The organism is Enterococcus canis NBRC 100695 (assembly GCF_001544375.1).
Classification (GTDB): domain Bacteria; phylum Bacillota; class Bacilli; order Lactobacillales; family Enterococcaceae; genus Enterococcus_H; species Enterococcus_H canis.
The window spans coordinates 286,821-343,684 of the sequence record NZ_BCQJ01000001.1 but is presented as its reverse complement, the minus strand read 5'-3'; the positions used below and the strand labels follow the sequence as shown (position 1 = coordinate 343,684).

60 protein-coding genes (2 of these 60 cut by a window edge) are annotated in these 56,864 nt (G+C 41.8%); 48 read left to right on the top strand and 12 right to left on the bottom strand.

All coding sequences use genetic code 11. From position 1 onward, the window contains the following. Both ECA01S_RS01705 and lepB (ECA01S_RS01700) read left to right on the top strand, forming a co-directional pair. Positions 1–111 carry the end of a DUF975 family protein gene (locus ECA01S_RS01705; protein WP_082703217.1) on the top strand. The gene continues 648 nt to the left of window position 1, outside the view, so only the last 111 of its 759 coding nucleotides appear in the window; its start codon lies beyond the left edge, outside the window; it ends in the stop codon at positions 109–111. Further along, entirely contained in the window at positions 104–679 is a 576-nt protein-coding gene (lepB, locus tag ECA01S_RS01700; protein ID WP_071858924.1) for a signal peptidase I, read from the top strand. The genes ECA01S_RS01705 and lepB (ECA01S_RS01700) overlap by 8 nt, the downstream gene beginning before the upstream one ends. 47 nt (positions 680–726) lie before the next feature. On the opposite strand, the gene ECA01S_RS01695 is transcribed toward lepB (ECA01S_RS01700), so the two are convergent. After that, on the bottom strand, positions 727–1,638 hold the full coding sequence (locus tag ECA01S_RS01695; RefSeq protein ID WP_067390125.1) for an ArsR/SmtB family transcription factor: 912 nt from the start codon (positions 1,636–1,638) through the stop codon (positions 727–729). A 246-nt stretch (positions 1,639–1,884) separates the two neighbouring features. Here ECA01S_RS01695 and ECA01S_RS01690 point away from each other — a divergent pair, with 246 nt between their 5' ends. From ECA01S_RS01690 to ECA01S_RS01650, 9 genes are all read left to right on the top strand, one after another. Next, positions 1,885–3,153: an extracellular solute-binding protein gene (locus tag ECA01S_RS01690; RefSeq protein ID WP_071858923.1), complete on the top strand. Its 1,269-nt coding sequence runs from the start codon at positions 1,885–1,887 to the stop codon at positions 3,151–3,153. Positions 3,154–3,229: 76 nt separating this feature from the next. Beyond that, complete coding sequence (locus ECA01S_RS01685; RefSeq protein ID WP_082703237.1) at positions 3,230–4,138, top strand: carbohydrate ABC transporter permease; 909 nt, start codon at positions 3,230–3,232, stop codon at positions 4,136–4,138. An 11-nt stretch (positions 4,139–4,149) separates the two neighbouring features. Then, positions 4,150–4,986: a carbohydrate ABC transporter permease gene (locus ECA01S_RS01680; protein WP_067390119.1), complete on the top strand. Its 837-nt coding sequence runs from the start codon at positions 4,150–4,152 to the stop codon at positions 4,984–4,986. Positions 4,987–4,993: 7 nt separating this feature from the next. Continuing rightward, on the top strand, positions 4,994–5,416 hold the full coding sequence (locus tag ECA01S_RS01675) for a hypothetical protein (RefSeq protein ID WP_067390116.1): 423 nt from the start codon (positions 4,994–4,996) through the stop codon (positions 5,414–5,416). Beyond that, positions 5,413–7,233 carry a glycoside hydrolase family 2 protein gene (locus tag ECA01S_RS01670; RefSeq protein ID WP_067390113.1) on the top strand — a complete coding sequence of 607 codons (1,821 nt, stop codon included), beginning with the start codon at positions 5,413–5,415 and terminating at the stop codon, positions 7,231–7,233. The genes ECA01S_RS01675 and ECA01S_RS01670 overlap by 4 nt, the downstream gene beginning before the upstream one ends. Continuing rightward, positions 7,233–8,984 carry a glycoside hydrolase family 2 protein gene (locus ECA01S_RS01665; protein WP_067390109.1) on the top strand — a complete coding sequence of 584 codons (1,752 nt, stop codon included), beginning with the start codon at positions 7,233–7,235 and terminating at the stop codon, positions 8,982–8,984. Before ECA01S_RS01670 ends, ECA01S_RS01665 begins: the two co-directional genes overlap by 1 nt. 154 nt (positions 8,985–9,138) lie before the next feature. Beyond that, on the top strand, positions 9,139–9,468 hold the full coding sequence (locus ECA01S_RS01660; RefSeq protein ID WP_067390106.1) for a PadR family transcriptional regulator: 330 nt from the start codon (positions 9,139–9,141) through the stop codon (positions 9,466–9,468). 1 nt (position 9,469) lies between these two features. Beyond that, positions 9,470–9,985: a hypothetical protein gene (locus ECA01S_RS01655; protein ID WP_067390103.1), complete on the top strand. Its 516-nt coding sequence runs from the start codon at positions 9,470–9,472 to the stop codon at positions 9,983–9,985. Positions 9,986–9,996: 11 nt separating this feature from the next. Beyond that, entirely contained in the window at positions 9,997–10,470 is a 474-nt protein-coding gene (locus ECA01S_RS01650; protein WP_067390100.1) for a GNAT family N-acetyltransferase, read from the top strand. 52 nt (positions 10,471–10,522) lie between these two features. Here ECA01S_RS01650 and ECA01S_RS01645 read toward each other — a convergent pair whose 3' ends face one another. From ECA01S_RS01645 to ECA01S_RS01635, 3 genes are all read right to left on the bottom strand, one after another. Beyond that, complete coding sequence (locus tag ECA01S_RS01645; RefSeq protein ID WP_067390097.1) at positions 10,523–10,921, bottom strand: pyridoxamine 5'-phosphate oxidase family protein; 399 nt, start codon at positions 10,919–10,921, stop codon at positions 10,523–10,525. A 74-nt stretch (positions 10,922–10,995) separates the two neighbouring features. Next, the gene (locus ECA01S_RS01640; RefSeq protein WP_067390095.1) at positions 10,996–11,445 is read right to left on the bottom strand and encodes a DUF2188 domain-containing protein; all 450 of its coding nucleotides are present in this window, start codon (positions 11,443–11,445) and stop codon (positions 10,996–10,998) included. 37 nt (positions 11,446–11,482) lie between these two features. Continuing rightward, complete coding sequence (locus ECA01S_RS01635; protein WP_067390092.1) at positions 11,483–12,079, bottom strand: TVP38/TMEM64 family protein; 597 nt, start codon at positions 12,077–12,079, stop codon at positions 11,483–11,485. A 179-nt stretch (positions 12,080–12,258) separates the two neighbouring features. On the opposite strand from ECA01S_RS01635, the gene ECA01S_RS01630 reads away from it, so the two are divergent. The 8 genes from ECA01S_RS01630 to ECA01S_RS14100 all read left to right on the top strand — a co-directional run bounded on the left by ECA01S_RS01630 (position 12,259) and on the right by ECA01S_RS14100 (position 18,969). Beyond that, on the top strand, positions 12,259–12,924 hold the full coding sequence (locus tag ECA01S_RS01630) for a YoaK family protein (RefSeq protein WP_067390091.1): 666 nt from the start codon (positions 12,259–12,261) through the stop codon (positions 12,922–12,924). A gap of 159 nt (positions 12,925–13,083) precedes the next feature. Continuing rightward, positions 13,084–14,238, top strand: coding sequence for a galactokinase (locus tag ECA01S_RS01625; RefSeq protein WP_067390089.1), 1,155 nt, complete (start codon positions 13,084–13,086; stop codon positions 14,236–14,238). Positions 14,239–14,254: 16 nt separating this feature from the next. After that, positions 14,255–15,244 (top strand): UDP-glucose 4-epimerase GalE, encoded by a 990-nt coding sequence (galE, locus tag ECA01S_RS01620; protein ID WP_067390086.1) that lies wholly within the window; start codon positions 14,255–14,257, stop codon positions 15,242–15,244. A gap of 13 nt (positions 15,245–15,257) precedes the next feature. Next, the gene (gene galT, locus ECA01S_RS01615; RefSeq protein WP_067391079.1) at positions 15,258–16,739 is read left to right on the top strand and encodes a UDP-glucose--hexose-1-phosphate uridylyltransferase; all 1,482 of its coding nucleotides are present in this window, start codon (positions 15,258–15,260) and stop codon (positions 16,737–16,739) included. A gap of 12 nt (positions 16,740–16,751) precedes the next feature. Next, a complete protein-coding gene (locus tag ECA01S_RS01610) occupies positions 16,752–17,717 on the top strand; it encodes a LacI family DNA-binding transcriptional regulator (protein ID WP_067390083.1) in 966 nt (321 codons plus the stop codon). Between the two features lie 164 nt (positions 17,718–17,881). Beyond that, a complete protein-coding gene (locus tag ECA01S_RS01605; protein WP_067390080.1) occupies positions 17,882–18,472 on the top strand; it encodes a YcxB family protein in 591 nt (196 codons plus the stop codon). A 71-nt stretch (positions 18,473–18,543) separates the two neighbouring features. Next, on the top strand, positions 18,544–18,786 hold the full coding sequence (locus tag ECA01S_RS01600) for a hypothetical protein (protein ID WP_067390077.1): 243 nt from the start codon (positions 18,544–18,546) through the stop codon (positions 18,784–18,786). A 21-nt stretch (positions 18,787–18,807) separates the two neighbouring features. After that, positions 18,808–18,969, top strand: a complete 162-nt coding sequence (locus ECA01S_RS14100; RefSeq protein ID WP_157490280.1) for a hypothetical protein — start codon at positions 18,808–18,810, stop codon at positions 18,967–18,969. Between the two features lie 72 nt (positions 18,970–19,041). Here the strand turns inward: ECA01S_RS14100 and ECA01S_RS01595 are convergent, their stop codons facing one another. Further along, positions 19,042–19,902 (bottom strand): AraC family transcriptional regulator, encoded by an 861-nt coding sequence (locus tag ECA01S_RS01595; RefSeq protein WP_067390074.1) that lies wholly within the window; start codon positions 19,900–19,902, stop codon positions 19,042–19,044. Positions 19,903–20,048: 146 nt separating this feature from the next. Between ECA01S_RS01595 and ECA01S_RS01590 the strand changes: the two genes are divergently transcribed. Genes ECA01S_RS01590 through ECA01S_RS01580 form a run of 3 tightly spaced genes read left to right on the top strand, consistent with a single transcriptional unit; the run spans position 20,049 to position 23,175 of the window. After that, positions 20,049–21,122, top strand: a complete 1,074-nt coding sequence (locus tag ECA01S_RS01590) for a Gfo/Idh/MocA family protein (RefSeq protein ID WP_067390071.1) — start codon at positions 20,049–20,051, stop codon at positions 21,120–21,122. A gap of 16 nt (positions 21,123–21,138) precedes the next feature. Continuing rightward, positions 21,139–22,107, top strand: a complete 969-nt coding sequence (locus ECA01S_RS01585) for a sugar phosphate isomerase/epimerase family protein (protein WP_067390068.1) — start codon at positions 21,139–21,141, stop codon at positions 22,105–22,107. A gap of 12 nt (positions 22,108–22,119) precedes the next feature. Continuing rightward, positions 22,120–23,175, top strand: coding sequence for a Gfo/Idh/MocA family oxidoreductase (locus tag ECA01S_RS01580; RefSeq protein ID WP_067390065.1), 1,056 nt, complete (start codon positions 22,120–22,122; stop codon positions 23,173–23,175). Between the two features lie 55 nt (positions 23,176–23,230). On the opposite strand, the gene ECA01S_RS01575 is transcribed toward ECA01S_RS01580, so the two are convergent. After that, the gene (locus tag ECA01S_RS01575; protein ID WP_067390063.1) at positions 23,231–23,722 is read right to left on the bottom strand and encodes a YajQ family cyclic di-GMP-binding protein; all 492 of its coding nucleotides are present in this window, start codon (positions 23,720–23,722) and stop codon (positions 23,231–23,233) included. A gap of 154 nt (positions 23,723–23,876) precedes the next feature. Between ECA01S_RS01575 and ECA01S_RS01570 the strand changes: the two genes are divergently transcribed. After that, complete coding sequence (locus tag ECA01S_RS01570) at positions 23,877–24,803, top strand: YitT family protein (RefSeq protein WP_067390060.1); 927 nt, start codon at positions 23,877–23,879, stop codon at positions 24,801–24,803. 166 nt (positions 24,804–24,969) lie between these two features. Here the strand turns inward: ECA01S_RS01570 and helD are convergent, their stop codons facing one another. Further along, positions 24,970–27,216: an RNA polymerase recycling motor HelD gene (gene helD, locus ECA01S_RS01565; protein ID WP_067390057.1), complete on the bottom strand. Its 2,247-nt coding sequence runs from the start codon at positions 27,214–27,216 to the stop codon at positions 24,970–24,972. 270 nt (positions 27,217–27,486) lie between these two features. Here helD and ECA01S_RS01560 point away from each other — a divergent pair, with 270 nt between their 5' ends. The 9 genes from ECA01S_RS01560 to ECA01S_RS01520 all read left to right on the top strand — a co-directional run bounded on the left by ECA01S_RS01560 (position 27,487) and on the right by ECA01S_RS01520 (position 32,495). After that, positions 27,487–27,822 carry a metal-sulfur cluster assembly factor gene (locus ECA01S_RS01560; protein WP_067390054.1) on the top strand — a complete coding sequence of 112 codons (336 nt, stop codon included), beginning with the start codon at positions 27,487–27,489 and terminating at the stop codon, positions 27,820–27,822. 245 nt (positions 27,823–28,067) lie between these two features. Then, complete coding sequence (locus ECA01S_RS01555) at positions 28,068–28,403, top strand: PadR family transcriptional regulator (RefSeq protein ID WP_067390051.1); 336 nt, start codon at positions 28,068–28,070, stop codon at positions 28,401–28,403. A 35-nt stretch (positions 28,404–28,438) separates the two neighbouring features. Beyond that, positions 28,439–29,461, top strand: a complete 1,023-nt coding sequence (locus ECA01S_RS01550; protein ID WP_067390048.1) for a hypothetical protein — start codon at positions 28,439–28,441, stop codon at positions 29,459–29,461. A 113-nt stretch (positions 29,462–29,574) separates the two neighbouring features. Further along, positions 29,575–30,309, top strand: coding sequence for an epoxyqueuosine reductase QueH (locus ECA01S_RS01545; RefSeq protein WP_067390046.1), 735 nt, complete (start codon positions 29,575–29,577; stop codon positions 30,307–30,309). Positions 30,310–30,463: 154 nt separating this feature from the next. Further along, positions 30,464–31,096 carry a PepSY domain-containing protein gene (locus ECA01S_RS01540; protein ID WP_067390043.1) on the top strand — a complete coding sequence of 211 codons (633 nt, stop codon included), beginning with the start codon at positions 30,464–30,466 and terminating at the stop codon, positions 31,094–31,096. Then, a complete protein-coding gene (locus ECA01S_RS01535) occupies positions 31,096–31,506 on the top strand; it encodes a GNAT family N-acetyltransferase (protein ID WP_067390041.1) in 411 nt (136 codons plus the stop codon). The genes ECA01S_RS01540 and ECA01S_RS01535 overlap by 1 nt, the downstream gene beginning before the upstream one ends. A gap of 24 nt (positions 31,507–31,530) precedes the next feature. Continuing rightward, positions 31,531–31,818 (top strand): hypothetical protein, encoded by a 288-nt coding sequence (locus tag ECA01S_RS01530; RefSeq protein ID WP_067390037.1) that lies wholly within the window; start codon positions 31,531–31,533, stop codon positions 31,816–31,818. A gap of 12 nt (positions 31,819–31,830) precedes the next feature. Beyond that, positions 31,831–32,178, top strand: a complete 348-nt coding sequence (locus ECA01S_RS01525; protein WP_067390034.1) for a hypothetical protein — start codon at positions 31,831–31,833, stop codon at positions 32,176–32,178. Continuing rightward, entirely contained in the window at positions 32,178–32,495 is a 318-nt protein-coding gene (locus ECA01S_RS01520; RefSeq protein WP_067390032.1) for a DsrE family protein, read from the top strand. Before ECA01S_RS01525 ends, ECA01S_RS01520 begins: the two co-directional genes overlap by 1 nt. A 127-nt stretch (positions 32,496–32,622) precedes the next feature. On the opposite strand, the gene ECA01S_RS01515 is transcribed toward ECA01S_RS01520, so the two are convergent. Further along, positions 32,623–32,916 carry a hypothetical protein gene (locus ECA01S_RS01515; RefSeq protein ID WP_067390029.1) on the bottom strand — a complete coding sequence of 98 codons (294 nt, stop codon included), beginning with the start codon at positions 32,914–32,916 and terminating at the stop codon, positions 32,623–32,625. Between the two features lie 110 nt (positions 32,917–33,026). Here ECA01S_RS01515 and ECA01S_RS01510 point away from each other — a divergent pair, with 110 nt between their 5' ends. Together ECA01S_RS01510 and ECA01S_RS01505 are read left to right on the top strand one after the other, a co-directional pair. After that, positions 33,027–33,704: a hypothetical protein gene (locus ECA01S_RS01510; RefSeq protein WP_067390025.1), complete on the top strand. Its 678-nt coding sequence runs from the start codon at positions 33,027–33,029 to the stop codon at positions 33,702–33,704. Continuing rightward, positions 33,701–34,555 carry a sce7725 family protein gene (locus tag ECA01S_RS01505; protein ID WP_067390022.1) on the top strand — a complete coding sequence of 285 codons (855 nt, stop codon included), beginning with the start codon at positions 33,701–33,703 and terminating at the stop codon, positions 34,553–34,555. Before ECA01S_RS01510 ends, ECA01S_RS01505 begins: the two co-directional genes overlap by 4 nt. A 28-nt stretch (positions 34,556–34,583) precedes the next feature. Here the strand turns inward: ECA01S_RS01505 and ECA01S_RS01500 are convergent, their stop codons facing one another. Beyond that, positions 34,584–35,219, bottom strand: a complete 636-nt coding sequence (locus ECA01S_RS01500; protein ID WP_067390019.1) for an NAD(P)H-hydrate epimerase — start codon at positions 35,217–35,219, stop codon at positions 34,584–34,586. A gap of 105 nt (positions 35,220–35,324) precedes the next feature. Beyond that, complete coding sequence (locus ECA01S_RS01495) at positions 35,325–36,131, bottom strand: Cof-type HAD-IIB family hydrolase (protein ID WP_067390016.1); 807 nt, start codon at positions 36,129–36,131, stop codon at positions 35,325–35,327. 342 nt (positions 36,132–36,473) lie between these two features. On the opposite strand from ECA01S_RS01495, the gene ECA01S_RS01490 reads away from it, so the two are divergent. Together ECA01S_RS01490 and ECA01S_RS01485 are read left to right on the top strand one after the other, a co-directional pair. Beyond that, the gene (locus tag ECA01S_RS01490; RefSeq protein WP_067390013.1) at positions 36,474–37,910 is read left to right on the top strand and encodes an NCS2 family permease; all 1,437 of its coding nucleotides are present in this window, start codon (positions 36,474–36,476) and stop codon (positions 37,908–37,910) included. Positions 37,911–38,106: 196 nt separating this feature from the next. Next, a complete protein-coding gene (locus ECA01S_RS01485; RefSeq protein WP_067391076.1) occupies positions 38,107–39,306 on the top strand; it encodes a multidrug efflux MFS transporter in 1,200 nt (399 codons plus the stop codon). Between the two features lie 60 nt (positions 39,307–39,366). Here the strand turns inward: ECA01S_RS01485 and ECA01S_RS01480 are convergent, their stop codons facing one another. Further along, positions 39,367–39,549: a YjzD family protein gene (locus tag ECA01S_RS01480; protein ID WP_067390011.1), complete on the bottom strand. Its 183-nt coding sequence runs from the start codon at positions 39,547–39,549 to the stop codon at positions 39,367–39,369. Between the two features lie 144 nt (positions 39,550–39,693). On the opposite strand from ECA01S_RS01480, the gene ECA01S_RS01475 reads away from it, so the two are divergent. The 7 genes from ECA01S_RS01475 (at position 39,694) to ECA01S_RS01445 (ending at position 48,616) form a co-directional block, all read left to right on the top strand. Next, positions 39,694–42,951, top strand: coding sequence for a DNA polymerase III subunit alpha (locus tag ECA01S_RS01475; protein ID WP_067390007.1), 3,258 nt, complete (start codon positions 39,694–39,696; stop codon positions 42,949–42,951). Between the two features lie 174 nt (positions 42,952–43,125). Further along, positions 43,126–44,088, top strand: a complete 963-nt coding sequence (gene pfkA / locus ECA01S_RS01470; protein WP_067390004.1) for a 6-phosphofructokinase — start codon at positions 43,126–43,128, stop codon at positions 44,086–44,088. Between the two features lie 77 nt (positions 44,089–44,165). Beyond that, positions 44,166–45,923 carry a pyruvate kinase gene (pyk, locus tag ECA01S_RS01465; protein WP_067390001.1) on the top strand — a complete coding sequence of 586 codons (1,758 nt, stop codon included), beginning with the start codon at positions 44,166–44,168 and terminating at the stop codon, positions 45,921–45,923. Positions 45,924–46,121: 198 nt separating this feature from the next. Then, entirely contained in the window at positions 46,122–47,105 is a 984-nt protein-coding gene (gene dhaK / locus ECA01S_RS01460) for a dihydroxyacetone kinase subunit DhaK (RefSeq protein ID WP_067389998.1), read from the top strand. A gap of 12 nt (positions 47,106–47,117) precedes the next feature. Continuing rightward, positions 47,118–47,696, top strand: coding sequence for a dihydroxyacetone kinase subunit DhaL (gene dhaL / locus ECA01S_RS01455; protein WP_067389995.1), 579 nt, complete (start codon positions 47,118–47,120; stop codon positions 47,694–47,696). Further along, positions 47,689–48,057 (top strand): dihydroxyacetone kinase phosphoryl donor subunit DhaM, encoded by a 369-nt coding sequence (dhaM, locus tag ECA01S_RS01450; RefSeq protein ID WP_067389992.1) that lies wholly within the window; start codon positions 47,689–47,691, stop codon positions 48,055–48,057. The genes dhaL and dhaM overlap by 8 nt, the downstream gene beginning before the upstream one ends. 97 nt (positions 48,058–48,154) lie before the next feature. Next, the gene (locus ECA01S_RS01445) at positions 48,155–48,616 is read left to right on the top strand and encodes a hypothetical protein (RefSeq protein ID WP_067389989.1); all 462 of its coding nucleotides are present in this window, start codon (positions 48,155–48,157) and stop codon (positions 48,614–48,616) included. Between the two features lie 121 nt (positions 48,617–48,737). Here the strand turns inward: ECA01S_RS01445 and ECA01S_RS01440 are convergent, their stop codons facing one another. Further along, on the bottom strand, positions 48,738–49,334 hold the full coding sequence (locus ECA01S_RS01440) for a nitroreductase family protein (RefSeq protein WP_067389986.1): 597 nt from the start codon (positions 49,332–49,334) through the stop codon (positions 48,738–48,740). A gap of 136 nt (positions 49,335–49,470) precedes the next feature. Here ECA01S_RS01440 and ECA01S_RS01435 point away from each other — a divergent pair, with 136 nt between their 5' ends. The 5 genes from ECA01S_RS01435 to ECA01S_RS01415 all read left to right on the top strand — a co-directional run. Further along, positions 49,471–50,094, top strand: coding sequence for a GntR family transcriptional regulator (locus ECA01S_RS01435; RefSeq protein WP_067389983.1), 624 nt, complete (start codon positions 49,471–49,473; stop codon positions 50,092–50,094). Positions 50,095–50,265: 171 nt separating this feature from the next. Then, positions 50,266–51,459 (top strand): quaternary amine ABC transporter ATP-binding protein, encoded by a 1,194-nt coding sequence (locus ECA01S_RS01430; RefSeq protein WP_067389980.1) that lies wholly within the window; start codon positions 50,266–50,268, stop codon positions 51,457–51,459. Continuing rightward, positions 51,452–53,173, top strand: a complete 1,722-nt coding sequence (locus ECA01S_RS01425; protein WP_067389977.1) for an ABC transporter permease/substrate binding protein — start codon at positions 51,452–51,454, stop codon at positions 53,171–53,173. Before ECA01S_RS01430 ends, ECA01S_RS01425 begins: the two co-directional genes overlap by 8 nt. 127 nt (positions 53,174–53,300) lie before the next feature. Continuing rightward, positions 53,301–53,855 carry a signal peptidase I gene (gene lepB / locus ECA01S_RS01420; RefSeq protein ID WP_067389974.1) on the top strand — a complete coding sequence of 185 codons (555 nt, stop codon included), beginning with the start codon at positions 53,301–53,303 and terminating at the stop codon, positions 53,853–53,855. Positions 53,856–53,958: 103 nt separating this feature from the next. Continuing rightward, positions 53,959–56,864: the 5' portion of a PD-(D/E)XK nuclease family protein gene (locus tag ECA01S_RS01415; protein WP_067389971.1), read on the top strand. 607 nt of this gene lie beyond the right edge of the window; only the first 2,906 of its 3,513 coding nucleotides appear in the window; the start codon lies at positions 53,959–53,961; its stop codon lies beyond the right edge, outside the window.

Here is a 56,864-nt window from a genome sequence, read left to right as displayed (position 1 = left end):
GGTATTCTTTTTATTATCGGCTTTAGTATTTTAGCTTTATATCAAGCTTTTGTTTTTGCCAGATTTTATCAGTATTTGACGGAACAGATGGAAGTTAAGAGAGATGAATAAGCTAAGGAAGGGTATCAGAATACTCTTTTGCAAAGGAGATTTTCTGTTTTATCTTTTAGTGATTGTGGGGCTCGTTTTTCTAACGCAAAGAGTGCTCAATTTGAGTGCGATTGAGGGTAGTTCAATGGCCCCGACGTTGGTGACGCAAGAACGAGTGGTCGGGCTGCGGCAACAAAAGGTTAAACGTTTTGACATTGTTATTTTTGATGCACCTGACGAAAAAGGCAAGCAGTATGTCAAACGTGTGATTGGCTTACCAGGAGAAACCGTTCATTATCAAGAGGGTCAGCTGATGATAGATGGCCAAAAAGTTGTAGAACCCTATCTTGCCTCAACTTCTATGGAAGAAGCGGGTGCGTCCATCGATCATTACCAAGTGCCAGAGGACGCCTACTTTGTAATGGGAGACAACCGCGAAGTCTCTAAAGATAGTCGTATGTTCGGCGCGATTTCAAGGGAAAGTATTATTGGTCAGGTGTCGTACATCTATTGGCCTCCTAATAAAATTAGCGCAGTAAAATCCTATGAAATGAAGGCAAGTCATGACGAATCACTTGTAATTCAATAGACAAGTAAAAAGATCATCCACCAGTTTAACTTGGCGGATGATCTTTTTCATTTGTCGAGATAATAAGTATTAATCAAAATATTTTGATTGTGGTTGCCAAAGCCCTTGCCAAAGAGGGTGAGTCCGCCTTTATGTTTCGCATGCTCCTCGACTTCAAAACGTAGTTTGATAAATGGTTGCTCAGAAAGATTTAAGTCGTCTATCGTGACCTCAGAGTAGGCTTCCCCGTCAATGCCGGTGTCGATTTTATTGATACGAACATGCTTCAAAAGACCATATTGGCTAAAATGTGAATCCCACCACTCTGGCGTGTAACGTCCACGGATATCAGAAAAGTTTCCCGGTACTGTATAAACAGCTACGCGCACATCATTGACAAAAATCGAAATATCACTTGGCCAGATATTATTTGAGAGGGGAAATTCTGAAGCAATCTCAAAGCTGATTTCTAATAATTCAGGTGACTCATTTTCGGTTAAGAGATTTGGCACCTTATATTCGACAAAACCAGTTGAGAACCATAATAAAGCTGCATCGACTCGTTGTGCATCCATGAAATACTTCGGATCATCGGATTTGCCAACGACTTCTTTGACTGTTGCAAGTCCGCAAGTAGGAGCAACTTTAAAATCTGTGAAATGTCCTAGTTTTAAATCGGTCGAATGTAACTGAAATTCTTGATAAATTCTTTCAGGAAAAGAAATATGGATATCATCGACCTTTAGATACACCATTTTTTTGTTGCGATTTTTCCCTATTCCGCGTTCAGATGCTAGTAAGCCGGCATCTTCCATCTGTTGAACGTGACGAGTTGTAATGGCACTGCTCATATGTAAGTGGTTCGCAATTTCACCAATGCTCTTTTTTTCACTACCGATAAAGTGAATGATCTTTAATCTTGTTTCACTTGCCAATGCTTCAAAGACAGGCAATGACAGTTTCCCTAAGTCTAATTCCATCTAAAAACACCTCCATATAATTAACTAATAAGTTAAACGATTTCTTCACAAGTAATTATACTACATTTCATCATTAACTTACTAGTTGTTTTTGATAAAAAGCCACAATATAGCGTTGACAGCGTTTGCAACAATTGGTATTTTAAATGTGCACCAAGAATAAAACATTAAATTTACTAAATAGTTAATTGAGAAGAGAGAGTTATTAAAAGTAAAATTAACTATTATGTAAAACGGAGGATGACTATGAAACTAAGAAAAATTGCTGGAATTGCTTTGGCGGTAGGAATGTGTGCAACGATGTTGGCTGGTTGTGGCGGAGGTTCAGGTTCTTCGAACGCTGATAGCAAAGAGATCACTTTTTGGAATCCATTTGTTGGTGCTGATGGCTCCAATATGAAAAAAATGATTGATGAGTACAACAAAACAAATCCTGAATTCAAAATTAAAAATGTTTCTTTAAAAGAAGGGGATATGTACACGAAAATTCCAACTGTTGTTAACTCAGGAAAGAATATTCCAGATTTGAATATTGTTCACGCTGAACGAATCAAACAATACAAAGACAATGACATGTTGGAAACTTATGATGATCTTCTTGCTGACTATCCAGATATTAAAGCTGAAAACTATGTAGGCGAAGCTTGGAATCTTGGGGAGCTTGATGGTTCACGATACAGCTTGCCATTAGATATTCATAACTGGGGAACCTATTACAATAAAGAATTGCTAGAGAAATATGCGCCAACTGCATTGGATGACAATATTTTAACATTTGATGAAGTTAAAGAAGCAGCTGCCAAAGCGAAGAATGATGATGTTCGCGGCATTGCGGTAACTTGGGTAAAACCAAACTTCTTGTCACTTATGAAACAAGAGGGCGGTGCTTTGACGGAAGATGGTACAGCGCCAACGTTGGATACAGAAGCGTCCAAAAATGCTATTAGCTTGTGGGCTGATCTGTATAAAGATGGTTTGACGACGAAAGATGGTGAGGATCCTACGCAGCTATTCTTGGCAGGTAAGCTACTGTTCTTCCCAGAAGGTATCTGGCTGCAAAATAATATCAAAGAAGCAAAATTTGACTGGGGCTTGACCAATTCTCCGCAATTGTCGGACGACTTGTCTAAAACGGTTAACTGGGCTTCTTCACACCAATTCGTCATGTTTAAAAATGAAGCTCGTTCTGAAGAAAAAACAAAAGGCATTATGGAATTTATCAATTGGTTGCGGACAAACTCACTAGAATGGGCAAAAGCAGGACAAAATCCAGCTACACTCGATATTTTGAACAATGAAGAATATAAAGAAATGCCACAATCTATCTTCCTATCTACACCAGAGCAACAAGAAACATTGAGCATTTTTGACTACAAATATAATGGGTATGTTTCTGAGTATTTGGATGCTCATGGCTTTGATACAATTTTCGGCAAACAAAAAGTAGATGACTTCTTAACGAATATGCAAAAAGAAGTAACCGATAAAATTTCAAAAGATAGCTCTAACAAATAATCAAGTGATTAGAAAGAGTCAATAGTAGGTTATTGACTCTTTCTATACATAAAGGACGAAAGGACTGTATCATATGATGGCTTCAATTGAAAAAGGGCAGGAACAAGCTAAAACAACGAAAAATAGAAAAATGCTACCTTGGCTGTTTCTTGCACCGCACTTGATTATTTTCACCATTTTTTTCCTTGTTCCAGTTGTTTTTGGTATTTATATTTCTTTTACAGATTGGGACCTTTTCGGTTCACCGACTTTTATTGGTTTAGACAATTACAAAGAGCTTTTCTTTAATGCTGATTCTACGTTTTATGAACAATTACGAATTGGTTTGAAAAACACTTTCTTGTTTGTTCTTTTCTCTGTCCCAGCTTGTATCGTTGTTCCTTTGCTACTGGCAGCTGCATTAAATACTAAGCCAAAATTAGGCAAACTTTTTCAATCAATTTTCTACATGCCTTCACTTTTCGCCATTTCAGCAGTAGTCATTATTTGGACACTGATTTTTAATGTCAATTATGGTCCAATTAATGTTCTTTTGAACTCGGACACGCCTTGGACCTCTGTTCAGCCTTATGCTTGGATTACCTTAATCGTCGTCACTGTTTGGTGGACGATTGGCGGGAATATGATTATTTATCAAGCCGCACTAAACGGAATCTCAAAAGACTTTTATGAAGCGGCGGATATTGACGGAGCGACTTCGATTCAGAAATTTTTCAAAATTACCCTACCTGCAATCAAAGGGCAAATTCTATACACCGTGGTTATGACGACAATTGCACAGTTCAATATCTACGGACAGCCATTGATGTTAACTGGCGGCGGACCAAACAACTCAACCAGAGTCCTTTTGATGTATATCCAGCAAAACGCCTTTGGATCCGGACAGTCAATTGCCGGCATGGCCTCCGCAATGGCAGTCATACTGGGCTTATGTATCATGGTCGTATCCGCTATACAATTCAAATTGTTAAGAAATAAAGACTAAGGAGTGTCAAGATGAAAACAAAATTTATCTCAAGAATAAGCGCATATGTTTTCCTGATTGCGATGGCGGTCATCTGGATTATTCCATTAGCCTATGGCGTGTTGACATCGTTTAAATCAGAAATGGAATTAATGACTGCGGGCTTTAAGATTTTACCGATCGAATGGGTGATGACCAACTATACGGAATTGCTGGTGAACAATACCAGTACCCCTTTAGTAAAGTGGTTCTTCAATTCATTATTCATTGCCGTTAGTCATACGCTTTTAGTATTAGTCGTTGTATCGCTATCTTCCTTTGCGTACAGCCGCCTTAACTTTAAAGGGAAAAACCTGCTCTTCTCATTTTTACTTGCAACCATGATGTTTCCAAGCGTTGTAAACCTTATCCCGCTTTATAAAATTGTGGATTTATTTGGTTGGGTCAATACTCCTTTGGCGATGATTGTGCCAGGGGCAGCTGGAGTCTTTAATATCTTTTTAGTGAAGCAGTTTATGGACAACATTCCTAAAGATTTCGATGAAGCGGCGCAAATTGATGGTGCTAGTGAATTTACGATCTTTTTCAAGATTATTTTGCCATTGATTAAACCAGTCTTGTTAGTTGTAGCCTTGTTTGCCTTTACAGGTTCATGGAATGATTTCTTATGGCCTTCAATTGTATTCAATGACATTGAGAAAATGCCAATTACGTCAGGATTACAATTACTGCAAGGGATGTATCAAGCGCAACCAACCTTATTGATGGCCGGGGCTTTGGTCGCAATTATTCCGACTTTTATTCTGTACCTATTTGCGCAAAAATATTTCTTGCAATCAATGTCACTATCAGCTGGAGTGAAAGGATAGGGTATAGATGAATCGTAAAACAGAACGACGACTTATTCGTATCATGGGAATTTGGCAAATTCTAGATGGTCTACTAACGATCATCTTTTATGGACTTATGCCACAAGTTGGTATTACAAACAGTGAAAGTACCTTTGCACAGCTTACTGCAATCAGTGAACAGTTTGGCAGTGTTGCCATATTTATCTGTACGTTTGGCACATTTTTAATCGGACTAGGTATCAGTAATCTGGTGGTCAGCAAACGCTATGTAAAAAATGATCAAATCAATATAAAAGTGGGTGTATTTCTGATTATTCAAGGGATTTTCTCCTATGCAATCCTGGATATTATCAGTTTAGCTCTCGCGATGACCGCAGGAGTCATCCTATTGGCGAAAAATAAAGGAATAAGAAACTACAAAAAAGTGAATGAGAGGCTACATGTATGAGAAGAGAGGAATATCCAAGACCTCAATTAGTGCGAAAAGATTGGCAACTGCTTAACGGCACCTGGGAATTTGTGTTTGATGATCAAAACAATGGCTTGAAAGAGCATTGGTATGCGGATTCTCAAAACTTTGATCGTTCAATTGAAGTACCATTTGTTTACCAATCTGAGCTCAGCGGAATCGGCATGCGCGAGGTTCACGATATCGTTTGGTATCGTCGTGAATTTACCTATGAAAAGGAAACGGCACATCGGTGTCTCCTGCACTTTGGTGCAGTCGACTATCAAGCGGATGTTTATGTGGATGGTCGCTATGTCGGTCGCCATATTGGAGGCCATACATCGTTTCACTTTGATATTACAGACCAGTTGTTAGATGGGGCTGAGCATTGGGTAGCGGTTCGTGCTTGGGACCCACATGAGGATGAGATGATTCCCCGTGGAAAACAATTTTGGGAGCCGGAATCAAGAGGAATTTGGTATACAAATAGCACAGGTATCTGGCAAAGTGTATGGCTAGAAACCGTTCATGAGCATCGCTTGGAAAGTATCAAATTTACGCCAGACGTGGATGAAGGGACGATTGGGATTGAAAGTATCTTTACAGATCAATCCATAGGCGATCAGTATGAGCTTCAGATTTTATTTGATAATAAGCCTATCAGTAAGGAAACGATTACGATTTTTGATACACATTCGTATCGAAAAATTGATTTGTTTGCAAATAAGATTTTTAGAAGTAATTTCCATGACAATGGTTGGACATGGACGCCGGAAACGCCTAATTTATTTGATGTAATTGTCACTTTAATAGCTGAAGGAACTGAGGTAGACCGAGTAGAAAGCTATTTTGGTATGCGTAAAATCCATACTGAAAAGGGAATGGTCTTTCTAAACAATCGTCCTTACTATCAAAAACTAGTTCTAGATCAGGGCTACTGGCCAGAAGGTTTGTTGACTGCCCCTGATGATGAAGCGTTTATTAAAGATATCGAGCTGGCGAAGGAAATGGGCTTTAATGGGTGTCGAAAACATCAAAAAGTAGAAGATCCAAGATTTCTTTATTGGGCAGACAAATTGGGCTATTTAGTTTGGGGAGAGTGTGCTTCCGCGCCAGTTTACTCAAATGAGGCAGTCTCCAACTTAACGAAAGAATGGCTGGAAATCGTAGAACGAGATTACAATCATCCAGCTATCGTAACATGGGTCCCATTAAATGAGAGCTGGGGAGTACCCGATATTCATTTAGATAAACAGCAGCAAAGCTTTTCAGTGGGCATCTACCGCCTGCTCCACGCCTTGGATGCAACACGGCTAGTTATTTCAAATGATGGCTGGGAAATGACGGAAACAGACATTTGCGCTATTCACAATTATAGTCACGGAGCAGCAGATGAAAAGCAGAAATATGAACACTTTAAGAAGATGCTACATGATGTCGAAGGATTGATCGATTTTCCGCCAGGTAAATGGGATACTTTTGCAAAAGGTTTTCATTATGAAGGACAGCCTATTTTGCTAACGGAGTTTGGCGGGGTTGGCTATAAAATAGGTGAACAAGCGGGTTGGGGTTATACCTCCGTTGAAACGGAAACTGATTTTGTTGAAGAATATCAGCGAATTATGACGGCGGTCTATCAATCAGAAGCACTTTGGGGTTTTTGCTATACGCAGCTGACAGATGTTGAACAGGAAATCAATGGTTTGCTGACGTATGACCGTCAACCTAAAACAGAACTAGCGAATATTCGAAAGGCAAATGATGCTTTTCATCCAGAACGAATTTTTATTGGAGAGATTGGAGCGAGCAGAGCATAATGGAAAGAAAAACACACCCACGACCACAGTTTATCCGTGATCACTGGCGATCTTTAGATGGTGAATGGCAGTTCAAATTTGATGATGAAAATAAAGGCATGACCGAGAAGTGGTACACAGGTCTGTCAGACACAAGGTCAATTTTAGTTCCATTTACTTATGAAACAGAAAAAAGTGGGATTCATGAATCTGAGCACCATAGTACTGTCTGGTATGAAACAAATATTGAAATCGAGGAAGTAGCTGACTATACGCTGACCTTTGAAGGTGTTGATTATAAGACGGAAGTTTGGGTCAATGGCCAAATGGTAGGAACACACCAAGGAGCGTACGAACGATTTTCCTTTGATATCAAATCTTATGTCACGGCCGGTAATAATAAAATCGTTGTGCGGGTAACGGATTCAATGGCTTGCGAGCAACCCCGCGGCAAACAACGTTGGTTAAAGGATAACTTCGGTTGCTGGTACGTTCAGACGACTGGAATTTGGAAAACTGTTTGGTTAGAAAAGAGGTTACATGACACACACTTGTCTCAAGTGAAAATGACGCCTAATTTGGACCAGGACCAATTAATCCTTGAACCACAAATTTCCTCTTTACCGTCACAACCAATTACTTTTGAAGCTGAGATTTCTTTCAATGGGCAACTAGTAAATAAATTAACTAGTACACTAAGCCATGAGATGATTTCTTTGCAGATGGATACACGGCTGAAGGAAGACGCTTGTTGGGGTACGAAAGTTTGGTCGCCTGAAGAACCAAACCTTTATGATATTTCTTTCAAACTCTATGAAGGAGATAAGTTGATTGATGCTGTTTCAAGTTATTTCGGTATGCGAAAAATCTCTATTGAAAAGGGTCAGATTTTACTGAACAATCATCAATTGTACCAAAGGTTGATTTTAGATCAAGGCTATTGGCAAGAGTCCGGCATCACGCCGCCATCTGTGGAGGCCTTGGAGCTTGATCTTCAACGCATCAAGGAAATGGGCTACAACGGCTTACGGAAGCATCAAAAGATTGAAGATGAGCGCTTCTTGTATCTTTGTGATAAGGAGGGAATGCTGGTTTGGTCGGAGATGGCGTCAACTTATACCTTTAATGACTTAGCAGTTGAAAACTTTACCGACGAATGGAAACAAATCGTCAAACAACAATATAACCATCCAGCAATCATTACGTGGGTTCCATTTAATGAATCTTGGGGAATCAAAGGAATCGGTCAAGATGCCAAACAGCAGAAATTTACTGAAAGCATCTATTATTTAACGAAGGCGTTAGATGATACCCGCCCGGTCATCACCAATGATGGCTGGGTCCACACTATTTCTGACATTATTACCCTGCATGATTATGAAGAGGTCGGGGAAGTCTTTGCGGCACGTTATGCAGATAAGGATGCAATCCTGGGTAATGAGATTCAATTCAATAAGGATTTCTACGCTTTTGCGGAGGGCTATCAATACAACGGACAGCCTGTTATTATTTCCGAATTTGGCGGTATTGCCTTTACTTCCAATCATGCCGAAGACTGGGGTTATGGCCGTCAAGTAAAAAGTGAAGATGAGTTTATGGAGCGCTTTGATCACATTCATCAGGCAATTCAAGAGTTACCTTATGTGGTTGGCTATTGCTACACACAATTGACGGATGTAGAGCAAGAAGTCAATGGCCTGTTAGACGTACACCGGGAACCAAAAGTTGACTTAGCAAATGTAAAAAAAATAAATGAACGCCGCTTGAAATAACGGCAGAGAAAAGTCTGTTTTGTGAAATTGCAGCGACCTCGAAAAATCTAAATTTTTGAGGCGCTACACACAGAACAGATTTTTTTATTGACATTTTCAGTACCTCGCTTTATTATACTCGTGTAACGAGGTACATCGCGTCAGGAGGTTTGTAATGGAAATCGATAAAGAGGTCTTGCGAGGCTACATTGATCCCATCATTCTCAGTATTCTTTATTCAGAGGATAGTTATGGCTATGATATCGCTAAAAAGGCAAAGGCCAGTAGTCAGGGGACATTTGAATTGAAAGAAGGAACGCTATATGTGGCTTTTAAGCGACTAGAAAAAAATGGCTATATTGTCAGTTATTGGCAGGAAGGCCAGGGAGCCCGGCGCAAGTATTATCACTTGACCGAAAAGGGTCGCGGTTTTGTTCAGCACAAAAAACAAGAATGGCAATTTATCAAGCAATTAATGGATACGTATTATCAAGGAGTGAAGTAAGATGACCGTTTCAGTTGAAACAGAAAAAAATATTAAGAAGTTAGCACAGACAGCCGTGAAAGCCGGGATGGAGCCGACAGATTTGTCCTATCTCGAGCGTGCAGAATTAAAAATGCGCGAACTGCAAAATAAGATTCGCAAGAACATCGCACCAGACCGCTCAGAGGCAATTGAAGAATTAGCACAATATATAGAAGGTTACGTGGAGGAGCAGGTGACGCTTGGTCTTAGTGAAACCGATGCCTTAGCGAAGGCGGAAGCAGTGTTTATCGAGGTTTCGGAGCCAAAACCGGTTTATTCAGAACTTGATGAAGCATCTGCCGAAATAGTCGGCTTATTGTATGGTAGTCGCATGCTGATTGGTTTAGCTTTAGGAGCTTTTTTAGGCATGGTGTTACAGATTTTCTACAATGGCGCCATCCTGGGATTGGCATTTGGACTTATGGTATTGATTGGCACAGTTTTGGGAGTTGGTTTTGGTTTATCAGACCACAGTAAAGTGATGGCGAAACAATAGGGAGGGGTCTAATGACGATTCGTTTAATTGAAACCAAGGATAATGCGACTTTGAAAAAGATTATCCAATCAAGCCTAGCTTCTTTTGGCTTGGATATTCCGGGTACTGCCTATTTTGATCCGGAGCTGGGTAGGTTATCTGACTATTACGCTGCCTCAGAAGGACGGCGTTATTTTGTGTTAGTGAATGAAAAGGACCAGGCAATTGGTGGTGTGGGCGTAGCGGAGTATCAGCTGCCAGGAGCCTCTGAACTACAAAAGTTATATCTCAGTCATGAGGCACGCGGACAAGGCGCCAGCTATCAATTAATGGACCAAGCATTGCTATTTGCTCAAGAAGCCGGTTATGAAACAATCTATTTAGAAACACATCATTTGTTGGTAGGCGCTGTCCAGTTATATGAGAAGCTGGGATTTGACGATATTCCCCAGCCTTCAGTTGTTCAGCATACAACTATGGATCGTTTTTATCGTAAAATGTTATAAACAAAAAAGTCAAAGTAGTTCAGTTTATGGACTACTTTGACTTTTTAGCTAATTATTCAATTAAATCGCCAGCATGAGGACCTGCATCTAATAGATAGATTCGTTCAATCTTCAAAACATTGGCTGCAACTGGAACCGGTAAATTTTTAGAAGCGGTGAAGGTTTTAGCATCTTCGTAAAGAGCATCATCTTGGTGAATTTCGATAGTACCTTCAAAACGGAAGCCTTTAAATGCTTCATGGTCAACCACTGCAACGGCGGCGCGGTAATTATCTTGGACGTTATGCCAAGCTTGTTTGCCGGTATGTTCGTTGTAAATCAAATGCTCATCATCAAGTACCCGCATCGTGCCTTTAGGTCCGACTTGCGGGTTACCTGCTTCATCAGTAGTGGCGAGAAAACTTAATTGTGCTGCTAGCATATCTTTCATAGCGGTTGTCAATGTTGCCATTTTGTCCATCTCCTTAACAAGTTCGGCATCATCTTACCACCATTTAGCTATTTTGCAAAAGAATTGTACTCGACTTAGTCTGGTTGGATGGTTCTCTCTAACGAACCGTCCATTTTATAAATTTTGATTGGCGTGCCTTTATTTTCAGCAATTTCCTGGGCGCGGGTAATTGCCTCTTCTTTGGTATCGTAAAGATTGCTTGCTTTTTCCGCTCCTTCAGAACGCACTGCCCATTGTTTCTCGTGATACTGAACCAACACTGCAGCTGTCAGCAATTTTTCAGCATCTTCCTTAACGTCATGGGTATCATGCTTTGTGGGATTTGCTTTTTTGCTGAAGGCATCTTTTTCCTGCTCAGATGCCTCTGTAAACCACTTTTCAGCTTGTTTTGTCGCAATTGGAATTGCATGGTCCTCTGGATAACCATCTGCTAAGAGGGCGTTACCGATGTCAATCGCCTTCTTGCGGGTTAATTCAGGTAAATTTTTCCACGATGTTGGATAATCTTTCATGTCCCAAGCCATATTTTTGGCCTCCTTATTTTCATTTAGGGGCTGCCCCTTATGTATGGAAAATCAATTTTAGTAATGCCGTCAGTCCGTAGCCATAAACGTAAATCGAGAAGGGCTTGCATAATACAATCGTCAAGATGAACGTCCTAGCACGCATCTTACTAAGCCCTGCAATCATACAAAGCAAATCATCAGGTGCTATCGGAAATAGGATTGCTGCAATAAAGAATCGAGTAAACTTTTTGTTATCGGCGAGATAGCTCATATATTTGTTATAACTCTTTTCAGAAATCAATAGTCGCAATAGCTGGCGTCCAAAGCGGCGAATTAAGAAAAAGGAACTAATCGAACCAAGTACGATACCAATATAGTTGTAAACAAAGCCTAAGGTCGAACCAAAAGCCAAAACGCCAACACTGAGGCTAAAGCCTCCCGGTAAGATAGGAATAATAACCTGGATGATTTGAAAGAAAATAAACAGCAGCGGTCCCCAAACGCCCGCTTCTGAGACAAGATGGTAAAGGGAATTACTGAAGTTTGCCAACCCAAAGTGTAAGATGTAACTAAGCATCAATAGTATCAACAAAGCGCCTAAAACTTTTAGTAGTAGGCGTCCACGCTTGGCTAATTCTTCTTTATCGGTCACAGGCAACACCCACTTTCAGCTTGAAATGAAGCGCAAAATGCAAGCAATTATTTTTCGTTACTTCTATTATAACGATAAAGGCTTTTCTTGAAAAACAAAGTCCTCTCAAATGGCAGATGAGCGTCACGAAAACCTTTCACCTTAAAAAGGAGTATAATTTTTGTGAGGAGGCGGTTTGGATGAAGGATTATCCAATTCATGAACGATTACATATTGGGATGCTGTTGGCGATGGCGGCTGGCGGTTTTGATGCGTATACTTATTTGCAGCACGGAGAAGTCTTTGCAGGTTTACAAACAGGGAACTTAATCTTGCTAGGCATTCACATAGCCAAGGGAGATTTGAGTATTATTGTACGGTATTTAGTGCCGATTTTATCCTTCTTATTAGGGACGATCATTGTACGTTTTGTCCAACAGCGCTTTGAAAAAAGTGACACGCGGCGCAATCGCCAAGTAAGTATTTTGCTTTGGGAAATGCTATTGGTTTTGATTGTGACGGTTGCGGCAGCGCACATTCCTAATATGGCTAGCAGCGCATTAGTCTCACTAGTTGCTGCGGCGCAACTACAAGAATTTCGTAAACTAAAGGGCGGCCCGTTTACCTCTCTAATGATGACCGGTAACCTACGCACGTTGGGAGAAAGCTATTTAGATGCGGTTACCGAGCATAGTGCGAAAGCCCGCGAAAAGGGAAATGATACCTTAGCCATTATTGTAAGTTTTGTGGTAGGGGCTGCGTTGATGGGGTTGATGGTTGCTTGGCTGACAAATGCAGCGATTGTCTTAACTTTAGTGCCATTAGGAATTACAACCTACCTCATTAGTACAAATAAAGCGAAATAGCTAGAGAAGGCAGTTGCTCGTCAACTGTCTTTTTTTTCTGGAGAAAAATGACCTAGAGAACAAGGTGGAATCTTGTTAAGTAAAAGTTTAGTAAATATATTGAATAAATTTACTAAAGGCGTTATAATAGCGCTAACAAAAACATTTTGGAGGTCAAACATGGAGATAAAAACAAGCTTTAAAAAAATTTTTGGGGTAGAAGCAGCTCAGACGTATTTTTCACCGGGACGTATCAATTTAATTGGCGAACACACAGATTATAATGGGGGGCATGTTTTCCCCGCTGCCATTACTTTAGGAACCTATGCAGCGGCTCGTAAACGTGAGGACCAAGTGATTCGTATGTACTCCGAAAACTTCCCCAATTTGGGCATCATTGAGTTCACTTTGGCTGATCTTAGCTACAATAAAACCCATGATTGGACGAATTACCCTAAAGGGATGATCCATTATCTTAAAGAGGACGGTTATACGATTGACCGAGGGATGGATATCTATTTTTATGGTACAATACCAAATGGTGCGGGACTTTCTTCTTCGGCGTCTATCGAATTATTAATGGGCGTAATTTTAGAAGATCTCTTCCAGCTGACTACGAAACGCTTAGATTTGATCATTACGGGAAAACAAGTTGAAAATAAATTCATCGGCGTTAATTCCGGAATCATGGACCAATTCGCAGTTGGTATGGGAAAAAAAGATCATGCCATTTTACTCGACGCGAATACCTTAGATTATGAAATGGTACCAGTAGAATTAGGCGATTACGTGGTCGCTATCATGAATACCAATAAACGTCGGGAACTGGCTGACTCAAAATATAATGAACGTCGTGCTGAGTGCGAAGAAGCCTTAAGTCGTCTACAAACAAAATTAGCTATTCAAACGTTAGGTGATTTGGATGAAGCGACTTTTGAAGCTAACCTAGCATTGATCAATGATGCTACTTTGGAAAAACGCGCGCGGCATGCGGTTTATGAAAATCAACGGACGTTGAAAGCTAAAGCGGCGCTGACTAAGGGTGACTTGGAAACTTTCGGTCTGTTGTTGAATGATTCCCACACTTCTTTGCGGGATGACTATGAAGTAACCGGCATTGAATTGGATACGTTAGTTGCGGCGGCTCAAGGGCAGCCTGGTGTTCTAGGTGCTCGAATGACAGGAGCCGGCTTTGGTGGCTGTGCGATTGCACTTGTACCAGCGACTGAATTTAAAACATTTACTGAAAATGTTGGCAAAATTTATGCAGAAAAAATTAGCTATACAGCTGATTTTTATCAAGCTCGAATCGATGATGGCGCACGAGCTTTATAATCAAGGAGGGAATAGAATGGCAGTTTTAGTTTTAGGTGGAGCCGGTTATATCGGATCCCATGCGGTAGATCAATTAGTAGAAAAAGGATACGAAGTTGTTGTAGTAGACAATCTACAAACTGGGCATGAGGCAGCGATTCGTCCAGAAGCAACTTTTTACCAAGGGGACATCCGCGATAAAGAGTTCATGCGGGAAGTCTTCCAAAATGAAAAAATTGAAGGTGTAATCCATTTCGCAGCCAACTCACTAGTAGGTGAATCCGTTGAAAAACCATTAATGTATTTCAATAATAATGTCTACGGCACACAAATTACCTTAGAAGTCATGCAAGAATTTGGGGTTAACCATATCGTTTTCTCTTCAACTGCAGCAACCTACGGAGAACCTGAAGAAGTGCCTATCAAAGAAACTACGCCAACAAATCCTAAAAATCCTTATGGCGAAAGCAAATTGATGATGGAAAAAATCATGGGTTGGACGAGTGCGGCATCAGATCTACGCTACGTAGCATTGCGGTATTTCAACGTTGCCGGTGCCAAGTCAGATGCGTCTATTGGTGAAGATCATGACCCAGAAACCCATTTAGTTCCAATCATTTTACAAGTAGCCCTTGGTCAAAGAGAACAACTGGCCATTTTTGGCGATGATTATGATACGCCAGATGGCACTTGTATTCGGGATTATGTACAAGTAGAAGACTTGATTGCGGCTCATATCTTAGCGTTAGAGTATTTGAAAAAAGGCGGCGACAGTAACGTCTTTAACCTAGGTAGCAGCCAAGGGTACTCCGTGAAAGAAATGTTAGAAGCTGCCCGTGAAGTCACTGGCAAAGAGATTCCAGCAGTTGTCGCACCACGTCGCGCCGGGGATCCTAGCGTTCTGATTGCAGCTAGTGACAAAGCGAAGGATGTATTAGGTTGGCAGCCTAAGTACGATGACGTAAAGGAAATTATCGGAACTGCGTGGCGTTGGCATGAAAGCCATCCACACGGCTACGAAGAGTAAAGGGATGAAGAAGATGACAATCAGCCAAACTATTGCGGATTTTGCGACGATTGCAATCCGTAACGGCGGTTGGATGGAAATGGACCGCCTCTATTTGCATAATCGCATCTTAGCGCTGATTGGTGAAGATGCGCTTGGTGATTTTGAAGTGCGTGGCGAAGTCGAGCCGCCGCTTGCCTTAATGAAACGCTTGAAGGCGAAGGCTCTTGAAAATGAGCAATTTGCGCCGATCCAATCTCAAATCGAGATTTGGGAAGGTCAAATTATGGATCTGTTGACGCCGCCACCTTCAGTGGTAAATGCGTTATTTGCCCAACATTATGCACAGGATCCTAAAGAAGCGACGGATTACTTTTTTGAGTTAAGCAAAAGTAATGACTACATCAAAACAGAGGCAATTGCGAAAAATATCGTTTTTCCTGCAGCGACACCTTATGGCGAATTAGAGATCACCATCAATCTATCCAAACCGGAAAAAGATCCCAAGCAGATTGCTTTGGAGCGCAACGCCGTTAAGGTGGATTACCCTAAATGTATGTTGTGCATGGAAAATGAGGGTTACAAAGGCCGAGATAATTATCCGGCTCGTACCAATCATCGCATCATTCGTATGAATTTGGCCGGTGAAAGCTGGGGCTTCCAATACTCACCATACGCTTATTACAATGAGCACGCGATTATTTTGTCGGAAGAGCATCGTCCTATGAAAATCAGCCGGGATAGCTTCCGTCGTCTATTGCAAATTATGGATGTGTTTCCCCACTATTTTGTAGGCTCCAATGCGGATCTGCCAATTGTTGGTGGCTCGATTCTTTCCCATGACCATTATCAAGGAGGGCGTCATGAGTTTCCAATGGCCAAAGCAGCTATTGAACGAGGAATTGATTTGCCACTGTTTCCGCAAGTAACTGCCGGTATCGTAAAATGGCCGATGTCCGTTATTCGTTTGAGCAGTGTGGAAAAAGATGCCCTAATCAATGCAGCAGATTATGTATTTGAGCAGTGGAAACGTTATAGCGATGAAAGCTTGTCAATTCAAGCTTTTTCTGAAGACGGGACACCTCATCATACGGTGACGCCGATTGCCCGCAAGCGTGGGAAATTGTATGAGCTAGATTTAGTTTTACGCGACAATAATGTCTCTGCGGAATACCCAGATGGTATTTTCCATCCACATCCAGAAGTTCAACATATCAAAAAAGAAAATATCGGTCTGATTGAAGTGATGGGACTGGCTGTTTTGCCACCACGACTAAAAGAAGAGCTGCAAGAGGTAGAACGCTTCTTACTAGATCAACCCAACTCGATTAAGGACTATCACTTAGCTTGGGCTGAAACGATTAAAACGCAACATGATTTGAATGAAACAAATGTGACAGCGATCTTACAACAAGAGGTTGGCAATGTGTTTGCGCAAGTCTTGGCGGACGCTGGCGTCTTCAAACGTGATGAGGCTGGCCAAGCAGGATTTGATCGGTTTGCGCAGACGTTATAGGAGGCGCTGACGATGGCAACGATTAAGGATATCGCCAATCTGGCGGGCGTTTCCTCCGCAACGGTTTCGCGGGTGCTGAATTATGACCCGGAGCTTGCCGTAGCACAGGAAACCAAGAAAAAAATTTTTGAAATTGCTGAAGAATTGAACTATACCAAGCACAAACGGAACCGCAAGCAACGGGTACGTTTGTATTACACTCAGTGGTTCAATGATTCAGAAGAATTAAACGATTTGTATTACCTATCAATTCGCATGGGAATCGAAAAAAGAGCGGAAGAGCTCCAAATCGAGTTAGTCAAAGGTGCTTTGAATGAGATTCCTCGAGAAGGAATTGATGGCGTGATTGCCTTAGGGAAATTTGGCGATAGCGAGCTTTTGCATTTACGTAAGGACGTCCCCACGCTGATTGTCGATTTTGACGGTTCTGCTAAAGGCTTTGATTCTCTGGTAGTGGATTTTGAAATGGGTGTTCGTCAAGCAATAGAATTCTTTTTGAGTAAAGGTCGAGCAGAAATCGGTATCTTATCTGGGGTAGAACAGGCGAGAGATGGACAAGTTTTACCAGATCAGCGCTTATCCGCCTTTCGTAAGGTGATGTCAGAGCATAAGCTAACGCCTATTTTTGAATTAGAGGCGCCTTTTGATTTAAATGCGGGAAAAGCTGTTTTAGCCGACTACTTGGTAGAGCATACACCACCTGAAGCGATTTTTGCCTCTAGTGATGTTTTAGCGTTAGGGACCATCAATGCGCTCCATGAGGCAGGACTTAAAGTACCAGTGGACGTAGCAGTTATCGGCTTCAATGATGTCAGCGTTGCGAAATATGTTTCACCAGCGTTGACGACGATTCGGGTCTCAACAGAATGGATGGGGGAATTGGCTGTTTCCACTTGTCTGGATTTAATTCAGGAAACGGCACCAGTTTCACGAAAAATCGTGATTGGGACAGAATTGATGATACGAGAATCTGTTTAGCAGAGAAATACGAGCAAGGTTTCATAGCCTTTGCTTGTATTTCTTTTTTATTTTTGTTGTGTGACAATTTGATCTTTGTTTCTTCTCATCATAGACAAGGGGAAGGTGAATTGCTAGAATAAAGGGAAATGATTGTATTATAGAAGGAAAGCGAGGAGAGTCGGGTGGAATATCCTTACACGATCAATATCACCGTCTCCATGGAAGATAATTTAGCCTTTCAAAAGGATTATATATTGAGGGAACGGATGCCATCTTCAAAAAAGATGACCCGTAACATTATTTTGACGATTTTAGGCACGAATCTGATTTTGGCGTTGGTGAATTTTTTATTTACTGGGAATAAAGAGTGGACCTCTGTCTGGTATATTGCTATTGGTGTTTGTACTATTCTAGAACTGATTGCGATGATGTTTGGCAAAGCCCCGTATGCGACCTGGTTTGTTTTGAAGCACAGGGTTAAAAGCCAGGTACAGCGGGCATTTGAGCGGAAGGACTCTTTCAACAATGGTGAACCTAGTCGATTGACCTTTGAAGAAGAAGGCTTAGTGGAGGAAAATAATCGCAATAAGCAGCAGATTGCTTGGGACAATATTCCTTTGATTATTCAAGGGAAGGAACACTTATTTATCTACCTTTCGGAAACGATTGCGTTTATTATTCCTTTGCGACAGCTGACCGCTAATCAGGAGGAAGAGATTCTAGCAATCTTGGATGATAAAGCGCAGGAGTATTTGATTCCATTTTCCAAATAGTAAGCATAATTCTTTCTTTATATAGAACAGTTATTATATAATGACTGTATCTGTGTGAAGGAGGAATTTTTTTGAGTCGGAAACATCGGAATAGTTTGGTTGTATCTTTGGTGATTTTAGCTGTTGAAGTCGCAGTGGTATCTATTTTTGATTACCCCTATTTACCAAAGCTCTATCTGACTTTAACCATCATTCAAGGAGTACTGTTTAGCTATTTTGTTGGGTCAGTCGTTTTCTGGAAGCTTACACGGAAGAAACGTCGTGCTCAAATTATTCCCATAGAAAAAAAGCCGGCTTATCGTAAAGCTGCTTAAAGATGAGGAGTTTATCAACGAATGAAAATGACCGTCAAAGAGCTGATTGCTCATTTAAGTCAATTAGACGAAAATGTCGAAGTGCAAATTCGCGAAAGTGGCGAGTTGCGTCCAGAAATTTTAGATTTGGATGAACACATCGTCTATGAAGAACAAGATCATTTACTGATCATTCAAGCATAAGCTTTAAAGACAGCATTAAATATGCTGAAAACCGATGGCAACGAGCCAAACTCGTTGTCATCGGTTTTTTTGTTAAGGTGTAGCTCGCAGTTGTTTCCGAAATTGTAAAGGCGCGACACCAATACGTTTTTTGAATACATGGTGAAAGGTCTTCACGCTAGCAAAGCCCGTGCGCGCGGCAACCTCGTCCATTGGTAGCTCTTCCGTTCCCAAAATATATTTTGCTTGATTAAGACGGTAGTCCATTAAGTAATGGGAAAAGGACTGCCCAACCATTCGTTTGAAAAAGCGTGAGAAGTAGCTGGGGCTAAAGCCCACAATGGCGGCCGCCTCTTCTTGACTGAAGGGGCGATCATAGTGACGCTCCACGTATTCTAAAATTAAGTTTAATTGTTCGAGACCTTGTTTATTGCGCAATGATTGTCCGGAAGGCTGCGGTGCATCACTTGTTGGCGGTAGTTGATAAATCAGTCGATTGATTTGGTAAAGACCACCAAGCACTCCGTATTGCCAGCCAGATTTTTTTGAGACCTCTTCTTCATGAATTTGTAGAAAGAGCCCGATTAGCTGTTGACGAATCTCTGGCGGCCACTGTTGACTGTGTTTGGCTGCTCGGTCATAAAGCTGTTCCAAGTTTTGTCCAAATTTTTGCTGGACTTCTTGAAAAAGTAACAAATCAAATTGAAAAACTAACCTTCGACTATCAGGAGAAGCAAGGAAAAAATGAGGTTGAGCGCTAGGAAAGAAGAACAAATCGCCTTCTGCTAAAGTGATAATTTCTCCATCAGCCCCAAGATTCACAGTGCCTTCTAAACAATAGATAAATTCTAAATCACGATGCCAATGAGGGTTCGTAATCTCCCATCCCTGGCTGATAAAGCTTCTAAAAGGAAAATCATGTTCGTAATGAGGAATTTCTAAATATAAACTCATGATGAAACCTCCTATTCTTTGATTATACCGTATCTCTTCGATATTAGAACAAAATCCGGGAATTTTTCAGCGTGAAAGTGGGAAGAAACGCAGTAGTTGTTCTCGTATACTAAAGGCATCAAATAAAACGGTTTCAGGAGGTTTATATGACACTTAAAATAGGAATCATTGGTTGTGGTGGAATTGCGAAAGGTAAGCATTTACCAGCATTGGCTGCACAAAAGGAAGTAGAGTTAGTCGCATTCTGTGATTTGATTGTCGAACGAGCTGAGGAAGCACGGGCGGTTTACGGCACTGAAGAGGCCAATGTTTATACTGATTATCAAAAAATGTTAGCGGATACGGAGATGGATGTCATTCACGTCTGCACGCCCAATAACACCCATGCGGAGATCACGATTGCTGCTTTGAAATCCGACCATCATGTGATGTGTGAAAAGCCAATGGCTAAAACGACAGAAGAAGCGAAAGCCATGATTACAGCGGCACAAGAAACAGGAAAAAAATTAACGATTGGTTATCAAAATCGTTTTCGCAAGGACGCGCAATATTTGCACACGGTATGTCGAGAAGATGCGTTGGGAGATATTTATTTCGCTAAAGCACACGCGATTAGACGACGCGCAGTCCCAACCTGGGGTGTCTTTCTTGATGAAGAAGCGCAAGGAGGTGGGCCACTGATTGATATTGGCACCCACGCCTTGGACTTAACCCTATGGATGATGGATAATTATCGTCCTAAATATGTAGTCGGCAAAGCCTACCATAAATTATCCCAACAGGAGAATGCGGCTAATGCTTGGGGACCATGGGATCCAAAGAAATTTACCGTTGAAGATTCTGCCTTTGGCTTTGTGACGATGGAAAATGGCGCAACGATTTTCTTAGAATCCAGCTGGGCCTTAAATAGTCGCGATGTCAAAGAAGCAAAAACCAGTTTATATGGTACCAAAGCTGGCGCTGACATGGATAGCGGCTTGACTATCAATGGGGAAGAACATCAAATGCTGTATGAAAAGGACATTCAGTTACAAGCTGACGGTGTCGATTTCTATGATGGTAGTGATGATAAACCGGAAATCGCTGAGGCGCATGCGTGGATTCAAGCAATTCTAAACGATACCGAGCCGGTAGTTAAATCAGAGGAAGCTTTAGTAGTAACGGAAATTTTAGAAGCAATTTATAAATCTTCAGAGACTGGCGCACCAGTCTACTTATAAAAGAGGAGCGAACAAGATGAAATTAGGCGTTTTTACCCCATTATTTAACGATTTGACCTTTGACGAAATGATTGAAAAGGTCGCAGCTTTAGGTTTAGAAACAGTAGAAATCGGTACTGGCGGGTCACCTGGCGACGCTCACTTAAAAATCGATACGTTGCTAGCCTCAAGTGATGCCCGGAAAGAATATTTAGCCAAGTTAGCTGATAAAGGTTTAACCATCTCAGCACTCAGCTGCCACCATAATCCTATTTCACCAGTCCCACAAGTAGCGGCAGAAGCAGATGAATTGTTGCGTAAAACAATCAAGTTAGCTTCGCTAATGAATGTGCCAGTAGTCAACGGTTTCTCTGGTGTTTCAGGTGGCAACGAGACGGATACTCAAGTAAACTGGCCGGTCTTGCCGTGGCCAACGGAGTACAGTGACAATTATGAGTTCCAATGGGAAAAACGTTTGATTCCTTATTGGAAGGGGATCAACACAGAGGCTGAAGCAGCCGGTATCAAAATTGGTATCGAGTTACACGGTGGTTTCTTAGCTCATACGCCGTACACCATGTTGCGTCTGCGAGAAGCAACGGGTAAAGCAATTGGTTGTAACCTAGATCCAAGTCACTTATGGTGGCAAGGGATTGATCCAGTAGCCGCTATCAAGATTTTAGGCGATGCCGGCGCAATCCATCATTTCCACGCCAAGGATACGTATCTAGATCAAGACAATATTAATATGCACGGCTTAACGGATATGCAACCTTATACGGATGTGAAAACTCGGGCTTGGACCTTCCGCTCTGTTGGTTGCGGGCATGATTTAGGTGTCTGGTCCGATATGGTTTCTGCCTTACGTTTGTATGGTTATGATTATGTATTGAGCATTGAACACGAAGATCCGTTGATGTCAGTTGACGAAGGCTTACAACGGGCCGTGACGAATTTACGTTCCGTGATGATTCATGATCAACCAGCTAATATGTGGTGGGTCTAAGGAGGGCGTAGTATGCCGATTCGTTTTGCGATAATCGGGTATGGAGGTATGGGTTCCTACCATGTCCAAGAATTGATGGCCAAAGAAACTGCAATTGAAGTAGCTGGTATTTATGATATTGATCCGCAAGCGCTGGCGAAGGCGACAGCTCAAGGACTGAAAACTTTTGCCTCTTACGAAGAAGCTTTGGCTGATGAAACGGTGGAAGCCGTCTTGATTGCGACGCCTAATGATTCTCACAAAGCGTTAGCTATTCAAGCCTTAACGGCTGGTAAACATGTCGTGTGCGAAAAGCCAGTGACGCTTTCAACTGCCGAGCTATCTGAAGTATTAGAAGTAGCCAACAAAACCCAAAAGGTATTTATGGTTCATCAAAATCGGCGCTGGGATCCTGATTTTCTGATTGTCAAACGCCTCGTAGAAGAACGGCAAATTGGTGAAATCGTACAGCTTGAATCTCGCGTGCAGGGGGCCAATGGGATTCCTGGCGATTGGCGTCACCTTAAACAACACGGCGGAGGTATGCTTTTAGATTGGGGCGTACATCTCTTTGACCAAATCATGTGGCTCAGCCAAAGTCCCCTAAAAGAAATTCGGACCGATTTAAGTTATATTTTAGGCGATGAAGTCGATGACGGCTTCCACAGCTATTTGATTTTTGAAGACGGTTTACGCGTGGTTATTGAGGTTGGTACGAGTAATTATACGAAGCTACCACGTTGGTATATTAAAGGCCTGTCTGGTACGGCACGGATTGATGATTGGGATTTATCTGGTGAAATTATTAAGGCCACAGGTTCCAAAGAAAAGGTGCCACGTCCCATTCAAGCCGGTGTTGGTTTGACCAAGACCATGGCGCCACCTTCTGAGGAAGCAGCCGAAGCTATTAGCTTTCCAGAGGTCCCGTCAACAACTTCCTTCTATCAGAATTTTTATGATGTAGTCCGTAATGACGCAGAACCAGTTGTGAAAAATGAAGAAGTGTATCAAGTATTAGCCATGCTAGAAACGATTCTGACCGAGGCAGAGAGTCATTATGAGTCTGCGGCCACCACTATCACAAAATAAAAGAAAAACCGCGTCCCATCAACGAGCCAAGAGCTAGTGATGAGACGCGGTTTTTTTAACGATAATTGGTAAATTGTAACTCAACTGGTAGTTCAGTATCCCGCAACAACGCAATTACTTTTTGCAGATCATCACGATTTTTTCCAGTAACACGAATTTGATCTTCTTGAATCTGAGCTTTGACTTTCAAGCCAGACTTTTTGATGGCTGTCGTAATGATTTTAGCATTTTCCTTATCTAAGCCGCTAATCAAGTCGCCGGTTTGACGAGCAGTTCCGCCTAGGGCATGTTCACTTTCGGAAAAGTGAATGTTTTTAATAGGCACGCCGCGTTTTACCAGTTTAGAGAACAGCACATCTTTCACTTGTTCAACTTTATAGTCATCATTTGAGGTAACGATTAATTTACCATTATCCATCTTGATTTCAACGAGTGAATCCTTGAAATCAAAACGATTTTTCAATTCTTTTTCAGTTTGTTGAATCGCATTTTTGACTTCTTCCATATTGATCTCTGAAACGATATCAAAGCTTGCATCTTTTGCCATTATCTTCCCTCCCTGTATTTATCCTAACACGAAACCGCTTTTCTTAAAAGTTCCGAACAATCCGTTTATTTTTGGCGATTTAAGCACGAAAATTACTTTTCTTTTTAAAAGGAAACTGCTATTCTTAGTGAGAATTCTAGTGGGGGGTCAAGCTATGACACAATTAAAGCAGTTTTATCAAAAAAATGAATTTTTAAAACGCGTACTGGTAATGCTCTTTACCGGCATCACCGCTGCGATTGGATTGAATTTTTTCTTGATTCCCGCCAAGGTTTTTTCTGCCGGCATGAATGGGGTCGCACAGATCATTGCCTCCTTGCTTTACACATACCTTCATGTCAGCGTTGATACTGGTTTGTTTATTCTACTATTGAATATTCCTATTGCACTGCTAAGTTTTTGGAAGCTAGGGAAATCCGCAACCATCTATAGTTTTGTGAATGTTGTCGGCATTTCGCTTTTTACAATGATTATCCCCATCGTCACGATTAGTACGAATCCCTTGATGAATGCGATCGTGGGTGGAGTGTTAGTGGGGGTCGGTGCTGGACTTTCTTTGAAATATGGCTTTACCACTGGTGGTATGGACGTGCTGTCTTTGATATTATCTAAAACGACAGGGCGGACTGTGGGCAACTATATGTTCATGTTAAATGCGCTGATCGTAGTAGGTGCGGGCTTTCTCTTTAACTGGGAAAGTGCTTTATACACGATTATCTCTATCTACTGCTTAACACAGGTAGTGGATATGATTCACACAAGTCATCAAAAAGTCACAGCGATGATTGTGACCACCAGACCTGACGAAGTGGCTAGCGCCATTTCGCAACAGCTAGTGCGGGGGATGACCTTGCTGCCATCCATTGGCGGTTTTTCAAAGCAAGAAGGCCGCATGATCATGATGGTAGTGACGCGTTATGAGCTGTACGATTTGGAGCAAATTATTTTAACGGTGGACGAAAATGCCTTCATGAATATCGTTCCTACTCAAACGGTTGTGGGTCGGTTTGCCAATGAAGACGAGCAACAAGTCTACCGCATGACAGGAAGTTTCCCGGAAATCAAACGTAAATACAGATAATGATTAAAAGATTGGGACAGAAGCGTCTATTCGGATAGAAGGAATATGAGTCTGGGACGTAAATCCCAACTTCAGCTAAAAACAGGGATCAAAATCGCAAAAGTGATTTTGATCCCTGTTTTTTTGGCTTGATTTATTTTTTGTACCCTTACTCTGTTTCCTAATGCTAGTGAGTATCGTAAAGTACGGTTGGCACATTCGCCAGTAAAGGACTGAGAGTGCCATTGGTAAAGAGAATCAGTTCATGCATAGCTCGGGTAGCCAACGTATAGAGAATCAGCTGATCTTGCTCATTCTGATAGTTTTTAGCATTCGCATCCCAAACAATGACCCGGTCAAATTCCAACCCCTTCGCTAAATAGGCGGGAATGATCATTTGATTCTTTTTCATATGCAAATTTTCTGAAGTAATCAGTTGTACCTCGTCCCCAATCAGGCGTTCGTAAAGGGCTACAGCTTCTTCCGTTGTTTTCGTCAAAATAGCAGTTCGTAAGCTATTTTCTTTCAGTACCGACTGTAATTGTTGGATGCTTGTTGTTACATCAGTTGTTTGATAAAGACGCGGCAGTCCTCCGGTACGGGCAGTGACGTTGACTTGGTCATCCTCTGATAGCAGTTCGTTGGCAAAATTAGTGATCTCTGCTGTTGAGCGATAACTAGTTGTTAATTGGATTTGCGTCAATTCCTGTGTGAAGAGTTCGCTTAACGAGCCTAAAATGGATTGATTTCCTAAAATACGTTGATTCAAGTCACCACACAAGGTGTAATTACTTCGCGGATATAGATGTAGTAACAGTCCTAATTGTGCAGGCGTAAAGTCTTGCATCTCATCAATAAAAATGAAACGCGCTTTTTGACGAATATGCACCGGCCGAACTTGCTTCATTAGATAGAAGAACAGGGTACTATCAGCAACACTTAATTGATTTAAGCTCAAACGCCGTTTTGTTTCGGTGATTTCCGTTTGCCAAAGTTCGCTATCAATTGCCAAACCATTTAAGAAGCGTTCATTTCCGATGGTTTCTAAGAAATGTAGGTATTGGCGTTTGACTTGGATAAAGGTAAACTGGCGGATTTGTCGCCGAATTTTCTTGAATTTTTGTCCTACTAGTTGCATGGCGATACGGCGACGCAATTTTCGTTCGCTTTTTTCACTACCATCAAAGGACTTGTCCTCACTGGCAATCTCCATAGCCAATGTTTCGACTTGATCTTTGACCCAATCTTTCTTGGCCTCGTCTTTTTCTAGACCCGCTAATTTTTTCAATAATTTTTCTTGCAGCATGGTGATTCGTTGATAAACCGCCAGCTGAGGATTCGTTTCTTGGTACCAGCGCCGAATTTGCTGTTTGCTGATCACCACATTCTGATCCAGCTTCAAGTCGGCAAATAAAGGTCCCATCTCCTTGATTTGTTGGATATACCAATCCACGGCCCGTAAACTACGTGCCGTATGCTTGAAGTTTGCAACCGGGTTTTCTTTGCCGCTTAGAAAGGTCGCTTCCAAATCAGCTTCGGTTTCAATCTCCATCTTAGGCAGTAATTGCTGAATGTAGCTTTGGAAGGTTTGTGTCGGGATTTCTGACTCACCTAAAGAAGGCAACACAGTCGAAATATAATCCGAAAATAGCCGGTTAGGGGAGAAGAGGAGCACTTCTTCAGCGTTCAACCATTTGCGGTTACGATACAGGAGAAATGCGACCCGTTGCAATAACGCGGAGGTTTTACCACTACCGGCAATCCCTTCAATCAGCATCACTTTACTAGTAGTATCGCGAATGATTTTATTCTGTTCCTTTTGAATCGTTGCGACGATATTTTTCATATGGGTGGTGGAAGATTCATCTAAAACTTCTAAAAGCATCGTGTCCCCAATCATTTCATTGGTATCTACCATCGATTTGATTTGACCCGCTTCGATTTTGAATTGACGTTTTAGTAGTAACTCAACCCAGTGTTTTTCATCAGATTCATAATAGGCTTGGCCTAACTCACCTTCATAATAAAGATTGGAGATGGGGGCGCGCCAGTCAACGATTAACGTTTCTTGCGCCTGATCGCGCAAAGAGGCGATGCCAATATAAAGTGTTTCGGGGCCATCATCTTCGGCAAAATCAATCCGCGCAAAATAAGGGTTTGGTTCCATAACCGCTAAAGTGTTCAGTCGTTTTTGCTGAGACTGTACTTGATGTTTTTGAATCAGCATCTCATTTTCATGTTGGCGTATCTCTAAAGATGTTTCATATAAAGCTTCGTCAGAGCCGGCACGAAAATTGATTTCGCTGGCTTGTTTGGCTTGTGCTTGGGCTTTTTCAGTCGATTGTTGCTCTTCTGCCCGCAGATTTTTCATTTCTTGACGAATCTGGGTAATGGTGTCATCTAAATGGTGTTGTTCTAGTTCTCTTGGTGTCATGCTTTAACCTCCCTTAATAAACAGGACGAATAATTATAGCACAGTTTTTGATAAGGAGCGAGGTATGGTGATTCGATTTAAGCAAACTATGACTAGTGAGGTATTTTGCGATAGTCATTCTAAATAAAAACATTTTGATAAAGTGAAAAGAGGGTTATTTTACGCGATAGTTGAAAGCCTATTTCTCAATTAGCTACGGAGGATTTCTCATTTACAAATAACGTAAAACAAGGTATGATAGGGAAGAATTAAATGAAGGAGTGAGCAAAGATGAGTGAAGCAGCATGGAGCCCTGAAGAGATCGAGTCCATTAAAGAACGCATCTTAACAGCTTTAGAAACCGTAATTGACCCAGAACTAGGAATTGATATTGTCAACCTAGGTTTAATATATGAAATCGATTTTGCTGAAACTGGCGACACCGTAATCAAAATGACATTGACTACCATGGGTTGCCCGTTAGCCGATATCTTAACGGATTCAATCCACGATGCACTAAAAGAAGTCCCAGAAGTGACCAACGTCGATGTGAAATTAGTTTGGTATCCAGCTTGGACGACTGATAAAATGAGTCGTTATGCACGGATTGCGTTGGGGATCAGATAGTAGCAATTTGTGATGCTACAATTTTTAACGATTGCCTATAAGCACCACTATCAACTTTTTAACGGTTGATAGTGGTGCTTTTTTTGCGGGATAGTCTATCTGAGAAACGAATTTTTGAAATCATTTCTAAGCTGTGTTAAGAAAATAATGCATTATATTTGACTATACTGTGTATCACACAATATAATGTTAATGAAAACATGATACCAGAATAATGAAGAGCAAGTATGAGAGGAGTTAGTCGTATGGAATCAACCATTTTACATTCTTTTTTAACAGAATTACGGCGCGGCTCTTTGACGTTAATTGTACTTGGTGCATTATTTGAACCGCATTATGGTTATGATTTGTTGGAGATTCTAAAAGAAAAAGGTGTCACTATTGAAGCAAACACGCTGTACCCGTTGCTGCGTCGTTTGGAAAAACAAGGGTTGCTAGAGAGTACTTGGGATACTACCGAAACGCGCCCCCGGAAATATTATCAAATCAACGAAACTGGTGAAAATGTCTTTAAAGAACTTTTTGTGGAATCAGAAAAGCTGCAAAATAGTATTAAACGAATTCAGCAAGGCACGAAATAGTTGCTCAGGCAGAGGTGGAAAAGGAGTAGTTCAAGATGAAATGGATCGAATACTATATTGAAGCCGTCATAAGCCAATTGCCGAAAAAGGATCAAATAGAAGTTAAGAATGAATTGTTGAGTAATATTTTAGATATGTTGCCACCGGAGCCCACTGAAGAAGAAGTCAAAGCATTGTTACTGGAGCTAGGGAGTCCTGCCGAGTTGGCCCAAAAATATCGACAAAAACCTAATTATTTAATTGGCCCGCAAGTTTACCCTGGTTATATTAGTGCCTTAAAAATTATTTTGCCAATCGCAGCGATAGCGGGAACCATTTTCGGTGGCATCACAGCCTTCGTTAGTGGGGACGTAACTGAACTGAGTCTCAGAACTTTACCAGAACTATTAGCAAAAATGATTTCAGTCGGGCTACCTTTTACTCTGATTGCACTTTTTTGGACTAGCTTTGGCTTTGTGGTTGCTGAGCGGACAGGGACTTTTAAAAAGGGACAACATTGGCAAACGGCTGACCTGATGAAGTTAGCGCAAAAACAGACCATTTCTTTCGGAGATAGTCTAGCTGAACTAATCATCGTCTTATTTATGATTGGCTGCGTACTTTGGTCGTTGCTGAATCATTTTCACTGGCTAGATTTGATTTTGGCAGATCGCCGTATTCCAATTTTCACTGGTTCCTTTTTACAAATGGCAGCTCTCCTCATACTGCTTTTGTGCGTCGGTGAAATCGTCGTCATTGCGTTGAAAATGACTTATCGACGTTGGCGTTTGCCGGTCTGTCTCGCAAGCATCATTGTTTCGTTAGTGTCATTGGTATGCTGGGTTATCGCCCTAAGTCGAAAAGAAATGTTCACTGCCGAATTCTTGGACTATCTAAGCACGGCTGAATGGACGAGCCATTCTCAACTAAGTTGGCTTCGGGATTTTAGTGCTAATGGTGGCTTACCAGAGAAGGCTTTCCAAATACTCGTTGCGTTAGCGGTATTAGGCACAGTTATAAGTATTCTTCATACAATCTATCAAGGTCGGAAAGAAAGACGCAGCTCCTTGACTGCCTGATTAATTTACTTAATAGCACTAGTAAACTAAGATTAGTTTACTAGTGCTATTTTTTGTAAGAAAAAAACAGTTATAATGTCCTAGTACATACACAATAGACAGGAGATGCTACCATGATTGATTCTGCAGAGATACTAATGAAATTATCCAAACAAAAAATAAATTACGATAAAGTATTGCGTAAAATGATTGATCAGTGGCAGCAAGCCGCAGAACGTCCCAGCATTTTGATTCATAGCTGTTGTGCTCCCTGTAGCACATATACGTTAGAGTTTTTGACGGAACACGCGGATGTCACGATTTATTTTGCTAACTCCAATATTTATCCAAAGAGTGAGTATCAGCGGCGCGCATTAGTTCAGAAAAAATTTGTATATGACTTTAACGCAGCTACGAGCAATAATGTTGGCTTTATTGAAGCACCTTACGAACCTAATGAGTTTATTAAAGTCATGCGGGAAAAAGAATTGACCCAAGAGGCAGAAGGCGGCAAACGCTGTACTGCCTGTTTTCAAATGCGTCTTGATTTAGTTGCTGAGCAAGCACTTGAAAGGGGATTTGATTATTTTGGGAGTGCTTTAACTATTTCTCCTAAAAAGGATGCTGATGTAATTAATCAAATCGGCTTGGATATTCAAAAAATCTATGATGTTAATTACTTACCTAGTGATTTCAAAAAGAATAATGGTTATCAACGATCAATCCAAATGTGTAAAGAATATGATGTTTATCGCCAATGTTACTGCGGTTGCGTCTTCGCCGCTAAACAACAGGGAATTGATTTGAAACAGGTTAATCAAGAAGCAAAAGCCTATGTTCAAGCGCATCAGGAGGAAACTATCGTTTAATTGAAAGACAAAAACTCTCTGCTAAAAGTGGAGATTTTTTTGCAGATTTAGTCGCTGTTAAAGACGGCAGCTGGCTATTCTTTCACAACGCTTTCAGTTGGTTCTCTGGTATAGCTCTGTTATAGTAGAGATAGCAGAATAGGGGGAAGGATTGATGAAAAAAATATTTTTTGGTGCAGCGTTACTGTTGCTAGCGGGTTGCAGTTCAGGTAATACGAATACTACTAGCGCAACGTCTTCGACAACCGATACTTCAGTAACTCAGTCTTCAAGTTCGGCGGTTGCGTCAACGTCAGAAACGACGCAGCAAACTTCTTCAATTAAGGCGTCAACTGGTTCAACTACTGATTCGCAATTTATCGTTACGTTAGATGAAGCGGTTAAAATTTTCCAAGATAAGTATCCTGATACTGTTTTGACGCAAGTTTCATTGGACAGTTCGTTTGGGAAATATTTCTATAAAATAGAAGGTTCTGATGCAAAGCAAGAATATGAGCTGGAAGTGGACGCTAATACTAAGGAGATTTTGAAGGATAAGCAAGAATCTCAAGATCCTGATGATTGGGCTGAAGCACAACAGGATGCACTCGATTTGAAGGGCATCATTACGATTGAAAAAGCCGGTGAGTTAGCGGAACAAGCTGCAGGAGATGGGCAAGCAACGGATTGGGAGCTTTCGAAGGACTTAGATATTATGTATTGGGAAGTCAAGGTCGAGGGTCAAAAAGAAGTAGAAGTTAAATTGGATGCTCATTCCGGTAAAGTTTTACATCAAGAGGTAGATTGATGACGCAAATTCAACGAGGAACGGACCAGACAGAGGGGTATTTACTTTCACTGCTGGATGCTTACCAAGCGGAACATTTTGCTATGGATAGTGTGAGTCAAACCTATACGCTTGAGATTTTTGTTGAAGGAAAACGAGCGGGGGGCATTTTATGGCAGCGCCTGGATCAAGTAGGTCATGTAAAATATTTGGCTGTTGAGCCAGACTTTCGCAGGCTGGGATTAGGGGCTCAATTAATGCAGGCAGTCGAGGCTGAGGCGCGAGAGCTGAATCTACGAATCTTATCAGTCAATACGCAAGATTATCAAGGTCTGAATTTTTATCCGGCCTTAGGTTACGAGGTGGTGGGTCAAATTAAGGACTATCCACTAGTCGGGACTACGAAATATTTTCTCAAAAAAGAGTTGTAAGTATGATTAAAAGGAGGCTGTACCATGCAGGTAAAGAAAGAGTATACGACGTTTGAAGATCAGGAGATTATTGAAAAGCTTCAAGGAGTGGGCACAGAATATCAAGCACTGGAAATCATTGATGATGAACACGAAATTGATGTCGTGGTGATTTCGAAGGAAGATTGGGACACGTTTCAGGCGGCTACGCCAATGGAAACACCAGCACCGCTAGTTGAAAACGAAAAACCAGTGGAGGAGCCATTACATCCGGAACCAGATTTCACGTTAGAAGCAGGGGAAATTCGCGAAAGTGATGATATTTTAGATTAGAGGGACAGAAAAATGGATCAATTTTATGCAGTTTTTTCAGAAGCACAGCAATTTTTGATTTTACAAGGTTATGCTGATCAAATATTGTCAGAGGAAGAGATGATGACCTTTCTGATGCAAGAAGCTTCAGATAAGAAAGTCGCTTTTTTAACCGAGAAAGGGCTTTATTTAGTAGTACCGGCATTATCCTTAGACGATTTTACCCATGATTTTTATCCGCAAAGTCAGTTGCAAGCGACTTTACATGAGAATCAAATTGATATCGAAGTTAGCGGAGATAGTATTATACTGCCATTTGCGCATAAAGAAGATGCCGACAGTGCTTACGAAGATTTGCTTTATTTATGGAGGGAAAAGTGATGCAACAAGTTGTTTTTCATGTGGACCATTCCGAACAGTGGCCGATTGCTAAGAAAAATTTGATTAACTTATTAGGTGAAAATATTCGTTTGAGTTTATTGGTGAATGGGCCAGCTGTTAAAGGCTACTTAAGCGAAGAAAATCAAGATTTTTTCAAAACCTATGGTAAGCGGGTAGAATTATTTGCCTGCCACAATTCCTTAAACGGTTTAGGTATTGACGAGCGCGCGTTGCCGAAAAATGTGACGGTGGTACCGATTGGTGTCAAAAAGCTGATTGATCTACAAGAACAAGGCTACGCATATATCAAACCGTAATTAGCAATAAAAAAATAGCGGCCCTCAATAGTTAGCTGAAATGACTAACTATTGAGGGTCGTTTTGCTTTTTTATATAGATTTTTTCAAAATGCTAGGTTTTCTTTCAAGGAAAAGCGTTCGAGAGACTATTTCTTTACCATTTCCATTAGGCGTCGGCCGCCACGGATCAGATTGATTAGCACTAGCAGGCCGCCAATAATAATAGGCAACCACAGGAGCCAAACGGGATAGGGCAAGGACTCCGGTTGTAGTTTGTATTGTTGATAGACTTGACTACTGAAGGCCGTAGAAAATCCAGAAATCAATAAGAGAATGAAGCCTAAATAATGAGTGGTCGCTCGAAAGCGTACAAATTCAAAAATGATATATAAGAGCAGTAAAAATGCAGGTACGCCGAAAGCGAAATAAGGATTTAACATAGGAAAACCTCCTTTGTTTTATCATACTCGATTTTTTCTTGTTTGGGAAATAATGACAACCTCTTTAAAAATGCGAATGTATGTTCTATAATATGGGTGGAGGTTTTACTATGAAAACCAAACTTACTTTAGAAATTGAAGAGACCCTCTATTATGACTGTCGTGAACATGGAGATGTCGTAGTGGAAGAGGTCACGATGCCAGAGGATCAAGGGATTGTCGACACCTTGGCTTGTCGTTTACTTCCTAATCAAGAATTTGAGTGGCGTTGTTACGAGCTAAAAGTTACCAAAGCCGATTTTCGCTCCAAAGCCAAGCTTTCGTTTATCGGCCACTATAATTATTTTGTTTTGCCCGCAGCACTATATGAGAAGGTTAAAGAGGAAGTTCCACCGCACATTGGGGTTATGATCTACCACCGCTATCAATTTCCAGAGGAACAGACCTTACCCGGCTATTTGGTGACGGTCAAGAAACCGCAAAGGCAGGAGCTAGGCGTAAACCAGCAGGCGCTCTTGTTTCGTTTGATTGCTGCTCAAGCACGAGAAGTGGGAAAAGCCAAGCAGACAGAGCGGGGGGTTCGCGTTTTCAGTACGGAACAACTCTATACAGAATTGAAACGGCGAGAAAAGGAGTATGATCTTTTTGGTGGTGGGGTCAATTATTATGAACGATTTATTGCGGAAACAGAAACGCAAGCAGTAGAGGCGTTACGAGAAGAGTTGGAAGCCACTAGAATGGCTTATTTTGAATTGGAACAAAAATGGCTAGGACGTGAAGAACAGTGACCTATTATCCATATTTTCGCGGTAAGCAGTACGATTTATACGCCTTGCGGGAATTAGTCCAACAGGGATTGATCGGTGCTAGCACTGTACCGATTATAGAACCTGTTAAAGATTCCCGTGCTTTGCTACAGACTTTAACTGTTTTTCAAGAGCACCAACAGCCCTTCTACTTAATTGAAAATCCGCAAGCAGGTGATTTTCGAACGGAGGCGGGGATGGTGAAATTAGCTAACTTGTCGGTCCCCAAAGCGCATATTTTAACAGGCGGCGAAGAGACATCGCTACCGGAATTACTCATTGGCTTTGAGGCGTCAGCCATCCAACAATATGAACCAGAATGGTTTGAGAGCCACACAACCATTGTGCCTTATGAGTTTCGGATTTTAAACCACATTAAGGGACCTAAAATCATTAATCAGGATGCTTTTACACGAGTTCCCCGGCCAGCTTATTATGAATCACTGCCTGATGAACTATTTACCACCGACCATGTGGCAACAGCAAAGCGGGGATTTCAAGGATTTAGTGATTTTTCTATCGACAGCCGCATCTACTACGAGCAAAGTTTTCCATCTGCGATTATGGCTCTGCATTTTGTTTATCCGCAAAAGGATGAACTTCGAATCCATCATTTTTTATCGGCAGAAGAGGGGACGCAAAAGGAAAAGTTTTTTGGTATCATGGCGGAGGTTCAACAATGGTGCGAAACGATTAAGTTAGAAACAAGCGGGCTTTCTTTACTAGTAGAGTATCTTCACAGTCAAAAATTTCCGGGAATGGGTGTTTTACGTAAAGCACAGGTGATGCACCATCTGGAGGTTGTCAATCAAGTTCTAAAACAAACCCACTGAGGAAGACGAACTCAGTGGGTTTTTCTTTTTATTCGGTTGTTAATGGTTGGTCGCTAATACCGATATCGGCAATCAAAATCTCACCTGCACAAGCCAGACCAGGGTCAATTGTCATGCCAACTTTGTTGAATTGGAAGGTCAAGGTTTGCTTCGCCTCAATAGCCGCTCCCATCACTGCGCCGGTATCTGCGTGAATGCCAGAAGGAATATCAAGAGCCAACACGTCGATACCACTTTCATTGATTAAGGTAACCATCTCAATTAATTCATCTGAAATTGTCCGGTCTAAGCCGATACCAAAGATGGCGTCCACAATGGTTGTGACACCAAATAAATCAGGTACACGCGTGAAAGTAGGAATTTGGTAAAAAGTGCAGATTTTTTGTTGCTGTTGATTTTCAGCTGACGGCGTCGTGGTACCGAGCTCTGCAATGCTAACGGTGTAGCCTTTTAAATGGAGTAGTCGGGCTAGTGCATAGCCATCGCCGCCGTTATTTCCACTGCCACAAAGAATTAAAGTATTAGATAGGTCATAAGATTGTTCCAGTGTATCGAGCGCACTTAGCGCCGCGTGCTCCATCAGTACCATACTAGGAACACCAATTTCCTGAATTGTAAATTGGTCGCAAGCTTTCATTTCTGCGGCTGTTACTAACTGGGTCATTGAAAACGCCTCCTTTCATTTATGGTAGCACCAATGGCTGAAAATTACCAAGAAAAGAAAAAACTACGCAGCTCGCTGCCCAGGGACAGAGAACTGCGTAGCTATTTAAGCTAAATCTAGATAATTTTCTAAGTAGGCTGCTAAGCCATCTTCGGCGTTGGTCTTTTCAGTAACATCATTGGCGACTTTTTTGATGGGATCAGTCGCATTTTGCATTGCTACGCCCCAACCAGCATATGCCAACATCTCTTCATCGTTGTGTTCGTCCCCGAAAGCGATGATATCCTTTTGACCAATTTCAAGATAACGGGCTACTTGGTCTAGGCCACGGGCTTTCTGAATACCCTTTGCGACGATCTCAAGAATGCTTATAGGACCGCCCCAAGTACGGACATCCACGTAATCACCATATTGCTTCATCAATTCTCTGGAAACATCGCTGGCAAATTCGTTACTAGTTCGCACCATCATCGAAGTAGGATTGGTGGTCATATTGGTAGTCGTTAATAAATTGGCCGGTGTGGCTGGTGCTGCAAAAAAGTTTGGATCGAACCAATCCATCGAATCAATGTAGAAAGTTTCTTTGTTTTCTGCTGCGACAAAATCTAAGCGGAGATTTTCCTTTTGACCTAGAATGTCGAAAACCAAGTCGCGGCTAATAGGTGTTTCCGTTTCGCCCGCCCATTTTTGTTCTGGGATATGGACCAACGCACCGTTAAAGTTGACCATAGGTGTGTGCAAACCTAATTGTTGGTAGAATTGTTGACTCATGCGATAAGGTCTGCCGGTAACGATACTAACAGCGTGACCTGCTTGCATCGCTCTTTTTAATGTTTGTGTCGTACGATCGGATAGCTTGGATTGCGTGTTCAACGCAGTTCCGTCCAAATCGATAGCAATCAGTTTCTTCATAAATACGTCCCCCTTAATCTTCGGAAACCATTAGGTATAGTGTAGCAGAATTTTCAGTCAACGCAAGCTGTCTAGACTGGTTTCTATGGATAACGCTGATTCTTTATTAAAAGGAGAGCGTTTTTATTTTTAAAGATTCATTAAAAAGACAAACGTTGTCTGATTTTTAAGATAGAAAAATCTTCTTAATGAGAAAAACACGAACATTAATAAAAAATGTTAACAAAATATATAGAATTTTGTTGAAATCGTGTTGTGGGTTTCCTATAATGAAACTCGGTTAAGGGAAATAAATGGCAATTATTTAGGGTATTCCCGAAAAAGTATGAGAGGAAGTTTTAAATGAACAAGTTTTTCAAATTGAAGGAAAACAACACGAATGTTTCAACTGAGGTAATGGCGGGGCTGACAACATTCTTTGCGATGAGCTACATCCTTTTCGTAAACCCGTCAATTTTATCAGCGACAGGTATGCCGTTCCAAGCAGTCTTCTTAGCAACCTTGATTGCGGCAGCAATTGGTACCTTAGTAATGGGACTATTTGCAAATGTTCCTTACGCACAAGCGCCAGGTATGGGGTTAAATGCTTTCTTCACTTACACGGTTGTTTTTGGTTTAGGGTATTCTTGGCAACAAGCTTTGGCCATGGTTTTCATTTGTGGTTTGATCAACATTTTGATCACTGTAACAAAGATTCGTAAATTGATCATCAAAGCAATTCCTGAAAGTATGCAACATGCTATTGGTGGTGGTATCGGGATTTTTGTAGCATATGTTGGGATCAAAAATGCTGGACTACTAAACTTTACAGCTGATTCTGGGACTATTACAAATGCTATCGTGGACAATGGTCAAGTAACCAGCGTTACCATGAACGGCGGAATCGTACCAGCTTTAGCAAACTTCAACAACGCACCAATTTTATTGGCTGTTATCGGTTTGGTTTTAACAACGATTTTAGTTATTGTCAATGTTCGTGGTGCTATTTTGATTGGTATCATTGCGACAACGATTTTAGGTATTTTAATGGGTGTTGTCGACTTAAGCGCGATTGATTGGCAAGCAAACTCATTAGGTAGTTCTATTTCTGAATTAGGCACAACTTTTGGTGCTGCTTTTGGTAAAGAGGGTATGCAAAGCTTATTCTCAGATTCTGCTAAAATTCCGCAAGTATTAATGACGATTTTGGCCTTCAGTTTGTCCGATACTTTTGATACAATCGGTACCTTCATTGGGACTGGTCGCCGTACTGGTATTTTCTCTAAAGAAGATGAGGATGCTTTGGAAAACAGTAAAGGTCTTCATTCTAAAATGGACCGTGCTTTATTCGCGGATGCTATCGCGACTTCAGTTGGTGCCATCTTCGGAACATCAAACACTACGACTTACGTGGAAAGTGCTGCCGGTATTGGTGCAGGCGGACGGACAGGTTTAACGTCTGTAGTTGTGGCGATTCTGTTCCTATTGAGCAGTTTCTTATCACCATTGATTGCAATCGTACCAGGGCAAGCAACCGCACCTGCTTTGATTTTAGTTGGGGTTATGATGTTGGCATCCTTTAAAGATATCAACTGGACTGACCTTGAAGATGCAGTACCAGCTTTCTTCGCTTCAATCTTCATGGGTCTTTGCTACAGTATCTCTTACGGGATTGCAGCTGGTTTCATTTTCTACGCAATCGTGAAAGTTGTAAAAGGCAAATTCAACGAAGTTTCACCAATCTTATGGGTCGTGAATGCTTTATTCATCTTAAACTTTGTAATTCTTGCAGTTCTTTAATATTAGGGGAAAGCTATGGCTGAAAAGTCATAGCTTTTTTTTGCAAAAAAAAGGTGTCCGTAATTTCTTTAGATAGGTGCAAAATGGTTGTTCCAAGGATTGAATAGCAGAAATATTCTGTCTTTTGTTGCAAGCTCTTTGAGCCATGTGCTTTTTTAGAGTATAGTATTAGTGAAGGAAGTGCGAGGTGCTGAGTGTGAAAATAGATTGGAAACGAAATTTGATGGTGGCGTGGCTGGGATGTTTTTTTACAGGAGCTAGTATTAGTTTGGTGATGCCGTTTATCCCAGTTTACGTGGAACAACTTGGAACGCCTAAAGATCAAATAGAATTATTCTCAGGGCTAGCCATTTCAGTAACAGCCTTTGCGGCCGCAATCGTGGCGCCAATTTGGGGAAATTTGGCGGATCGTAAAGGACGCAAAATCATGATGATTCGGGCCGCAGCTGGAATGACGTTTACAATGGGGTCACTAGCGTTTGTGCCAAACGTCTATTGGCTTTTGGTCATGCGCTTTTTGAATGGTATTTTGTCCGGATACATCCCCAACGCGACAGCTATGATTGCTTCTCAGGCGCCGAAGGAGAAAAGCGGTTGGGCTTTAGGGACGCTTTCAACTGGTGCGATTGCCGGCAACCTAATTGGCCCTTCAATGGGCGGTGCATTGGCTCAATGGTTTGGCATGGAGAATGTCTTTATCATTACCGGAAGTGTTTTATTGATTACCACACTTTTGACGATCTTTTTAGTGAAGGAAGACTTTGAACCAATCGAAAAAAGAGAGATGATTTCCACCAAAGAAATCTTTGGGAAAATGGATCACGTTTCAATTTTGTTTGGTTTATTTGTGACAACACTGATCCTGCAATTAGGTGTTACTAGTATCAGTCCAATTTTAACGCTTTATATTCGCTCATTAAGTGATAACACTGGCAATGTCTTGTTTGTCAGCGGTTTGATTGTTTCGGCCGCCGGTGTTTCGGCCATTTTTTCTTCTCCGATATTGGGTAGATTAGGTGATAAAATCGGCAATCATAAAATATTGATCGTAGGTTTGTTTCTCTCAATGTTGTGTTACATTCCCATGGCATTTGTCAAAACACCCTTTCAGTTGGGATTATTGCGTTTTATCTTGGGCTTTTCAACTGGCGCTTTGATGCCATCAATCAATACCTTAATCAGCAAAATTACACCCCCAGAAGGTGTGAGTCGAGTGTATAGTTATAATCAAATGTTTAGTAATTTTGGGCAGGTATTCGGTCCGATGGTCGGTTCTACGGTTGCCCATGGGTTTGGTTATCCAGCGGTCTTTATTGCGACTGCCTGCTTTGTTTTGGGAAATATTTGCTTGTCACTATTTAATTTCCGCAATTGGTTAAGAAAAGATCATATCTAAGAGACTTGATGGATAAAAAAAGGAGTTGGCAGCAATGCCAACTCCTTATTATATTCGCTGTTAATTGACAGATTCTTTTTTTGGTTGAGAAAGTTCCCCAATCAAAATAATAACGATACCGGCAACGAAAGAGATGATCGTCGTCATCGTAAAATCATAGGTTCCTTGAGTCAAGGCCCCACCGATATAACCAACTACTTGGCCTAGCAGTAATGCCCAAAACATTGTGATCACATAACGCATCTTTGACACCTCTTTTCCAGAACACAGTCTACCATAAATTAAATAAATGTAAAGTAAAGTTCAGCTTTTTTCATCCTTTATTTTCAGTTCTATTATATAATGAAGAGATGAATTACACAATTAATCGAGATGGAGGAACGTACGATGCCATTCCCACAATTACATACTTATAGTGCGTATTCGCTGCTGAACAGTACGGTTCGGATCTCTGACTACGTGGCATATGGCAAAGCACAGGGTTATCAAGCCTTGGCGCTGACGGATAAAAATGTGTTGCATGGTGCCGTCGAATTTTATGAGGCTTGTCTGAAAGCCGGCATCAAGCCCATCATTGGGTTGGATTTAACCTATACACCTTATGAAGAAGCGCAGAGCCAACTGCTGCTTTATGCTTGTGACGCCATGGGATTCCAACAATTGATGCGTTTGTCTTCGCAGCGCATGGTGCGAGTCGAAACAGCACTTCAATTGCCAGAAGAAAAGTTGGACCATTTATTAGCCATTGTTCCACTAGAAGGACGGGCAGCTTTGTTAGAAGACCCAGCGCTATACCAAAAGCTGACAACAAAGTTTCGGCAAGTTTATTTAGGTGTAGCAGCAAATGATCAGACTGGACATGAGCTGGCGCAGCAATTAAAGGCGGTCCAAGTTTACACCCATCGTGTGCGTTATTTAAGACCTGATGAGGCCTTTGCCTGTGAGGTGCTGGGGCATATTGAGCAGGGAACGCGCTTGGAGCTGGAACAAACGACGGCAAGGGAGTTTCTGCCTGCTGAAGAGCAAGTTCTGGCGAGTTTAGCTGAAACTCCAGAAATTATTGCTGCCACCCAAAAATTCGCCCAGCAGATATCTTGGGAGTTACCGCTCCATCAGACTTTATTGCCTCATTACCCAACGAGAGAGCCCGCCCACGAGCTTTTAGCACGTTTGTGTTGGGAGGCGCTGCCGCAACGTGTCGCTGAAACGACGGATATTTATAAAGAACGGTTGGCGATGGAGTTATCTGTGATTCACGAGATGGGCTTTGACGATTACTTTTTGATTGTCTGGGACGTCATGGCGTACGCTCATCGTGAAAATATTGTAACTGGGGCTGGTCGTGGTTCTGCGGCAGGTTCATTAGTGGCCTATGTTTTAGAAATCACAGACGTGGATCCTATTCAATATGATTTACTGTTTGAACGCTTTTTAAATAAAGAACGCTTCACAATGCCTGATATTGATTTGGATATTCCTGATAACAAACGAGAACAAATTTTGCACTATGTGAGAGAAAAATATGGGCAGCTGCATATGGCGCAAATTGCGACCTTTGGAACGATGGCGGCTAAGATGGCATTGCGGGATGTAGCACGGGTTTTTGGTCTGTCACCCAGTGAATCCAATCGTTGGTCAAATGCCGTTCCTAATGCCCTGAAAATGACACTAAGCAAGGCGTATGAAACTTCTAACAAACTGCAACAGCTCGTGAATGAGGACGAACGCAATCGGCAGATGTTCCAAGTAGCGCAACAGTTGGAGGGCTTACCACGCCACGTCTCAACTCATGCGGCGGGTGTAGTCTTGTCCGACCAGAATCTTTTAGAATTGGTTCCTTTACAAGCTGGTAGTAACGATATTTTGCTGACGCAGTATACGATGAACGATGTGGAAAAAATTGGTTTGTTGAAGATGGATTTCTTAGGCTTACGAAATTTGTCTATCATTGATAATACATTGCAGTCCATTAAACGAGTCTTCAATGAGGAGGTTGATTTGCATCACTTGCCTTTAGATGATCCAGAAACATTGGCGCTCTTTCAGGCTGGTGCTACAACGGGCGTCTTCCAATTTGAGTCCAGTGGTATTCGCAATGTTTTACGGAAACTCGGGCCTACTAGTATTGATGACATTGCGGCGGTCAATGCCCTCTATCGTCCAGGACCAATGGAAAATATTGACCTTTTCATTCGCCGTAAAAAAGGTCTAGAGCCAATCGATTACCCAGATCCATCACTGGAACCAATCTTGAAAAGTACCTATGGGGTTATCGTTTATCAAGAACAAATTATGCAAGTTGCTGCTAAAATGGCCGGTTTCAGCTTGGGTCAAGCGGACATCTTACGACGGGCAGTCAGCAAAAAGAAAAAAGACGTCCTCGATGAAGAACGGCAGCACTTTGTCAACGGAGCCTTGCAGGAGGGGTATCAAAGGCAAGTGGCAGAGCATGTCTATGACTATATTGAACGATTTGCCAATTATGGATTTAACAAGTCCCATGCTTATGCTTACTCCTTCGTTGGGTATCAGATGGCGTATCTGAAGGTGCACTATCCAGCTCCCTTTTACGCGGCGTTGCTACATTCGGTTCGTCATAATACGAAAAAAATCAAAGAATATGTTAATGAGGCCCGTAAAAATGATGTGAAGATTTTAGCACCAGATATCAATCGCAGTTATTATAGCTTTCACCTATTAGGGCCCAAAGAAATTCTATTTGGTTTCAGCTCTCTAAAAGGGATGCGGCGAGATTTTATCCAGAATATTGTGGACGAGCGGAAGGCAAATGGTCCTTATACATCCTTTGATCAATTTCTACTGAGAATTGATCCTCGTTGGTTGAAGGTCGACCTCTTGGAACCTTTAATTTTGATAGGCGCTTTTGATTCCTTAGCCAATAATCGCCGACAGTTAGTGGTAGAGCTGGAAGGGAAAATCAAAAATGTAGTTTATAGTGGCGGCAGTCTTGATCTATTAGAAGTATTAGCGCTGAAAGAAGAAGAGTTACCAGATTATCCGTTGGAAGAAAAGCTTGCACGGGAAGATGAATACTTAGGAACCTATCTTTCAGGACATCCAACAACAGAATTTCCTAAGATTCGCAGAACCTTAAGGATACAAGATATTGCTGATTTGGAAGTAAATCAAGCAGTCCGCTTTCTAATTTATACAAAAGATATCCGTACGATTCGTACTAAACGAGGCGAAGGGATGGCCTTTGTTGAAGGCGACGATATGACCGGCGAAATCTCCTTGACCTTGTTCCCCAAGCTGTTTCGTCATGTGCAAAAAGACGTACAAGAAAATCAAGTTTATTATGTGGAAGGCAAGGTAGAGGAAAGCAAATACAATCAGGAAAAACAAGTACTAGTGGAGAAAATTCAATTAGCTGCTGTAGTAGAAGCAGAGCTTGCAGAAGAAACATGCTATTTGCGTATTTTACCGGAGCAAGAAGCGCCTGATAAAATGCGGCAGTTGCAACGCTTGTTGAAGCAACACCACGGTCATGTTCCAGTGATGCTCGTCTATACGGCTAGTAAGAAACGAATCATGCTGGGAGAAGAGTTATGGGTCACACATTCCCCTGAATTAGCAGCTAATCTGCAAGAACTTTTAGGAATAGCAAATGTTGTTTTTCGTTAGAGATAAGCTTTTTAGTATAAACTACTCTACGCTTTCATGATTTTTTTCATTTTTTTGGTTTCACCCAAGACTTTTCGTGTTAATAATGGTAAAATAGTCCTCGTGGTTAAGTTAAAAGTGAAGCATCAGCAGATCTTGATTTGCTGAAAGTATAATAATGAGGTGAAAGAGAAGATGAAACGCATTGCTATTTTGACCAGTGGCGGAGATGCGCCAGGGATGAACGCTGCGATTCGTGCGGTCGTTCGTAAAGGAATCTATGAAGGAATGGAAGTTTACGGAATCAATTACGGTTATGCTGGCTTGGTTGCCGGAGATATCCGTCGTTTAGATGTAGCAGACGTAGGCGATAAAATCCAACGCGGAGGAACATTCTTATACTCTGCACGTTATCCTGAATTTGCAACAGAAGAAGGACAACTAAAAGGGATTGAACAATTGAAAAAATTCGGTATCGAAGGTTTAGTCGTTATCGGAGGAGACGGTTCTTATCATGGTGCAATGGCCTTGACAAAACGCGGCTATCCAGCAATCGGCATTCCAGGAACAATCGATAATGATATTCCAGGAACTGATTTCACCATTGGGTTTGATACTGCTATCAACACTGTTTTGGAATCTGTTGACCGTATCCGTGATACTGCAACTTCTCACGTGCGGACATTTGTCATTGAAGTAATGGGCCGTGACGCAGGCGATATCGCTTTATGGTCAGGCGTAGCCGGCGGTGCGGATGAAATCATCATTCCAGAGCATGACTTTGACATGGCTATTGTAGCAAAACGCATCCAAGAAGGCCGCGATCGTGGTAAAAAACATTGCTTGATCATCGTAGCTGAAGGCGTAATGGGCGGGGAAGAATTTGCTCGTCAATTATCTGAATACGGTAATTTCCATACACGCGTATCTGTTTTAGGACACGTTGTTCGTGGTGGTTCTCCATCTGCTCGTGACCGCGTCTTAGCAAGTAAATTCGGCGCATACGCTGTTGATTTGTTGAAAGAAGGAAAAGGCGGCTTGTGTATTGGAATCGCCAATAACGAAATGATTTCTGCTGATATCGTTGATACATTGGAAAACAACAAGCACAAACCAGATCTTTCATTGTTCGATTTAAACCAACAAATCTCATTTTAAGAGGCAACACCCAACTATCGGTAAACTCAAGGATGAACCTTGTGACTATACAAAATAGGAATAGGAGCGATTTGGTAATGAAAAAAACAAAGATCGTATGTACTATCGGACCAGCTAGTGAATCATTAGATATGCTAGTGAACTTAATCAATGCAGGAATGAACGTCTGCCGCTTGAACTTCTCACACGGAGACTACGAAGAGCACGGCAACCGTATCAAAAACATTCGTGAAGCAGTAAAAATTACTGGTAAACGTGTGGCAATCTTGCTGGATACAAAGGGTCCTGAAATCCGTACAAACGATATGGAAAATGGCGCCATCGAATTAAAAATCGGTGATGTAGTACGAATCGCCATGACAGAAGTGTTAGGAACAAAAGAAAAATTCTCTATCACTTATCCTGAATTAATCAACGATGTTAACGTTGGTTCTCACATCTTGTTAGATGATGGCTTGATTGACTTAGAAGTTATCGATATCGACCGCGAAGCAAACGAAATCGTAACAAAAGTTCAAAACGAAGGCGTTCTGAAAAACAAAAAAGGTGTAAACGTACCTGGCGTTGCTGTCAAATTACCTGGTATCACTGAAAAAGATGCGAACGATATTCGTTTCGGTATCTCTCAAGGCATCGACTTTATCGCTGCAAGTTTCGTACGTCGCGCCACTGACGTTTTAGAAATCACTAAGATTCTTGAAGATGAAAACGCAACGCATATCCAAATCATTCCTAAAATCGAAAACCAAGAAGGTATCGACAACATTGACGAAATCCTAAAAGTTTCTGATGGTTTGATGGTTGCTCGTGGGGACATGGGTGTTGAAATTCCAACTGAAGACGTACCCGTTGTTCAAAAAGAATTAATCAAAAAATGTAACGCTTTAGGTAAACCAGTTATTACTGCAACACAAATGTTAGATTCAATGCAACGTAATCCTCGCCCAACACGTGCGGAAGCAAATGACGTTGCCAATGCTATCTACGACGGAACTGATGCTGTTATGTTATCAGGTGAAACTGCTGCTGGGGATTACCCACTAGAAGCCGTTCAAACAATGGCACGTATTGCTGTTCGTACTGAAGAAGCACTTGTAAACCAAGACTCCTTCGCATTGAAACTTTACTCTAAGACTGATATGACAGAAGCAATTGGTCAATCTGTTGGCCATACTGCTCGTAACTTAGGGATTCAAACAATTGTGGCTGCGACTGAATCTGGTCACACTGCTCGTATGATCTCTAAATACCGTCCAAAAGCACATATTGTGGCAATCACATTCAGCGAACAAAAAGCTCGCAGCTTGGCATTGTCATGGGGCGTTTACCCAACAGTTGCTGAAAAACCAGGTAGCACAGATGAAATGTTCAACTTAGCTTCTCACGTGTCTCAAAACGAAGGCTACGCACAAGAAGGCGACTTGATCATCATCACTGCTGGTGTACCAGTTGGTGAAAGAGGCACAACAAACTTGATGAAGATCCAAATGATTGGTTCTAAATTAGTTGAAGGCCAAGGAATTGGCGAAAGCTCTGTAATTGCGAAAGCTGTTGTCGCAACTTCTGCTGAAGAAGCAGCTGAAAAAGCAACAGAAGGCAGCATCTTAGTTGTGAAAACAACAGATAAAGATTATATGCCAGCAATCGACAAAGCAGCTGCTTTGATCGTTGAAGAAGGCGGTTTGACTTCTCATGCGGCTGTTGTCGCAATCGCGAAAGACATTCCAGTCATCGTAGGCGCTCAAGAAGCTACTACTTTGATCCAAAATGACGAATTGATTACAGTTGACCCTCGTCGTGGTATCGTATACCGTGGCGCAACAACTGCTATCTAATGAATCCACGAGAGACAGGACTTCGGTTCTGTCTCTTTTCGTTTTTATGGAGAAAACAAAACGGTTCAGTTGGACCGCAAGCTGGGCAAAATAGTTTTCCATAACAAACCTTACCGCTATGGTTGACGGTTCTTCCTATAAAAAGGTACACTTAAGATGTCGTAATGAAAACGTTTTATTCAGAAAGGATGAATGTACGTGAAGAAGATTATCAATGCACCAGCGGACGTTGTCGATGAAATGCTAAAGGGACTGACGGAGGCTTATCCCACCTTTGTTAAACGCCTGCCGGACACCAGTGTGATTGCCCGGTTAGAGCAAGCGGCACAGGTAGGCTTAGTCAGTGGCGGCGGTAGTGGTCACGAGCCAGCCCATGCTGGTTTTGTTGGCGATGGTATGCTAAGTGCGGCAGTTTGCGGGCAAGTATTTACCTCACCAACGCCAGATCAAATCTTTGAAGCAATCAAAGACGCTGACCAAGGAAAAGGTGTTTTATTGATTGTAAAAAATTATTCAGGTGACGTCATGAATTTTGAAATGGCGCAAGATATGGCCAGTATGGAGGATATTGAAACAGGCTTTGTTCTGGTAGATGATGACATTGCCGTGGAAAACAGTACGTATACCCAAGGCAAGCGCGGTGTTGCCGGAACCATCTTAGTGCACAAAATTTTAGGAGCCTATGCCCGGAACGGCGCCTCCGTTACCCAACTGGCAGACTTAGGTAAGGAATTAGTCGAGAATATTAAAACAATTGGGATTGCGCTAACCGGCGCAACTGTGCCAGAAGTTGGCAAACCTGGTTTCACCTTAGGAGATGACGAGATTGAATATGGCGTTGGTATCCATGGAGAACCAGGATACCGTCGTGAGAAAATCAAAACTTCTCATGAGATGGCGGAAGAAATCGTTTCTAAGCTAAAAGCCGCTTTTGAATGGCAAGAAGGGGAAAAATATGGTGTCTTGGTTAATGGTATGGGTGGGACACCTTTAATGGAACAATTTATTTTCTTCCAAGACGTCAAACAATTATTAGGACAAGATGGCTTAGAAATCTCTTTCAGTAAAGTCGGTAATTATATGACTTCACTAGAAATGCAGGGACTTTCTTTGACCCTAATCAAAACGAAAGAAGAGTGGGTAGCTGCTCTGAATGAAGAGGTCCATACGATTAGTTGGTAGGAGGTTAAAATTATGTTAACAGCAGAAACATTACGAAAAGCACTGACATTATTTAATGATAAGATTCAAGTACAAAAAGACTATTTAAGTGAACTAGATACACCTATTGGCGATGGTGACCATGGCAATAATATGGCACGCGGTATGACAGCCGTTATGGCGAGTGATCTTTCCGGCGACGTACCGGATATATTCAAAAAGACAGCGATGGCTTTGATTGGCAAAGTTGGGGGCGCTTCAGGACCTTTATACGGGACAGCTATGATGGAAATGGGCAAGAAGAGTGCTGAAACAACCGATCCAGCTACTGTTTTGGAGGCTGGGATTGCCGGAATCCAAAAACGCGGTAAAGCTGAAGCTGGTGAAAAAACTATGCTAGATGAATGGATTCCAGCTGTTGCGGCACTAAAAGCTGGCTCCTTAACAGAAGCACAAGTCCAACAATTCGCGGAGGACACCAAAGAATTGATCGCCACAAAAGGTCGCGCTTCCTATGTAGGGGAGCGTTCAAAAGGTCATATCGACCCGGGGGCAATGTCTTCAGCATATTTCTTTGAATCTTTGATTGAGGCAGGTGTTTTCAATGAGTAAAGGGATTTTATTAGTATCACATGTTCATGAAATTGCGGCTGGTATTGAGCGCTTGATCAAAGAAGTAGCAGCGGATGTTCCCATCATCGTAGCCGCAGGTTTGCCAGAAAATGGAGTCGGCACTAGCTTTGATGCCATCAATCAAGCCATCAGTGATTTGGATGCGGAGGAAATTTTAGCTTTCTATGATTTGGGTAGTGCTAAAATGAATTTGGAAATGGCGATTGAAATGAGTGAAAAAACCATTCATTTACACGATACAGCCTTTGTGGAGAGTGCTTATACAGCCGGTGCCTTACTCCAAGCCGGTTCGTCGGTTGAAGATATCGAGGCCCAATTAGCACCGTTAAAAGTAAAATAAGAGAATCAGGGCTCACATGGATAATGTGGGCCCTTTCTTGCGGGGATCAAGGTATTCTGTTACACTTAATTTCATTAAAAGAAATGAAGGGAATACTATGATTTCTGTTTTTACACTCTTGTTATTAGCATTTGATGTTCTACTCTATGCCTACTTTTTTGTGGTACGCCGCTCTTTAGTGATTAAGGCAACAATGTCCAATAAACGCCGCCTAGGATTACTGCTAATTACCGCTCTCGTTTTCTATCTGACGGTTGTCCATGCTCAAACACCCGACCAACTGTGGCGTGGTGTTGCTTCTACCTTTGCGGTTGCTAGTTTTATGATTACGGCCCAAGGCTTATCAGATGAAGGGATTGTGGCCAATTCGCTAGGAAATCGTGTGGTGGATTATGGCAGCTTGACGCAGGTGTTAGTAGGCAAAAATCCCAAAAATGAACAACAAACAAAAGCCCAATTTGTCATTGGTCGCTACCGTAGTCCGCTAATGTTGTTCAATTATACCCAAGAAGAATTAATGGCTTTCATCAATCAAAAGATTGCTGACGCAAAACAATGAGTAAAACCCATGAAAAGAAGACTATTCTCGTCTTTTCATGGGTTTTTGTTTAGCAAAAAACCACCGCAACACTTTTTTTCGTGTCGCAGTGGTTAGTAGTGATTAGCTATTTATCAAAAGCTTATTTGAAGATACGGAAACGTTCGTCGTCTTCCATAAATTCTTTTTCGCCAGCGTCAGCTTCGATTGAACCGAAGACTAATTGGCCACGTAATTTCCAGTTAGCTGGGATATCCCAAGCTTTAGCAACTTCTTCGTCAATAACTGGATTGTAATGTTGTAGGTTAGCGCCAATGTTTTCTTGCGCTAAAGCAGTCCATACGTTTACACTTGAAATACCAGTTGATTGTTCTGACCATACTGGGAAGTTTTCAGCATATAATTCAAATTGTTCTTGTAATGCTTTCACAACATCTTGGTCTTCGAAGAACAAGATTGTACCTTTAGCGGCTTTAAAGCCAGCTAATTTAGCTTGTGTGTTAGGGAATGCTTCTGGAGGAGTTAATGGTTTCAAAGCTGCCTCGGTAATGTCCCATACTTTTTCATGATTGTCGCCGAATAGAACAACGACACGTTGTGTTTGTGAGTTAAACGCTGTTGGGCTTTGGCGTACAACTTCTTTTACTAAAGCAACGATTTGATCTTCGTTAAGTTCTGTATTTTTGCCCAATGCGTAGATTGAACGGCGTTTTGTTAAAGCGTCTGTAAAGTTTGTCATTTGAAATTCCACCTTTTTTTTAATGATTTACAAGACACACTATATCAGCTTACAAAAAGTAAGTAAAGAATTATGCTCACGATTTTTGTTTGCTAAATAAAAAGTTTCCGTTACTATAAAAGTAGGAGGGGATCCGATGAATCGCAAAATTGTAAAAGCTAGATATCAGCAAATTGCCGTTGAGCTTGCGGAACGTATTGTAGAGGGCCGCTATCAAGTCGGTGATAAAATCCACGCCCGCTCCACGCTGGCTAGTACGTTCAATGTCTCGCCAGAAACCGCGCGTAAGGCTATCAATGTATTGGTTGATTTGGGGATTATGGAGGTCAAGCACGGCAGTGGCGCCTATGTGGCGTCGAAAGATAAAGCTCAATCCTATTTAGCACAATACCGGGATGTACAGTCCATGAAAGATATTCAACAAGAAATTGTTGCTACTATAGAAACCCAACAAAAAGAGTGGCAAAATTTGACGGGACTAGTTGACCAATTAATCAATCAAACGACTAGAACTCATCAATTAAATCCTTTTCTGCCATTTGAGCTGGTACTAACGGAAGAAGCGCTACATCTAGAAAAAACAATTAGTGAACTGAATTTGTGGCAGGAAACGGAAGGCACAGTAGTAGCGATCCAAACAAAAGAAGAATTATTGCTATCACCAGGTCCTTACGCCATGCTTCATGCCGGTGATATCCTTTACTTCGTCGGCAATGAATTTGCACTACAACGCATGACGCATTTTTTCTATAAAAATTAAAATTTGATAAGAATTTTTCTGAATAAAGATACAAAATCGGCAAGAGGCCCTTTTATAACAAGGGTTTCTTTTTGTTTTGCCTTTTTTTGACAAAGTGACCACACGATGTTAATCTGATGTGGTCACTTTTTGAAATGAAAAGAAACTATATGAAAACAAGGAGATGTTGGTATGGAAAAGGTCCGGGTCGAACACCTGACAAAAGTCTTTGGTAAAAAGACACAACAAGCCTTAGAAATGATGGCTCAACATAAATCGAAAACAGATATCTTAAAAGCAACGAATGCCACTGTTGGTGTTTATGATGCGAATTTTACTGTCAATGAAGGCGAGATCTTCGTCATTATGGGTTTATCTGGTAGTGGGAAGTCGACGTTGATTCGTTTATTGAATCGTCTAATTGAACCAACGGAAGGTAGTATCTATTTAGATGGAAAAGATATCTCAAAAATGGATAAGGAAGAATTACGGGAGGTAAGACGCCATAAAGTTAATATGGTTTTTCAAAACTTTGGCTTATTTCCCCACCGTACGATTCTTGAGAATACCGAATACGGCTTAGAGGTTCGCGGTGTTCCCAAAGAAGAACGTCAGGCGAAAGCGGAACAAGCACTGGATAATTCAGGACTGTTATCCTTTAAGGATCAATACCCAGATCAATTGTCTGGCGGGATGCAACAGCGGGTAGGCTTGGCACGAGCATTGGCCAATGATACTGAGATTTTGCTGATGGATGAGGCCTTCTCAGCATTAGATCCGTTGATTCGTCGCGAAATGCAGGATGAGTTGTTGGACTTGCAAGCCAATGTTCAAAAAACCATTATTTTCATCACCCATGATTTGAATGAAGCTTTGCGCATTGGTGATCGGATTGCGCTTATGAAAGATGGCGAAATCATGCAAATCGGCACAGGCGAGGAGATTCTCACCCATCCAGCCAATGATTATGTCCGCGAATTTGTCGAGGATGTTGACCGTTCGAAAGTATTGACTGCTGCGAATATCATGATCCCAGCTATTACGACAAATATTGATGTGGATGGGCCGAATGTTGCGTTAAACCGTATGCGGAAAGAAGAAGTCAGCATGTTATTGGCAGTGGATAAGAAACGAAAACTTAAAGGGTTGGTAACCGCCGAAAAAGCGCGGGAAGCGCGAACCAATGGTTTGGGTTTACGAGATGTTTTAGAGAAAACCGTGCCGAAGATTACAAAAGATATGGTGGTCAACGACATTTTCAATATGATCTATGATTCACCAACCCCTCTGGCAGTGGTGGAGGATGACAAACTACTGGGTGTCGTGATTCGCGGAAGTGTCATTGAATCATTAGCAGAAACAGAGGAGGTCCAAGTAAATGGCTAATTTCTTACAACAAGCAATCCCAGTTGCTGACTGGGTCGAAAACTTTACTAACTGGTTAACCGGTACGTTTGGCGGATTGTTTTCTTTCTTGCAATCTTTCGGAACCGTCGTTATGGAAGGGATGACCAATCTATTGATGGTGATTCCGCCACTATTATTCATCGTGTTGATGGCAGTGGCAGCCTTCTTCTTAAGCAAGAAAAAATGGGGACTTACTGTCTTTACAACGTTAGGTCTACTCTTTATCTATAATCAAGGTCTTTGGACAGAGCTTATGAACACCGTAACGCTCGTCTTGATTTCCAGTCTGGTTTCTATTTTGATTGGGGTGCCATTAGGAATTTTGATGTCTAAAAGTGAAAAGGCTCAAAATATCATCACACCAATTTTGGATTTCATGCAAACTATGCCCGGCTTTGTTTATTTGATTCCTGCGGTGGCCTTCTTTGGTATTGGTATGGTGCCTGGGGTGTTTGCCTCGGTTATCTTCGCTTTACCACCAACGGTTCGTTTTACTAACTTAGGGATTCGTCAAGTCCCGAAAGAATTGGTGGAAGCGTCTGATTCCTTTGGAGGTACCGGCTGGCAAAAACTATTCAAATTGGAATTGCCTTTAGCTCGTAGTACGATCTTTGCTGGGATCAACCAAACAACGATGCTGGCCTTATCAATGGTCGTAATTGCTTCCATGATTGGGGCACCTGGACTAGGGCGCGGCGTTTTATCGGCTCTACAACATGCCCAAGTCGGAAACGGCTTTGTAAGTGGTGTTTCACTGGTAATTTTAGCGATTATCATTGACCGTTTTACTCAAAATCTTAACAAGCAAACAACTCGTAAAGCTAAAACCGCTAATACGAAAGTCAAGAAAACCGTTATTGGGAGCATTGCAGCTGTGGCTGTGATTGTACTGGCGGTGGTCAGCGGTGCCTTTGCTTCTGGCGATAACAGCAAAACCATCAATTTAGCTTATGTGGAATGGGACACGGAGGTTGCTTCAACCAATGTAGTAGCGGAAGCCTTACGAGATATGGGGTATACCGTTAATATTACCCCAGTTGATAATGCCATCATGTGGGAATCGGTGTCACGAGGTGAGTCAGACGCAATGGTCGGCGCATGGCTGCCAGTAACCCATGAAGCGCAGTACAACCAATACAAGGATGGTCTAGAGGATCTAGGTGAAAACTTAGTGGGGGCTAAGCTTGGCTTAGTGGTACCTAGTTATATGAATGTAGATTCTATTGAAGACTTAACCAATGAAGCCAATCAAGGAATCACTGGTATTGAACCTGGTGCTGGGGTGATGGCTGCGGCAGAAGCTACCGTGGCAGCTTATCCTAACTTAGCCAACTGGAGCGTTGAAGCATCTTCGTCCGGCGCGATGGTGGTGGCCTTGGATCAAGCTATTAAGAAACAAGAGCCCATCGTGATTACAGGCTGGTCGCCCCACTGGATGTTCTCGAAATATGATTTGAAATATTTAGAAGATCCTAAAGGCACGATGGGAGATGTTGAACGGATTCACACGATGGCACGTAAAGGCTTGAAAGAGGATCAACCTGAAGCTTACCGCGTCTTGGATCAATTTCATTGGGATCAAGAGGATATGGACAGTGTGATGCTGGAAATTAATGAAGGAAAAACCCCACAGGAAGCCGCTCGTGAATGGATCGATGCGAACCAAGATAAAGTGGCCGAGTGGCAAAAATAAGTGATGAGACGAGGACTGTTGCGACGGTCCTCGTTTTTTTAAGTATGAATTTTTTGTAAAGGAATCATCGTTTCCGCTATCTTAGCTGAAATTGTGGTAAACTTATTCTATGATAGATTTCGGGGGGATGATGGTGAAAAATAAGGAATGGCTGAACACAGCCTTTTTCATCGTAGGGCTAGGCGTAGTCTTACTATTATTGCGTTATTTTGTGTTTACGCCAGTAATCGTAAAAGGAGATTCAATGGATCCAACGCTAGAAGATGGCGAACGGGTCATTGCTCTGAAAAATACCGATATCAAACGGTTCGATATCGTGACCTTTCCAGCTCCCGATGATCCAGGCAAAAATTATATTAAACGTGTAATTGGACTACCTGGCGATACGATTGAGTATCAAAATGATGTGTTGTTGATCAATGGTAAGGAAGTAGATGAGCCTTATCTGGATGCTTATAAAGCGAAATTAACGGATGGACAACCATTAACAGATAATTTTAAGCTAGATGATTACTTACCGGCAACACAAGTACCAGCTGGCTATCTCTTTGTAATGGGCGATAATCGCCGTATCTCAAAAGATAGTCGCCATATTGGCTTCATCAGTGAGAAAAAAATCTTAGGCGATGTAAAATTCGTCTTTTGGCCGCCGAGCCATTTCGGCACTATCTCAACTAATTAAAATGAAAAGACCGTTCGACTGCTCTGTAAAAAGAGTTGGTGGAACGGTCTTTTTGTCCCGAATGCATGTTCTTTATGATAAAATAGGCTGGAGGAGGGGTGACATGAGTTTACAATTTGTAATCGGCACAGGTTCCAGTGATCACGAAGCGATTTTGTTGGAAGAAGCGCAAAAATGGCTACAGGCTGATCCGGAAAACCAAGTGTTTTATTTAGTACCCAACTACATTAAATTCCAACAAGAAATCCATTTATTATCAAGATTACGAACGGCGGAAAGTGTTAGCACGACAAGGCTGCAGGTGTTCAGTTTTTCTCGTTTGGCTTGGTATTATTTACAACATACAAAATATTACAGTGGAAATACGTTATCTGAACCAGGAGCGATGATGCTTTTACGTCGTTGTTTAGCAGAGCATAAAGAAGAATTGCGTGTTTTTAAAGGTGAAGTGAACAAACCCGGCTTTATTAAGCAGCTGTATGAGTTGTTTATCGAATTTAAAAATGGTTTGATTACAGAAGCTGAACTAGCAGCCTCCGGCGAGCGACTGGTTGGTAAAGCCAAGGATCTGACGTTTAAATTACAGGACTTTCAACTAATTTTTACGCAATTAGATGAATTGTTGCTAAGCTATGATATCAAAGCGACGGAAATTTTGACCTATTTGACCCATTATCTGGCCCACCAAGACCTTAGTAAGGTGCTCTTTGTCGTAGAAAGCTATACCCGACTGAATGCGAAAGAAGAACAGTTGATTGAAACACTAATGCAACAAGGCAACGTGGCTTTTTCCATGATTTTGGATCGACCTAAAGAGCTAGACTCCTTTGATTTATTTTATGACACAACTCAGTTATATCAACGGCTTTATCAAAAAGCGCGGACTGCCAAAGTCCCTGTACGACCTGATCGTCAGGCGTTGGTGACGACAGATCACGACTTGAAAATTTTAGATGATTACTGGCAGGAGAGTCGTAAAATCTCCCCTAAATGGCATGGTCCTAAGTTGCCAGAAGATCGGGTCATGCTCTGGCGCAGCGAAACAAACTTTCATGAGCTGGAGCTGGTGGCTAAAGAAATTCGTCGCTTAGTAAGTGAAGGATATCGGTACCGTGATATCCAGGTGCTGACCCGTAATCTTAGTCAATATGAAACAAATATACTACCTATTTTTGCGGCCAATGAGATTCCTGTTTATTTGGACCAGGAACTCGCGATGGTTCACCACCCATTAGTGGAATTTATTCAAAGCTTATTCGCCATCTATAATCGTTATTATCGCTATCACGACGTTATGCGTTTTCTTCGTAGCGAACTTTTCTATCCTCATGATCTGCCGCTAACCACGGCCGATTTTGTTTCAGCTCGCAATGACTATCGTGATCAGATTGATTTGACGGAAAATGCGGTGTTAGCTTTTGGCTTTGAGGGGTCTGCTTGGACCAAGCCAGAAGATTGGCATTTTCTACTGTATGATTTTGAAAGTGAAACACCGGAGGACCAAGCAGAGCTGGCGCAAGCGGCCAATCAGATTCGGGGAGATATCCAGCAATTATTGCCAGTATTTTTCCAAGATATGGAAGCGGCGCTAACTGCGCAACAAGCCGCTGCGCGTTTTTACCAATTTTTGCGAGATTGTCAAGTTCCGCAGCTATTATTGAAATGGCGGGATCAAGCATTAGAACAAGGAGCTTTAGAAACAGCTCGTAATCATGAGCAGGCCTGGCAGGCACTAATGGATCTGTTGGATGAGTATGTCATGATTTTTGGTGAGTCGGCTTTTGATTTTAGTGCATTTCAAGAAATCTTCAACAGTGGACTCGAGGATTTAGCCTTTGGGAAAGTTCCTGCGACAATTGATCAAGTACAATTCACTTCCTTAGAATTAGCTCGTCCTAAACAAGCGAAGGTCGTTTTTGCAATTGGGCTGGATGAGCAAACCTTGCCAAAACGGATTGAAAATAAAACACTCCTTTCGGATGAAGAACGACAATTACTAGCGGCCGAACTGGCTGAAGGTAGCTTATTAACAGTTAGCCAATCGATGGCTAATGAACCTTTCGTAGCCTATGGCGTCTTGCTTGCAGCGACTAAGCGTCTTTATCTCAGCTGTCCTTTGAGTCGAGATGGCGAACAGGAGGTCAAGGTTTCCCCATATCTTCTGCAACTAGCGAAAGATTTACAGCTTGAAATACTAACGAAGCGCAGATTGACCCTAAATGACGAGACGCCTGCTATTTTAGACACTATTAGTACGTATCGTACGCTAGTGAGCGATGTGATTCAAATGAAGGAAGCTAGTCGTTTACAAGCCGAACCGCTGCCTAAAATTTGGACCAAACTAGAAGAGCTGCTTTTAGAAAGTCCTGTAAGTGCTTTAGCTCAACGCGTCTTTAGCAGCTTGAATGAACAAAATATCCCAGTCTCATTGCCACAAAAAGAGGCAGAAGCCTTATATGGCGATCATTTATTTGCCTCTGTGTCACGGATTGAGAGTTTCTATCGTTGTCAGTATCAATACTATGCGCGTTATGGTCTCCGTCTAAAAGAGCGGACTATTTTTGAGCTGTCCCCAGCAGCAACCGGTGAACTATTTCATGATGCCATGGATCAGTTTTTTAAAGTATTGATCCAACAAGATAAATTATTGACGCAACTAACACCAGCTGAAATGGAAACGCTGGCTGATGAAGTCTTGCAGAACATTTTTGCAGATCCACGTTTTGGTATTTTGTCTTCTAGTGAACGCATGAATTATTTGCGTTATCAACTGACACAAACCATCAAACGGGTCTATTGGGCGCTGTTAAAGCAAAGTCAACGGACAGGTATGAGTACCCGTGATACCGAAGTGACCTTTGGTGTTCTGGCTAGTCAAAAAGGCCTGCCAGGACTGGAATTTGATCTAGAGCACGGCAAATTGAGTGTTCGTGGCAAAATCGACCGGGTTGATGTACTGCATACGTCTGAAAAAGATTTTATTGGGGTGGTGGATTATAAGTCTAGTGC

What these genes read in the sequence shown, in the direction of transcription:
- lepB (WP_071858924.1), top strand. Translation starts at nt 104, where the DNA reads ATGAATAAGCTAAGGAAGGGTATCAGAATACTCTTTTGCAAAGGAGAT.
- ECA01S_RS01695 (WP_067390125.1), bottom strand. Translation starts at nt 1,638, where the DNA reads ATGGAATTAGACTTAGGGAAACTGTCATTGCCTGTCTTTGAAGCATTG.
- ECA01S_RS01690 (WP_071858923.1), top strand. Translation starts at nt 1,885, where the DNA reads ATGAAACTAAGAAAAATTGCTGGAATTGCTTTGGCGGTAGGAATGTGT.
- ECA01S_RS01685 (WP_082703237.1), top strand. Translation starts at nt 3,230, where the DNA reads ATGGCTTCAATTGAAAAAGGGCAGGAACAAGCTAAAACAACGAAAAAT.
- ECA01S_RS01680 (WP_067390119.1), top strand. Translation starts at nt 4,150, where the DNA reads ATGAAAACAAAATTTATCTCAAGAATAAGCGCATATGTTTTCCTGATT.
- ECA01S_RS01675 (WP_067390116.1), top strand. Translation starts at nt 4,994, where the DNA reads ATGAATCGTAAAACAGAACGACGACTTATTCGTATCATGGGAATTTGG.
- ECA01S_RS01670 (WP_067390113.1), top strand. Translation starts at nt 5,413, where the DNA reads ATGAGAAGAGAGGAATATCCAAGACCTCAATTAGTGCGAAAAGATTGG.
- ECA01S_RS01665 (WP_067390109.1), top strand. Translation starts at nt 7,233, where the DNA reads ATGGAAAGAAAAACACACCCACGACCACAGTTTATCCGTGATCACTGG.
- ECA01S_RS01660 (WP_067390106.1), top strand. Translation starts at nt 9,139, where the DNA reads ATGGAAATCGATAAAGAGGTCTTGCGAGGCTACATTGATCCCATCATT.
- ECA01S_RS01655 (WP_067390103.1), top strand. Translation starts at nt 9,470, where the DNA reads ATGACCGTTTCAGTTGAAACAGAAAAAAATATTAAGAAGTTAGCACAG.
- ECA01S_RS01650 (WP_067390100.1), top strand. Translation starts at nt 9,997, where the DNA reads ATGACGATTCGTTTAATTGAAACCAAGGATAATGCGACTTTGAAAAAG.
- ECA01S_RS01645 (WP_067390097.1), bottom strand. Translation starts at nt 10,921, where the DNA reads ATGGCAACATTGACAACCGCTATGAAAGATATGCTAGCAGCACAATTA.
- ECA01S_RS01640 (WP_067390095.1), bottom strand. Translation starts at nt 11,445, where the DNA reads ATGGCTTGGGACATGAAAGATTATCCAACATCGTGGAAAAATTTACCT.
- ECA01S_RS01630 (WP_067390091.1), top strand. Translation starts at nt 12,259, where the DNA reads ATGAAGGATTATCCAATTCATGAACGATTACATATTGGGATGCTGTTG.
- ECA01S_RS01625 (WP_067390089.1), top strand. Translation starts at nt 13,084, where the DNA reads ATGGAGATAAAAACAAGCTTTAAAAAAATTTTTGGGGTAGAAGCAGCT.
- galE (WP_067390086.1), top strand. Translation starts at nt 14,255, where the DNA reads ATGGCAGTTTTAGTTTTAGGTGGAGCCGGTTATATCGGATCCCATGCG.
- galT (WP_067391079.1), top strand. Translation starts at nt 15,258, where the DNA reads ATGACAATCAGCCAAACTATTGCGGATTTTGCGACGATTGCAATCCGT.
- ECA01S_RS01610 (WP_067390083.1), top strand. Translation starts at nt 16,752, where the DNA reads ATGGCAACGATTAAGGATATCGCCAATCTGGCGGGCGTTTCCTCCGCA.
- ECA01S_RS14100 (WP_157490280.1), top strand. Translation starts at nt 18,808, where the DNA reads ATGAAAATGACCGTCAAAGAGCTGATTGCTCATTTAAGTCAATTAGAC.
- ECA01S_RS01595 (WP_067390074.1), bottom strand. Translation starts at nt 19,902, where the DNA reads ATGAGTTTATATTTAGAAATTCCTCATTACGAACATGATTTTCCTTTT.
- ECA01S_RS01590 (WP_067390071.1), top strand. Translation starts at nt 20,049, where the DNA reads ATGACACTTAAAATAGGAATCATTGGTTGTGGTGGAATTGCGAAAGGT.
- ECA01S_RS01585 (WP_067390068.1), top strand. Translation starts at nt 21,139, where the DNA reads ATGAAATTAGGCGTTTTTACCCCATTATTTAACGATTTGACCTTTGAC.
- ECA01S_RS01580 (WP_067390065.1), top strand. Translation starts at nt 22,120, where the DNA reads ATGCCGATTCGTTTTGCGATAATCGGGTATGGAGGTATGGGTTCCTAC.
- ECA01S_RS01575 (WP_067390063.1), bottom strand. Translation starts at nt 23,722, where the DNA reads ATGGCAAAAGATGCAAGCTTTGATATCGTTTCAGAGATCAATATGGAA.
- ECA01S_RS01570 (WP_067390060.1), top strand. Translation starts at nt 23,877, where the DNA reads ATGACACAATTAAAGCAGTTTTATCAAAAAAATGAATTTTTAAAACGC.
- helD (WP_067390057.1), bottom strand. Translation starts at nt 27,216, where the DNA reads ATGACACCAAGAGAACTAGAACAACACCATTTAGATGACACCATTACC.
- ECA01S_RS01560 (WP_067390054.1), top strand. Translation starts at nt 27,487, where the DNA reads ATGAGTGAAGCAGCATGGAGCCCTGAAGAGATCGAGTCCATTAAAGAA.
- ECA01S_RS01555 (WP_067390051.1), top strand. Translation starts at nt 28,068, where the DNA reads ATGGAATCAACCATTTTACATTCTTTTTTAACAGAATTACGGCGCGGC.
- ECA01S_RS01550 (WP_067390048.1), top strand. Translation starts at nt 28,439, where the DNA reads ATGAAATGGATCGAATACTATATTGAAGCCGTCATAAGCCAATTGCCG.
- ECA01S_RS01545 (WP_067390046.1), top strand. Translation starts at nt 29,575, where the DNA reads ATGATTGATTCTGCAGAGATACTAATGAAATTATCCAAACAAAAAATA.
- ECA01S_RS01540 (WP_067390043.1), top strand. Translation starts at nt 30,464, where the DNA reads ATGAAAAAAATATTTTTTGGTGCAGCGTTACTGTTGCTAGCGGGTTGC.
- ECA01S_RS01535 (WP_067390041.1), top strand. Translation starts at nt 31,096, where the DNA reads ATGACGCAAATTCAACGAGGAACGGACCAGACAGAGGGGTATTTACTT.
- ECA01S_RS01530 (WP_067390037.1), top strand. Translation starts at nt 31,531, where the DNA reads ATGCAGGTAAAGAAAGAGTATACGACGTTTGAAGATCAGGAGATTATT.
- ECA01S_RS01525 (WP_067390034.1), top strand. Translation starts at nt 31,831, where the DNA reads ATGGATCAATTTTATGCAGTTTTTTCAGAAGCACAGCAATTTTTGATT.
- ECA01S_RS01520 (WP_067390032.1), top strand. Translation starts at nt 32,178, where the DNA reads ATGCAACAAGTTGTTTTTCATGTGGACCATTCCGAACAGTGGCCGATT.
- ECA01S_RS01515 (WP_067390029.1), bottom strand. Translation starts at nt 32,916, where the DNA reads ATGTTAAATCCTTATTTCGCTTTCGGCGTACCTGCATTTTTACTGCTC.
- ECA01S_RS01510 (WP_067390025.1), top strand. Translation starts at nt 33,027, where the DNA reads ATGAAAACCAAACTTACTTTAGAAATTGAAGAGACCCTCTATTATGAC.
- ECA01S_RS01500 (WP_067390019.1), bottom strand. Translation starts at nt 35,219, where the DNA reads ATGACCCAGTTAGTAACAGCCGCAGAAATGAAAGCTTGCGACCAATTT.
- ECA01S_RS01495 (WP_067390016.1), bottom strand. Translation starts at nt 36,131, where the DNA reads ATGAAGAAACTGATTGCTATCGATTTGGACGGAACTGCGTTGAACACG.
- ECA01S_RS01490 (WP_067390013.1), top strand. Translation starts at nt 36,474, where the DNA reads ATGAACAAGTTTTTCAAATTGAAGGAAAACAACACGAATGTTTCAACT.
- ECA01S_RS01480 (WP_067390011.1), bottom strand. Translation starts at nt 39,549, where the DNA reads ATGCGTTATGTGATCACAATGTTTTGGGCATTACTGCTAGGCCAAGTA.
- ECA01S_RS01475 (WP_067390007.1), top strand. Translation starts at nt 39,694, where the DNA reads ATGCCATTCCCACAATTACATACTTATAGTGCGTATTCGCTGCTGAAC.
- pfkA (WP_067390004.1), top strand. Translation starts at nt 43,126, where the DNA reads ATGAAACGCATTGCTATTTTGACCAGTGGCGGAGATGCGCCAGGGATG.
- pyk (WP_067390001.1), top strand. Translation starts at nt 44,166, where the DNA reads ATGAAAAAAACAAAGATCGTATGTACTATCGGACCAGCTAGTGAATCA.
- dhaL (WP_067389995.1), top strand. Translation starts at nt 47,118, where the DNA reads ATGTTAACAGCAGAAACATTACGAAAAGCACTGACATTATTTAATGAT.
- dhaM (WP_067389992.1), top strand. Translation starts at nt 47,689, where the DNA reads ATGAGTAAAGGGATTTTATTAGTATCACATGTTCATGAAATTGCGGCT.
- ECA01S_RS01445 (WP_067389989.1), top strand. Translation starts at nt 48,155, where the DNA reads ATGATTTCTGTTTTTACACTCTTGTTATTAGCATTTGATGTTCTACTC.
- ECA01S_RS01440 (WP_067389986.1), bottom strand. Translation starts at nt 49,334, where the DNA reads ATGACAAACTTTACAGACGCTTTAACAAAACGCCGTTCAATCTACGCA.
- ECA01S_RS01435 (WP_067389983.1), top strand. Translation starts at nt 49,471, where the DNA reads ATGAATCGCAAAATTGTAAAAGCTAGATATCAGCAAATTGCCGTTGAG.
- ECA01S_RS01430 (WP_067389980.1), top strand. Translation starts at nt 50,266, where the DNA reads ATGGAAAAGGTCCGGGTCGAACACCTGACAAAAGTCTTTGGTAAAAAG.
- ECA01S_RS01425 (WP_067389977.1), top strand. Translation starts at nt 51,452, where the DNA reads ATGGCTAATTTCTTACAACAAGCAATCCCAGTTGCTGACTGGGTCGAA.
- lepB (WP_067389974.1), top strand. Translation starts at nt 53,301, where the DNA reads ATGATGGTGAAAAATAAGGAATGGCTGAACACAGCCTTTTTCATCGTA.